Here is a 55,461-nt window from a genome sequence, read left to right on the forward strand (position 1 = left end):
ACGTCGCCCTCGTCGGGGTCGACGACTCGGCGGTGGCCCGTCTGATGGACCCCCCGCTGACGAGCGTGCGCCAGCCGATCGAGGAGATGGGCCGCACGATGACCCGGCTGCTGCTCCGCAAGATCGCAGAGGAGTCCGAGGCCGCACCGGTGGCCGCCTCCGGGGCTGGGCCCCGGGCGGCCGAGGGGTCGCGCCGGGTCCTGCCTACCGAGCTGATCGTGCGTGACTCCTCCTGACGGATGAGCCGTGCGCAGCGGGAGGCTCCGCACGGCTCACGGCTCACGGCTCACGGCTCACGGCTCTCGGCTCACATGCGCGCCGGGTCACAGCGCCGGGCGGGCGTCGTGGGTGCCTTTCAGTCCAGGGCGCGAAGGCGGTCGCGCAGCCCGATGCCGAAGGGGGTGGGGGTGCCGTCGTACGAGGTGATCAGGGCCGGACCGGAGGTGCAGTCCCAGGTGTTCCAGGTCCAGCCGAGATACGAGAGGGAGCGGTCGTCGAACCAGTTCATGACGCGGTCGATGAAGGCGTGCCCGCAGGTGTTCTCGCCGATCTCGCCCGCCACCAGGGGGACGCGGGCGGCGATCGGGGCGAGGGTGCTGTCCCAACACGACTCGTTTGAGCACGAGTTGAAGTTGTAGACGTGCCAGGCGGCGGCGAGGTTGCCCGTCGGGTCGGTGGGGGAGTGGGCGGTCCATTGGCTCAGGTCGTTGGAGTACGCGATGCCGGGCACGAGGACGAGGTTGCGGGCCCCCGTCGCGCGGACCGCGTCCACCAGGTCCTGCATGCCGGCGACCTCGTAGCCGATGCCCGGACAGGTCCCGCCGTCCCGCCAGCAGGCCCATGCCTGGGCCGCGCTGCCCGTCGCCCGGTCGGGATAGGGCTCGTTGAACAGGTCGAAGACGACCCTCCGGTCCCCCTTGAAGGTGTTCGCCACCGAGGTCCAGAACGCCGGGGTGTACCGGGCGCCCGGCATCGGCTTCTGGCAGGAGGCGTGGACGTCGGCGCAGCCCGCCGAGTTGCCCGTGTACTGGCCGTGGGTCCAGTGCAGTTCGACGATCGGGGTCATGCCGTGGGCGAGCACCCGGTCGACCAGCCCTCTGACCGCCTCGACGTAGGGCGCGCCCCGGTATTCGGGCTTGATGTTCTCCAGGCCCAGCCAGCACTCCTCGTTGAGCGGGATGCGGACGGTATTGGCCTTCCAGTTCGCGATGGCCTTCACGGAGGCGTCGTCGACCGGACCGTCGAAGATGCCGTGGCCCTGCACGCACATGAACTCGCCGCCGGAGCGGTTGACGCCGAGGAGGCGACGGGTGGCGCCGTTCTGGTCGACCAGCCGGTTGCCGGAGACGCTCAGCTGGGGCGCCCCGGACGCCGGTCCGGTGGGTGTCGGGGTGGGGCTCGGGGGCGGGGTCTGGGTCGGTGTGGGTGTGGGTGTGGGGGTGGGGGTCGGCCCTGGTTCTCCGTTGCAGGGGATGCCGTTGAGCCTGAACGCGGCCGGCGGGCGGTTGGTACCCGACCAGGACGCGATGAAGCCGGTGGTGACGCTCGCGCCGGTGCCGAGCGTCGCGTTCCAGCTCTCGTTCACGGCCGTGGCGGACACGCCCGACTGGGACCATCTGGCGCCCCAGCCCTGGCTGATCCGCTGCCCGTCGGGGAAGTCGAAGCCGAGGCTCCAACCGCTCACATCGGCACCGTGGTTGGTGACCGTGGCGGAGCCTTGGAAGCCGCCGGCCCAGGAGCCGACGACCGAGTACTGCACGGTACAGACGGGTGAGGCCGCTGCTCCCGAGGCCGAACCGGCCACGGCGAGAGCGGTGCTCGCGATAGTGAGCGCTGCTCCTGCGAGCAGCGCGGACAAGCGTGGGGGACGTCGCATGAGCGACTCCTTGCGGCGAGGGCGCGCAGCTGATGACGCGCCGGCTGATGGAACCGCTCCCACTGGTGTGGCCAGACCGTAGCGCCAACTGCCACCCGGCAGAAGACCAGTTGCTCCAATTGCTCATCGGAATGGCCGGACTGGCCGCAGTGGCCGAAATCGCCTCGGCTCTCCCCGTGTCTTGACGCCGTCGTCCCCCGCCGACAAAGTGGGAGCGCTCCCACTGGTGAGGAGCTCGCCCCTCCGTCGTCACACCCTCGTCTCCCGCCCGACCCGAGGAGAACCACCGTGCCCCTACCGCGCCCGCGAACCCGCTCACACCGTCCGAGACGCTCACCGCCGCCGCAACACCCCCACCCGTAGGACGATGCGGACCGCGCCGACCGGTGCGTGATCGGCGGGGGATGCGCGACGGACGGCGGATGACCACCCCGGCGGACGGCCGTGAGGATGGTCGTCACCGGGAGCGCCCCGTCTCCCTCGTTGATCACGAAAGGGCGGATGCCTTGAAGATCCGACTGGTTTTAGGTGCGAGCGCGGCCGCGCTGGCCATGGGTGTGGGCACGGTGGGGGCAGCTCCCGCGCCCCACGGTACGAGGCCCGTGCCGAGCGCCGGCGCGAGCCCGTCGGCCTTCGGCCCCGGGAAACTCGATCCCGCGGGGCTGAAGTCCGCCCTGGACGGCGTCCACCGCGCCGGGATCCCGGGGGTGTACGCCGAAGTACGCGATGCCGGCCGGACATGGCGCGGCGCTTCCGGGGTCGCCGATCTCGGCACCGGCCGCCCCGTCCGGCCCGACATGCGCCAGCGCGTCGGCAGCATCACCAAGACCTTCACCGCCGCCGCCGTCATGCAGCAGGTGGAGCAGGGCCGGATCCGGCTGGACGCGCCGATCGGCGGCTATCTCCCGCACCTGGTACCGGGGGAGCGCGGCAACAAGATCACCGTTCGGATGCTCCTCAACCACACCAGCGGGATCCCCGACTACATCCCCTACGCGTTCCCGTCCCTCCAGACACCCTCGCCCGAGAGCCTGGACGACAACCGGTTCAGGCGGTTCCGCCCCGCCGAGCTGATCGAGCTGGGGCTCAACGCCCCTCCCGCCGCCGAACCAGGCGGCCTTCCGGGGGTCTACTCCAACACCAACTACCAGCTCCTCGGTCAACTCCTGGAGCAGGTGACCGGGACCCCGGCCGAGGAGTACATCACCCGCAACGTCATCGACCGTGCCGGGTTGCGGCACACCGAGTTCCCGGCCGGGCCGCGGATCAAGGGGCCGCACGCGCGGATGTACGAGGCCCTGTTCGGTCTGATCGACCCGCCGCGGGACTACAGCGTCTACGACACGTCCTGGGTGGGGCCGGGCGCCGCCCTGGTGTCGACCATGGAGGACCTCAACCGCTTCTACGGCGAGCTGCTCGACGGCGGGATAGTCAACCGGTCGTCGCTGGCGGAGATGCAGCGCACGATCCCCGTCATCGCCCTGGACGGTTCGACGATCGAGTACGGACTCGGTCTGCACAAGGTCGAGATGCAGGGCTGCGGCACCTTCTGGGGGAGCGACGGCACGGCGTGGGGAGCCGGAACGATGTCCCTGACCCGGGCCGACGGCAGGCGGCAGATGTCCGTGGCGGTCAACCTCCAGAGGTGGAACAAGCGGGACGCGGCCTCGGGGAAGCCGCAGCCCCACCCGATCGACGACGCGCTGTCGACGTGGTACCGGCAGGCGATGTGCGGCGAGGTGAGCACCCCGGCCGACTGACCGCAACGCCGTGGTCTAGAACGTCCACCGCGTATGGGTGTAGACCCCGCCGTTGCGGCCGAACCCGTACGCGGTGGCCGGGGCCACCGCGAACACCACCGCGTCTCCCTTCCGGAACGCGTCCCCGATCCCGTGGAAGGTGCCCTCCGGCGAGGTGATGTGCGGCCCGTACTTCGTCTCGTACGCGTTGATCACCTCCTCCAGCACCGCCGGGTCGGCGACCGGATCCGCGGTGCCCTCGACCACGAGGTCGAGACCTTCGACGAGCGAGTTTCCCCCGGTGGTCAGCGCGCAGTGTCCGTCATGGGCGAGGTTCTTCGCCTTCTGCTCGGTCCTGCCGGTGGAGAAGTACAGCACCCCGCCGTGCCAGGCGGCGACGACGGGAGTGACGTGCAGTCGGCCGTCGGGCCGCACCGTGGACACCCAGAAGATCTCGGCGGCCTCCAGCTGCCGCTGGGCCTCGGCCCACTCGGTGGCGGTGACGTCCGCGGCACCCGGTCGCGGGTTGAGCGCGGAGCTGTAGCGGGCATCGAGATCGGTCGCGGGCTGCTTTCCCTGTGTCGGCATGGCGGATCTCCTCTCCGCCCCATGGTGACCGGCTGCCCGCGCCGGACTCGTCGCCGCGCCGGGGTGCGTCCGTATGCCCCCCGATCGACAGCGCTCGGAAGGGGCCGGCGCCGAGCACGGGTCACGTCCAGTCGTCGGGGCCCGGGTCGCCGCCCTCCGCCCAGACCACGAGGCGGCGGAGGTAGTGGGTCCACGCCTCCGCCTGCGCGGCGCAGGCCTCGGGGGAGGGCAGGCCGCGGTGGGTCAGGCGCAGCAGGGTGCCCTCGCCGACCCCGTCGAGGGTGATCTCCACGGTGGAGGTGCCGGGGGTCACGGCCATGTCGGCCATGTCGCCCTCGGTCCAGCCCCAGGTGAAAGCCAGCCGTTTCGGCGCGTCGATCTCGGTGAACCGCCCCTCGGCGACGTTGTCGCCCCGGACGGTGGTCCGGTACGGGCCGCCGGGCTCGAAGGTGAACTCGCCGTCCTTGCCCATCCAGGCCAGCCACTTGTCGGGTTCGCTGAAGAAGGAGAACACCGTCCGGGGGCGGGCGGCGATGTGCCGCTCCAGGATGACTGCGTCTGTCGGCACTGCGCGGTCCCTTCGGGAAGCGGCCCGTTCTGGCGCAGCGTAATCAGCCCGCGGTTGCGCAGCACCTCGAGGCGCCGGGAGGCCGGGCCGGAGGCCGGCTGGTCACTGCACGTGCCGGTACCAGCGTCGGTGGACGACGGGTTCCACGCACAGCACGGCGACGGCCGCGAGGACGCCGACCAGCAGGCCCGGTCCGCCGCCGCCGTTGAGCAGCGCGCCGAGACAGGCGGTGGCGACGGCGAGCGGCCGCAGCAGGGTCAGCGGGCCGAGGCCGATGACCATCGCGAGGGTGCTGGCGCGGAACGGCAGGACGAAGTACGCGGCGAGCGAGAGCAGGACCGCGGTGGCGTACACGGTGAGCGGGGCCAGGAAACCGAGGCCTCCCGCCGCCAGGGCGTCGTACCTGCGGGCCGGGTCGGGTGCGGTCAGCAGCAGGAGAGCGGCGGTCAGCGCGGGTGCGAGCAGCAGGACGCCCCCGACGGCCAGCCCGCGCAGCGCCGCCCGGGCGGTGGCCCGGTGCTTGCGGATGCGGGCGTCGCGGCCGGCGTAGGCGCGGAAGCCGCTGAAGGTCGCGTCGAGCAGACCGAGCAGCGCGAGCAGGGGGGCGACCAGTACGGCGGCCCTCACCGGAGGGCCCCGGCGGGGTGCTCCGGGGCGACGAGGTGCTCCGGGCCGACGAGGCGGCGCGAGGCCCGCCCGAGGGCCCGGCGCAGCGGCGCCTCCAGGTGCGGGCGCACTCCTACGACCGGCCGCAACGTGGTGCAGAACGGGTTCGCCGCGCCCCGCGGCTCGTACAGCAGGGGCCGGATGCCCGGTACGTCGGCGGCGCGCAGCAGCGCCTCGTCGCTGTGGGCGCGCTGCGCGGAGACGACGCCGTCGTGGCGGCCGAGGGGGTGACGCATCCGGGCGCGGTGGAAGATCCAGGCGCCGATGGGCGCGAGGCGGGTCGCGGCGATGTCGAAGTGGCAGAAGGCCTGCGCGGGTGAGGCGGCCTGGGCCTGGAAGAACTCGGCGAGGGCCGGGCCGCGGAAGTGGTGCAGCACGCCGGTGGAGATGTAGACGGTGGCCGCCTCCGGGAGGTCGAAGGCGTTTCCGTGGACGAAGCGGCAGTCGAGGCCCTCCGCGCGGGCCAGCTGGTCTGCTTCGCCGACCAGCGCGGCGTCGAGGTCGACTCCGACCAGCTCGACGTCCGCGCCGAGCGCGTGGGTGGACGCGATCCAGCGGATCGCGTAGCCGAGCCCGCAACCGACGTCGACCAGGCGGTAGGGCCCGGCCTGCCCGGAGGCGGACCGGATCGCGGTGAAGAGCGGGCGGAGCAAGTGGACCAGGCGTTCGCCGATCCGGAGCTCCTCACTCAGGCGCTGGAGCTCGGTGTGCACGCTGATGAGCAGGCGGTCCACGGCGTGGGGGTCGAGTATGCCGTCGCGGTCCGCGGGGAGGTCGGCGACGATCCCGGCCGCGCGCTCGTCACCGCTCTCGCGGAGCTGCCGGATCACCTCGGCGCGCCAGACCGGGAGCCGGTGGCCGTTGACCGGATCGACCGCGGTGATCAGGTCGGATATCTCGAGTGGGTGCACGGGGCAGAACCCTACGGCCTCGCGCGCCGCACCCGACCACCTCCCCCGACGGGCCCTACGACCTTCCCCGCCGAGCCCACGCCCTCCCGGCGCGGGAGCAGCATCGGGGTGGCCGGCAGAGGAACAGCCGAGCCGTCCGAGCACGAACGCGGCCGGGACGCTCATCAACGCCGCGAACCGGGTCGGGTCCATCGCCACCATGGCCGGCCGCTTGCGGCGGAACTCCACCCACGGGCCGAGCGGCACCGCCACCACGGCCCGGCCCTCCCGCCCGCCCCGCCCCGGCACCGGGGGTCAGCCCTACCAGGAGCCCGGCCGGTAGCAGGATCGCCCGCGGCTGCCGTACCCGGACAAGCTGGGCCCTGCACATACCGCTGGTTTCCCGACGACCGCGTAGGAGTTGACCCGTGCGTGAACAGACTGGGCAGAGGCCTCGTCCTTCCCGGCGGCACCGGACCGGGCGGCGCAGAGCCGTTGCAGCCGTAGCCGCGGCGGTGGTCGGCATCATGGCCGTGGGCGCCCCGGCACCGCCCGTGGTGCACGCCGCTGCCCGACCGGACCCCGTCCGGCAGGGCCTGAGCGCGCTGGTGCGCACCGATGGCCTGCCCGCCGCGCTGGCGAGCGTCCAGGACCGCGACGGCCGAACCCGCACCTATACGGCGGGGGCGGGCGACCTGGCCACCGGCTCGAAGGTGCCCGAGGACGGACAGGTGCGGATCGGCAGCACCACCAAGACGTTCACCGCGGTGGTCGTGCTGCAATTGGCCGCCGAAGGGAAGATCGACCTCGACACCTCGGTCGACACCTACCTGCCGGGCGTCGTCCGCGGGGAGGACATCGACGGGAGCCGCATCACCGTCCGCCGGCTCCTCCAGCACACCAGCGGACTTCCCGAGTACGAACACCTCGTCGGCGACGACATCCTTCGCGGCCGGTACTTCGAACCCCGCGAGCTCCTGGACATCGCCTTGCGGCACAAGGCCGACTTCGCCCCGGGAACGACATGGGCGTACAGCAACACGAACTACGTCGTGGCCGGCTTGATCGTCCAGAAGGTCACCGGCCGCCCCCTGGGCGAGGAGATGGACCGGCGCGTCATCAAGCCCCTCGGGCTGCGCCACACATCCTTCCCCTCGGCCGGGGACATGACGATCCGAGAGCCCCATCCCCGGGGCTACCGCAGGGATTCGGCAGGAGCGCCGCTGCGCGACGTCACGGAAATCGACCCCTCCGCGGCCTGGGCGGCGGGCCAGCTGATCTCCACCAACTCCGACCTCAACCGGTTCTTCACCGCGCTCCTCGCCGGCCGCCTCCTCCCGGCGGAACAGCTCACCCAGATGCGCGCCACCGTCCCCATCGGGAACACCGGCGCGGGCTACGGCCTGGGGCTCATGAGCAGGCCGTTGTCGTGCGGTGGTGTCTACTGGGGCCACGGCGGAGACATCGAGGGCTACGAGAGCCGCGGCGGAGCCACCGACGACGGCCGCGCGGCCCACGCCGCGGTCACCGCCATCCCGACGGACGGGACAGCCACGAGGCACCTGGAGAGCGTGGTGGACACGGCCCTGTGCCGCTGAAAGGCGGAGGAGTCCGCGACGACCGCGGAAGCCCACGGGGCGGGCCGGCGGGCACGACGTGCGGCGCAGGGGCCGTCGGGGGAGGTGCCCGCCCGAGTGCGGCCGCGGTCAGTGCTCGGCGCGGGTGGCGTGCAGGTCGAGGGTCCAGTTCTGGCCGACCAGGTCGTGGCCGAAGCTGTGGTGGGGTGCCTGATCCGCGAGCGTGAAACCGAAGCCCTGGTAGATCTTGCGCGCGGAGACCAGTACGTCGTTGGTCCACAGCGTCACCTGCCGGTAGCTGGCTGCCCGGGCGAAGGCCAGGCACTCCTCGACCAGGCGGCTGCCGAGGCCGAGGCCCCTGGCCTTCGGGGTGACGAGCAGGATGCGCAGTTTCGCGACGCCCGGTTCGTCGCCGGCGACCAGGAAGACGCAGCCCGCGCGCTCACCGTCGACGTCGGCGATCCACGCTGCCTCACGCGCCGGGTCGTGCGCGGTGCCGTAGTCGGCGACGATCTTGGCCACCAGGGCCTCGAATGCCGCGTTCCAGCCGAACTGCTCGTCGTAGACCTCGCCGTGGGCCATCACCACCCAGCCCAGGTCGCCGGGACGGTCCGCGCGGCGCACGACGACGTCCGGCTGGTGTTCCTCCTGCGACACGGCTTGCTCTCCCGGCCCTCGGCTTGTTCGACTGCCCGCGTACTGAAACAACTGTTTCAGTACGCGCTAGGCTAGCCCCGTGCCTGAGCAACCGACAACCCCCTCCGCCCGGCAGACCGAGCTGCTGGAAGCCGCCTACCGGTACGCGCTCGCGCACGGCCTGGCGGACCTGTCCCTGCGTCCCCTGGCCACGGCCATCGGCTCCAGCCCCCGGGTCCTGATGTTCTTGTTCGGCACCAAGGACGGCCTGGTGAAGGCCCTCCTCGCCCGGGCCCGCACCGACGAGCTGGAGCTCCTGGACGAGCTCCGGCCGCCCGGCGGGCCCCTCGGTCTCGCCCCTGCGGTCGAGCGGGTCTGGACGTGGCTCGCCGCCGAGGAGCACCGCCCGCTCCTGCGGCTCTGGGCCGAGGCGTACGCGCGCTCCCTCGTCGAGCCGGACGGAGCCTGGGCCGGCTTCGCCCGGGCCACCGTGCACGACTGGCTCGACGTCCTGGCCGCCTGCCAGCCACCGACCGAGCGGGACAGCGACGAGGGCGCCACCCGCCGCACCCTGGCCCTCGCGGTGCTCCGTGGCGCCCTGCTCGACCTCCTCGCCACCAACGACGAACCCCGCACCACCACCGCCGTGCACCAGCAGCTCACCCTGCTGGGCGGATAGCCGTACCCCGTCGCACAGCGCCCCGCGTGACCGCGCCACCAGCGGCGGAACCGGTGTCGGAGCCATTGGAGTGAATCGCCGTTGCCTGCCGCCCCGTCGTGATGTTGCACCGGCCGACGCGCACATTCACCAGCGCGTCTTCGAGAAATCCTTGGGAGAGTCATGCGCATCCGTTCCGCTCTGACCGCATCCGTCCTGGCCGCCGGCATCCTGCTGGGTGGCGCCGGCGCCGCCCTGGCCGACGACGTCGAGATCGACTACTTCTCCGGCGGCCACGCCGGCTACGCGTCGAGCTGCACCACCGCCGCGGCCATTCCGGCGCAGACCGGTCCCGTCTACACCTCGGCGTGCAACGCGGCGGGCGAGAAGGAGTGGGCCGAGGTCGGTCACCTGGGCGCCTAGCACCCGGGCAGTACCGCAGGGGCGGTCGACGGCAACGCCGACCGCCCCTGCGGCGCCTCCATTGCCGCTCGGGGGTCCTTCGCGGCACCGTGCATACTGCTGGACATGACCTCATCCCCCGCCGCCCGCATACACATGATGATCACCTTCGCGCTGGTGATGTGCGGAGCAGTCGGTGGGGCCTGCTTCGGCCTTCTCCTGGGTGGCCGGATGACGGCCGTGATCGCCGGGGGCGCGGCCGGCCTCGGAGCGGGGATCGGCTCGCTCCTCTCGCGCCGCCACGTGGCGGCCTTCCTCCGGCCCGAGCGCGGAGCCGTCCGGGCCGACGGGTACGCGGAGGGGATCGCCGACGCGGTGCTGGTGACCATCGCGACCTACCAGGCCGCGGTCTTCCCCCTGACCCCCGACGGTGTGAGCGAGGGGGAACGGGACGCTCGCCGCACCGTCGCCTACCGGGTCTCGGCCTACGACGGCCTGCCCCTCGCGGTCCGCCTGTCCGCGGCCGCGGCGCTCGAGGCCCTCGACCAGGGCCTGGACGCCGAACACGCCCAGGCCGCCGTGAAGGCCCTGTCCCTCGCCGTCTACGACCACCGCGCCGGCCGCGGCCCCCGGCAGCCCGCCGTGCAGCAGTAGCCCTCCCGGGGAGCCGGAGCAGCGCGAAGGGGCCCGGACCTGGTCGGTCCGGGCCCCGGCCGTCCGCGCAGCGGGCGAGGTCGGGCGGCGACACGGGTGCGGTCATCGCGTGGTCAAGGCCATGGCCGTCCGTCCCGCGCAGCGGGAGACCCCGTCGATCGAGCGGAGGTCAGCAGCGGGTGGACACGCCGCCCGTCTCGTCCCCCTTCAGCAGGCCGCCCCAGATCCAGTTGCCGGAGTAGAGCCGGACCCACTTGTCGTGAGCGACGCCGTTCTGGTTCACCCACTGGCCGTGGCTCCAGCACGAGGCGTTGAGGCCGGTGTTGGCGCCCACCGAGTAGACGATGCCGCAGTTCGTGGACGCACAGCTGCGCACGTTCGCGGAGGTCCAGGTCGTGACGACCTGGTTGATACCCACATCGGAGGTCGAATTCCCGGTGCCCGGCCGGTCGGCGGGCGGTGTCGCCGCGGCAGCGGGCGCGGCCATTGCGGTGGTGGCCAGCATCCCTGCCGCGATCGTCGTTAACACTTTGACGCGCACGTGCATGGAGAAGTTCCCCCTTTACGGATGATCTGCCGGTATATCCGGCGCCAGAGACGCTAACTGACCGGCGGTCAGCGTGTTGAGTCATGTACTGGCCAACCTGAACGCGGCTGCCGTGGCCGACCGCAACCGGCCGCGGGGGGCTCCTTCGGAACGCCCGTGCGACCGCCGTTGAAGCTCCTATAGATCGTCAAGCTGGTCGGCTGTCGTGGCTGGGTCGTACTGTGCCTGGGTGCGCTACTTGGTGGAGCCCTTCATCATCGGGGCCTTGAGGCGGGGCCGTTCGGTCGAGCAGTTCCTCGGGCCGGTCGGCTCGCCCGAACGCCCCGGTGTGAGGTATGCCGAGGTCCGGGCGGCGAGGACGTCGTATGAGGTCTATGTCCATGCCGTCGAAGATGTCGGGCACGAGGATTTTCTGGACCTGGACGTGTTCCCGCCGCTCGATCAGGACGCCGAGGAAGAGGACTTCGGCCAGCTCCTGGGCACGGCTGAGGACCCGCAGGACGCGCTGGTTCTTGCCGAGGAGTGCACGGGCGCTGTTCGTGGGCGATGGGTCAACCAGGGTGTCGTGCAGGACGAGTACCGTGACTTTGTCCGGGCCGGCCGCCCGTCAGGCATCTCTCCGGACGGGCATCCCTGGCCTGACCTGCGCACCACCCCGTGACGAATCGATCGCCTCGTTCAGGTGGCCGGTGTTGGGACCGGGACGCCGGTGGCTTTGATATGCCTGTAGACCTCGCGGGCGACGAACCTCTACAGGCACGGCATGACGTCCTTGGTGGACATGCCTCGGCGGTGCGTCTGGCGACGTACTCCCTGGTCCGTGCGTCGCATTGCATGCGAACCAGGACGATGGTGTAGAGGGCGCTGTTGGTGTGCCGGTCTCCGCCGCGGTTGATGCGGTGGCGGTTGGTGTGGCCCGACGAGGCGGGGATCGGGGCGGCCGCGCACAGGTGGGCGAAGGATGCTTCGGACCGGAGCCGGTCGGGGTTGTCTCCGGCGGTGATCAGCAGCTGGCCGGCCGTCTCGATGCCGACTCCGGGCAGGGCGACGAGGCTCGGGGCCGCGCGGGTCACGAGGGGGGCGAGGTCGGCGTCGGCCTCCTTGATCTCCTGCTGAAGGGCCTGGTAGCGGCGGGCGAGGCGACGCAAGGCCGTCCTGGCCGCCAAGTCAGGGTCGGTCAGGTCCCCGGTGGGCCGGGTCCGGGCGAGGGGGCGATGAGCACGGCGGTGGGCAGTCCCCGCAGCTTCTCCCGCAGGGCGGAGGGCGCGGTGACCAACAAAAAGCGGATCTGGTTGATGGTCTGGGTGCAGGCCTTGACCGCGCTCTTGCCGACCACGCGCAGCGCGCGGATGGCTTCCACGATCCCGTTGCGGCTCTTGGGCGTTCCGCTCACGGCCGGAGAGGACGGCGGTGGCCGCCGCGTAGGCGTCGATCGGATCGGACTTGCCGTGGGCCCGTCTTGCCCTGCGGTCCGGGCGGTCGACCTCCACGACCGTGATGCCGCTGGCCGTCAGGAACCGGGCGCGTTCGGCGCCGTAGGCCCCGGTCCCCTCCATCCCGACCGCGATGACGTCCCCCTGGGCACGCAGCCAGGCCAGCAGCTGCCCGTAGCCGGCCGAGGTCGTCTCGAACGACTGCGTGTCCAGGTGGCGGCCGACCGAGTCGATCACTGCGGCTTGGTGGATGTCCGTGTGGGTGTCGACTCCGCCGATCACTGCTATCCCGGGCGCACTCACGCTTACTCTGCCGTCCTTCGTAAGAGGCGTGGTGGAACAGCGTGTGCTGCCCGGGCAGACGGACGAGACAGTGAAGAGGCCTGACGGCCAAGCTCCTATGAGGTCACGGACGCCCATGAGTACACGCAGTGGCATCGCCCGCGGGCCGACGATTCTACGCACAGGCAGCCGAAGCGCCAATCAGACCCAGAGTCAGACCCCCGAGCGATGCCGCCTACATCCTCACTGTCAGACCCGTGGGCAAGGATCATGCTCATGAAGAGCACTCCCGCCGAAGAGGCGCTGTCCGTCATGTCCGGCCGCGATGACTACGCGGGCGCGGCCACCCGCCTGCGCGAGCTCTCGCGTGCGTACTACGGCGAGGGCGACAGCCCGGTCGATGACGCCACCTACGACCGGCTCCGGCTCGCCGTGCTGGCCTGGGAGCAGGCGCACCCGGACGAGATGGCCCATGACTCCCCGACCGGTCTCGTCGCGGACGGCGCCGCACCGGCCGGGGACGTCGCGCACACCACGCCCCTGCTCAGCCTGGACAACGTCTTCGACCCGGCCGGCCTCATCGCGTGGGGGACCTCGCTCCAGCGCCGCCTGGGACACGCGCCCGCCGGCGGGTTCACCGTGGAACCGAAGATGGACGGTGCGGCCGTCGCGGCCCGCTACCGCGCCGGGCGGCTGGAGCAGATCATCACCCGCGGCAACGGAACCCACGGCGAGGACGTCAGCCACGTCATCGGCACCATCGAGGGTCTGCCCGAGCTCCTGCCCGTGCCGGCCACGTTCGAGGTCCGCGGCGAAGTGCTGTTCACGCAGGCGCAGTTCGAAACCGCGAACGAAGTCCGCACCGCCCACGGCGCACAGGTCTTCGCCAACCCGCGCAACGGCACGGCCGGCACCCTGCGCGCGAAGGACCGGCCCTACCGGCTCGCGATGACCTTCTGGGCGTACGGCGCCGTCGACCTCGACGGCGCCGCCTTCCTGCCCTCCGGAGCCACGCACGCCGAGGTCCTGGCCGCCGTCGCCGGGGCCGGCGTACAGACGACGGCCGACACGGCCGCCGGCCTGCACGTGGTCGCGACCCTCGCCGAGGCGCAGCAGAGGGTCGACGAGACGGCCGCCCTGCGCGCCGCCCTGCCGTTCGGCATCGACGGCGTCGTCATCAAGGCGAACGACGCGGCCGAGCAGGCCGCTGCCGGCTTCGGCAGCCGGTTCCCGTACTGGGCGATCGCCTTCAAACTCCCGGCCGTCGAGCGGCAGACGGTCTTGCACGACGTGGTGTGGGAGGTGGGCCGCACCGGAGTGCTCGCCCCGACGGCCGTCCTCGAACCGGTGGACATAGACGGCTCCACGGTCACCCGGGCCACCCTGCACAACCCGGCCGACATCCGGCGCCGCGACCTCCACATCGGAGACACCGTCACGGTCTACAAGGCGGGCGACATCATTCCCCGCGTGCAAGCCGCCGTCGTCGGCCTGCGCCCGGCCGACGCCCAGGAGGTGCCGCTGCCCACGGCCTGCCCCCGCTGCGGCGGGGACATCAACAAGGACCAGGAGCGGTGGCGCTGCGCGCAGGGGACCGCCTGCGCCTTGCCCGCACTGATCGAGTACGCCGCCGGCCGCGACATGCTCGACATCGACGGCCTCGGAAGGACGTACGTCAAGGCCTTGATCGAGGCCGGCGCGGTCACGGACGTCGCGGACCTGTTCACGCTCACGGAGGACCAGCTCACCGCCGCTTCCGGCAGCGCCAAGCGCGGAGCGAAACTGGCCGAGCAGATCACGGCCGCCAAGTCCCGGCCGCTCAGCCGCGTCTTCTGCGCCCTGGGCGTCCTCGGCACCGGGCGCAGCATGTCCCGCCGCATCGCCGCGCACTTCGGCTCCATGGACGCCATCCGGCAGGCCGACGCCGCGCTGATGCAGGAAGTCGAGGGCATTGGCGGGGAGAAGGCTCCTGTCATCGTCGAGCAGGTCGCCTCCCTGGCCCCGGTCATCGACAAGCTGGCCGCGGCCGGGGTCAACATGAAGGAACCCCAGGAGGTGCGGGCGGCCGGCGAGGGCCCGCTGGCGAACGCGACCGTCGTCGTCACCGGCAAGATGAGCGGCCCGCTGGTGAACCTGGCCCGCTCCGAGATGAACACCTTGATCGAGAAGGCCGGCGGCAGAGCGGGCAGCAGCGTCAACTCCAAGACCACGTACCTGGTCTGCGCGCCCGCTTCGAGCGGCAAGCCGAGCTCCAAGGCCGTCAAGGCCGCGGAACTGGGCGTCACGGTCCTGACCCCGGAGGCCTTCGCCGAACTCGTTGCTGATCACCTCGGCTGAAGGTGGTCACGGCCCTGCGGGCGTCCTCGCGGAGGGGCACGGGCAGGTCGCGCCGCCTGGTCGCCGGGTCGGCCGTTGGAGTCCTGCACGGCCGTGGCGGTGAGGACCTCGGCGCAGGCCTTCGGCCTGGTCTGGGAGCCGGGCCGGGTGTTACAGGCTCGCGAACAGGTCGTCGAGGGGGGCCGGTACCTCGTCGTGGCCGAGGGCCTCGACGAGGAGGCGGCCGTAGCGGATCTTGCGCCCCTTCTTCGTGCCGAGGAAGCGCCGCAACTGCCGCTGCCGGGGGCGCCCGTGCTGTGCGGGCTGGTGCAGGAAGGTCTGCCAGGCGCGGAGGTCGCCCTCGGCCCGGATGATCTCCTCGACCCGGGCCGTGCCCAGTGCGCGGATGAGCTCGTCCTCCAGGTCCGCCACACACACGAAGACGTCCCCGCGCGGCGCCCCCGCCCGCTCCAGTCCGCGGTCGAAGAAGGGCTGCTCGCGCTCGTCGCACAGGCCGGCCAGGCGCAGGCCGAGGCCGGGCGGGCCGAGGAGGCCGGCGTAGCGGCCGATGCTCATCGCGCCGCCCATCGACACCACGCACACCGCCTCTGCCGCCAGGTCCCGGCCCCTACGGGTGGCCAGCGCTTCAACGGCCGCGAGGTCACTGGGTCCTTCCAGCAGGACGGCCGTGTGCACGCCCAGCGGCACGGCCAGATCACCCGCCGGGCCGCCGGGGCCGTCCGCCGCTCGGCGACCGACCTCGTTCCGGAACGCTTGCATGTCCGCCATGGAGCGAGTCTGCATCTCCACCGGCGGTACGCGCACGGAAATATCCGGCTTGACCACCCCGGAGGGTCCGGGCGGGTCCCGGCGTTCACCCGTCACGGCCGCAGTGCCGGTAGCGTGGTCGGGTGATCTCCGGTGACGCCTTCGTGCAGCGACTGCGGGCCCTGGCCGCGCGGGTACCGTTCGACCTCGACGTACAACCCGGGGCGACGGCGGCCGACTTCGACCGCTGGCCCGTTCCGGTGCCGAGCACGGCGCGGGAACTCCTGGGCCGCTTGGGAGGCTTCACGGTGCCGCCGGTGGAGTTCGTACTGACCGGCCACCCCCGGCAGGCCGGCGACCACGGTGTCCCGCATCCCCACTGGCTGGTCACCGACGACGGCGGTGGCGGCGTCACCTGGGTCGACATCGAGGCCGACGGCCGGTGGGGCCAGGTCCTGATGCAGTACCGCGAGGGCGGACTCTTCGTGGAGGCCGACTCGCTGCCGCACTGGGTCGACCGCCTGATCGGGACGGCGGAGGACCTGGTCGACGGGACGGGCTTCGAGGAGGGCCTCCAGCCGTACGCCGACGATTTCTGGGACCTGCTGCAGCTGGACGGCCCGGAGCTGCCGCTGCACCCCGCGGCCGAACTCCGGACGGCCCCCGGCTGCGACCCGGTGGTGGCGGGGCTCGCCGCGCGGGTGCCGGACGGCGCGTTGATCGCCGATCTCCGCGGAGCCGTGCCGGGCAGCCGGGCCCGCTTCGATCGGGCGCTCAGGCGCTACCGCCTGGACCGGGCCGTCGGCGGGCCGGTGTTCGCCGCCGTTCCCCGGGACGCGGCCCCCGACCCGACGGGTCCATGAGCGCTCGATGCTGCCGGCCGGGCCCGGCCCAGGCGATCTCCCAGGAGCGGGCTACACGAAACCGGGCTGCCCGGTCTCGTTGAAACGGTGGACCGATCGGCGCAGGAGGTCGAGGAACCCGGCGAAGTCGTTCGTGATGCGCTCGAACCCGACCTCCTCGGAAGCACCCCGCGAGCGCCACACGGCAGCGTCCGCGCCGACCGCGTACTGGATCCCGCCCCCGTCGGAGCCGATGAGTACGGCGGGGACGGTTCCGCCCGCCTCGGGCAGATCGATGCGGTCGCCGAGCGCCTGGGATCCGGAGTGCAGGAAGTAGGCGTTGCCGACGTCGCTCATGTGTACGGCGCCAATCTCGCTGTAGTACAGGGCGAGATCGGCGAAGGCCGTGGACTCGGCGGCAAGCCGGCCTGCAGCGGCCCGGTCGCCCGCCTCTGGGGGACGAATCCTGTTCTCCCCCGGGCCATATCCGTACGTCTCCTCGAAGCCGCAGGTCACGGCGTGGAGGGCCGCGGAGACCTCCTCGCGCCACGCGGCGAGGGAGGCAGCCGTGAGAGGGGCGGGGTCGTACGTATCGTGCATGGCCCCATCCTCACCTTTCAGTCGGGCCGGTTGCGTACGGACCGAGGCGTCGGCCGACGGAGCCGTGGGCGGCGGCGGGGCCGGTCAGCGGCCGTTCGGGCGTATCCGGCGGCGGTCATTCCCGTTGCGCCGGCCGCGAGTACCGGGCCGATCCACCACAGCCCGTCGGTCATGCGCGCGAGCGCGAAGGCCACTACGAGGAACGCGCAGGTGGCCAGCGCGGTCACGGCCAGGTGCGGCAGTGCCTCGTCCTGCTCGCGCGCCAGATCGGCGTCGACCCGTTGCGTCGCCCTCTGCACGGCGTGCAGGCGCAGCGCGTCCATCGCGAGCCCGTCCCGGGGCGCGGGCGGCTCCTCCTCGCGGCGCTCCTCACCGCTCGGCCGGCTGCTGCTCGGCTCTTCGCTGCTGAGCTCGTCGTGGCGCGGGTCCTCGTCGGGGCCGTCGCCCGTCCCGCCGTCCGTGGTCGAGGGCATGGTCGCCTCCTCTCGCTCGGTCCTCGGTCAGGGGACGATGGGTATCCGGCCGGCCGCCAGCAGTGTGGCCAGTGCCTGGATCAGTTTCCGGTGGTCGTCGGCGAACTGGCCCAGCTCGGGGGCGTCCACGGACAGCATGCCGAAGTGGCGGGAGCCGTCGGTGACCGGAGCGGCGATCACGGCCCGGTAGCTGTTGCCTGAGGTCGGCCGCAGGTGGCTGATCCGGCTCGGCGTCCCGTCGACGGCCCACACCTGGTCGACGTCCAGGATCTCGGTCTTGATGTGGGTGCCGCCGGTGCTGTTGCCGGGGATCACGGACCGGGGCGGGGAGGCGTGGGGCGGGCGGAACCCTTTGAGTCGGAAGTCCCCCGAGGGCGTCAGTTCGTAGTAGGCGCTCCTGGCCCGCGCCTCGGAGAGCGGGGTGATCGGCGGCACGGTCAGGTCCACGGCCGCCTCCAGCACCGTGTCCACCAGTCTGTCGAACTCCCCGGTCAGCGTCGGATCGGGAGGCGTTCCCGGCACGACCGGCGAGGGGCCCAGTGCCTGGTGCCGCGATGCCTGGGCCTTGATGCCCGCGGCGACCGCCGGAAGCACGGCCGTGTAGAGCACGGTCAGCTCGGTCTCGGCTTTGATCGCCCGTTCGCGGGCTCGTGCCCGGGCCCGCTCGGCCAGGTGGTTCTCCACGAAGGTGCCGAGCACGGCGACCATGGCCAGTGACATGCCGACCAGGTAGATCGAGCTCTTGTCGTCGTGGCGGGCGAACCCCTCGCCGTAGGTGCCGACCGCCACGAGCCCGGCACCGGAAAGGGCGGATATCGAAAAGAAGAAGATGACCTTGCGCCAGTACTTCCACCCCACGCGCCGTTCCTCCCCAGTTCCCCCGACACGCCCGAGTCGGCTGTGTCCCGGCGGTGATCGGGGACGAGCCGTTCCTGCATCGTTCCACCGGGGGTCCGGGGCAAACCCGGACGGTGCGGTCCTGTGAGCCCTGCCGGCCCGGCGGGCGCGCGGGGGATCGGGGAGTACCCGGGGCCGGCGCCGCCGATGGCGCCGGGCCCCCTGCGGGTCAGGCGTCCACGGGGTGCCACGCGGGGCCGTCCCCGCCCGGCCGGACGTGTCCGAACACCACGTCGGCGAAGTGGACGCCGAAGCCGAGCGTGCCCGGCTCCGCCAGCTCGGCGACGAGGCGGCGGCGGTGGTCGGCGGTCCGGGCGGGATCGTGGTCGAAGGCCGCGGACCACTCGGGGTGGTCGATCTGGATCGGCGAGTGCAGGGCGTCGCCGAAGGCGATCAGCCGCTGCCCGCCCCCGGTGATGACGTACTCGGCGTGTCCGACGGTGTGGCCGGGCGTGATCCGCACGCGGACGCCCGGGAAGACTTCCTGCCCGTCCGTGACCGTACGGACGCGGGAGGCCAGGGCCGCGACCTGCTCGCTCATGCCCTCGGCCTCCAGGAGGTCGCGCCGGTCCCACTCGAGCTCGGAGATCAGGTATTCGGCGTGACCGAGCAGCGGCCGGTCACTGCCGGGAGCGGGGTGGCAGGCCCAGCCGAGGTGGTCGGCATGGAGGTGGGTGAAGGCCACGGCTTCGATGTCCTCGGGGCGGCGGCCGAGTTCGGCCAGGCCGTGCGGGAGCGCACCTCCGCGGATCACGGCGAGGGGGCCGTCCGGATCCTCGAACGTCTGCGGGCCCACGCCCGCGTCGATCAGCAGGGCGCGGTCGCCGCGCTCCACGAGCAGAGCGCCGACGCTCCCCACGACGTGGCCCGTGGCGTCCAGGTACTCCGGGTGCGCGGCCCAGACCTCGTCGGTGGTGTCCGGGAGCAGTCGCAGGGGCCGCAGCCGTACGTCGCCGTCCGGCACGTACGACACCTTCGTGTCGCCCAGCCGTATCGAACGGATTCCCGCCGGCCGGTGCAGCCGTGCGTCCCGGTCCACCGTCAAGTCAGCCATGGGTTCTCTCCTGTGAGTCGTCATCAGTCGTCGCGGCGTCTGCCGCGGCGACGGCGCTCACCATAAGCATCAAGCTTGAATCATTCAAGTTGTAATTATGTTGTCTTGATGGACTTGCTAGGGTGGCGGGCATGACGACGTCACCCGATGCGCAGGCCATCGCCGAGCGGCAGCTGTGCGGTCTGGTGAACGGACTGGCCCAGCGGATCGCCGAGCACGTACGGGACCGCGCCGCCACCCTGGGCCTCACCGCGTCCCAGGCGACCGCACTGCGGGAGATGAGCGGGCCGATGACCATGCGGGATCTCGCCGAGCGCATGAGCTGCGAGCCCTCCAACACCACCTTCGTCGTCGACAAGCTCGAGAAGCAGGGCCTGGTCGAGCGCCACCCGCACCCCACCGACCGTCGCGCCAAGCACCTCGTCCTCACCGCCGAGGGCGCGGCACTGCGCGGACGTCTCCTGGAACTCCTGGCCGTGGACTCTCCCCTGTCCGGCCTCACCCCGCAGGAGCAGCGCGTCCTCCACGGCCTGCTGGAACGGGCCGTCATCTCTCCGTGAGCCTGCCCCTGCGGGCCCGGCCCGCGGGCCGGGGCCCGGGGGCTCGGCGCGCCCGGCTTGATAGGCAAGTGGAGATTTGCCTATGCTGGCGTCGTGGCCGACGACCTCTTCAAAGCCTTGGCCGACCCCACCCGCCGCATCATCCTCGACGAGCTCACGGAGCGGTCCGGACAGACACTGTTCGAGATCTGTTCACGGCTGAGCGTGAAGCACCAGCTCGGTATATCGCGCCAGGGGGTCTCCCAGCACCTCGCCGTGCTGGAGGCCGCAGGACTCGTCGAGACCAGGCGCGAGGGCCGCTACAAGTTCCACGACCTGAACACCGCCCCGCTGCGGCAGATCGCCGAGCGGTGGCCCGTGGGCAACGCATCCACACCGGAGGAGAGCACTCCATGAAGATCCATCTGACCAGCGTCTTCGTCGACGACCAGGCCGAGGCCCTGCGCTTCTACACCGAGATCCTCGGCTTCGTGAAGAAGCACGACGTCCCGGTGGGCGAGGAGGACCGGTGGCTGACCGTGGTCTCGCCGGAGGAGCCCGCCGGTACCGAACTCCTCCTGGAACCGGCCGCCCACCCGGCCGTCAAGACCTACCGCGACACCCTCGCCCAGGACGGCATCCCGCTGGCCCAGTTCGCCGTGGACGACGTGCTGTCGGAGTACGAGCGCCTGCGCGCCCTCGGCGTCCGCTTCACCCAGGAACCCCTGGAGATGGGCCCCGTCACGACCGCAGTATTCGACGACACCTGCGGCAACCTGATCCAGATCGCGACCAAGCCGCAGTAGGCCCGCGGCCGCGTGCGGGGCGCGCCCCCACGGCGGCGCCGGGTCCCGCGGCCGGATGCGAACGGCCGCCCCGGGGCGCCTCCCGGACCTATCCTGTCGGTCGGGGCGGGCCGCTGTGGGAGGGGATCGGATGACCGAGACGGTAGCGATCGATCTGGGGGACGGTTCGATGGTCACGGCGGAGGTGATCGGGGAGCTGCAGTTCCAATCGCCGCCCGAGCAGGGGGCATCGGGCTACGGGGACGTCGGGTTCGGGGTGAACCGGTCGGCCGCTCAACTCGGTTCGGCCGTCGCCCTGACGCTGGATCAGGTGCGCGGTACCGTGCAGGGCATCGGGCGGTGGGCCGCGGAGACCATCATCCAGGGAGACGCCGGAGCACCGGACGCCTTCGAGGTCGAATTCGGACTCAAGCTGGCGGTGAAGTCGGGTCAGCTCCTGGGAATCATCGCGGAGGCGGGCAGTGAGGCGGGACTGACGATCAGGTTGTCCTGGAACGCCGCCCTACGCCGGGAGCGCGGCGGAACCCCGCCCGGCCCGGCCCCCTCGGACGCCCCGACGGGCGGCGGGTGAGGGGAACGCGGCACGGACCGGCGGGGGCGGCGGGGAAGACCGGGCAGCGCGACGCGTCAGCGGCGCAGACGGGCGTTGAGCCGGGCGGCCCGGCGCGTCAGGTGGTCGCGCTCGGCGAGGTTGGGCGCCTTGCGGGCCGCCTCCGCGTACAGCCGCGCCGCCGTCGCCAGGTCGCCGTCGCGCTCGTGGAGGTACGCCGCCACCGCGGCGTGGCGCGGCAGCGAGGCGTCCAGCTCCGCGAGCGCAGCCAGGCCGGCGCGTGCTCCGTCGGCCTCGCCGACGGCCACCGCGCGGTTGAGCCGGACGACCGGGCTGTCGGTCAGGCGCGTGAGCTCGTCGTACCACTCGACGATCTGCGTCCAGTCGGTCTCCTCGGCGGTGGGCGCGTCGGCGTGGAGGGCCGCGATGGCGGCCTGGGCCTGGAACTCGCCCAGCCGGTCACGGGCCAGGGCCGCCTGCAGGATCCCGATGCCCTCGGCGATCGACGCCCTGTCCCACCGGCCGCGGTCCTGCTCGGCGAGCGGCACCAGGCTGCCGTCGGGCGCCGTGCGGGCCGCCCGCCGGGCGTGGTGGAGCAGCATCAGGGCGAGCAGCCCCGCCACCTCGGGGTGGTCGATCGCGGCCGCGAGCTGCCGGGTGAGCCGGATCGCCTCGGCACACAGGTCGACGTCCCCGGAGTAGCCCTCGTTGAAGACCAGGTAGAGGACGCGCAGCACGGTGGCGACATCGCCGGGCTGGTCGAACCGCACGCCGGAAACGGTGCGCTTGGCCCGGCTGATGCGTTGCGCCATGGTCGCCTCGGGCACGAGGTAGGCCTGGGCGATCTGGCGTGTGGTCAGCCCGCCGACGGCGCGCAGCGTGAGCGCGACCGCGGACGACGGCGACAGCGACGGGTGGGCGCACAGGAAGTAGAGCTGGAGCGTGTCGTCCACCCCGGACGCGGGACCGGGCGCCGGCTGCTCGTCGACCAGGTCCTCCCGCCGGCGGCGGGCGGAGTCCGCCCGGGTCGCGTCGAGGAACCGCCGCCAGGCCACCGTGACCAGCCAGCCCTTCGGGTCCCTGGGCGGATCGGCCGGCCACACGCGCACGGCCTCGACCAGCGCGTCCTGCACGGCGTCCTCGGCCGCCGCGAAGTCGGCTCCGCGGCGGACGAGGATGGCGAGCACGCTCGGCGTCAGGCTCCGCAGCAGGACCCCGTCCACCTCGGCGGTCACGGCGTGATGGTGGGCGGCGCGCCCAGGAAGGGGCGCAACTCGAGCCACTCGTGGATCGGCTTCCCGCCGGCCCCGGGGGCAGCCGACAGCTCCCCGGCCAGCTCGACGGCGCGCTCGTAGCTGTCGACGTCGATCACCATCCAGCCCGCGATGAGGTCCTTGGTCTCGGCGAACGGGCCGTCGGTGACCGGCGGGCGTCCCTCGCCGTCGTACCGGACGAAGGTCCCTTCGGGGGCCAGCGCCTGCCCGTCGACGAACTCGCCGGTCTGCTCGAGCCGGGCCGCGAAGTCCTGCATGTACTGCACGTGGGCCGCGATCTCCTGCGGCGTCCACTGGTCCATGGGTACGTCGTTGACCGCAGCCGGGGCGCCACGGTAGTGCTTGAGCAGCAAGTACTTGGCCATCGTGCTTCTCCTTGGTGCCGATGCGACCCATTGTGGTCGCGTTCACCCCGGGGACGGAGCCGACCACGGATTCTCGACATCGCCGCCCACATTTTTTTGCGGGTGACTGGCGCGCGGCGTCAGCGGCCGGGCGAAGCACTGCGAGCCGCTTTCAGAACATGGTGTTGGCGTTCTCGGAGGTAGCGGGGATGACCTGGAGGACGTCCCAGTGCTCGACGATCTTGCCCTCGCCGTCGAAGCGGAAGATGTCGATGCCGGCGTACTCCTCCTCGGGCCAGACCTGTCGGCAGTGGAGCACGACGTGGTCGCCTTCGGCGATGGCCCGCTTGAATTCGACGCGCTTGCCGGGATACTCGGCGGCCATGCGCTCGAAGTAGTCGACGAACGCCTGCTTGCCGTCACCGACGTGCGGATTGTGCTGGATGTAGGTGTCACCCGCGTACCGGTCGATGGCTTCGGCGGGCCGGCACTGGTTGAACATCAGCTCGTAGAACGCCATGGCCGTGGCCTTGTTCTTCTCCGGGTCGCTCATGGTGCCACCGTAGGGTCGGGCGCCGGGTACGGCACGGTGGACGCGACGGGCAGGTGGCGGGACGATGCCGGTCCCCGCCCGCGAGGAGCTGCTGTTCGGGCTGTGGGGGAGCAGCCTGCTGCGGAGCCTGCGGAGGGCGGTCGAGCCGCTCGCGGCACCTGGTGCCGACGGTGCCGGCCACCCGCGCGCGCAGCGGGCGGCCTGCGCGTCGGCACTGGCGCCGGTGCGGCGCCCGGCAGGCCCGGGCGTACACCGCCGTATCAGTCGAGGAGGCGGGTCCTGACCAGGTATTCGGCCTGGTCCGCCAACTCCGCGCGCCGCGCCTGTTCGGCGGCGATCGCGATTTCCTTGCGCAGGGCCAGTTCCGTGCGCAACACCGTCGTGCGGGGGACCGGCACCCGTTGACCGGGCTTCTCGGTGAACGGCTGCAGCTCTCCGGCCAGAGCATGAGCGTCGTCCGACGTGCCGCGCCGCAGGGAGAGGAACACCCGGGCGAGCCAGTCCGCGGGAATCTGCACCATCAAATCAGTCATGTCGGTGCAACGACGGAGTGGCTCGACCGTGACGCGGAACCGCTCGCACGGCGTAGGCGCAGCGGACACGCCCGGCGACAGCCCCGGCACCGGGAGCGGACCGGCACCCTCGGCTTCGCCGGAACGACCGTCCGCTCAGTGCGCCGGGCGGCTGACCGAACGCCAGATGTGGTCGGGCAGCACGCGGGCGGCCTCCTCCAGGTCGACGTCGCCGATGGTCAGCCAGCGCCGCACGACGGCGACGACCGGGCCCAGGACAAGGGACTCGATCATGGGCGCCGGGAGCTCCGCGAGTTCGCCGGATTCCTGGTGCGTGTGGATCCAGACGGTGATCGGGGCCAGCCGGGCTTCCTGGGAGTCGCGGAGCTGTTTGCCGTGCGCCATGCCCTCACGGTCCGCGGCGACGGAGTGTATGAGGCGGGCCTCGTCGGTATGGGTGCGCGTGAAGTCGAGGTAGGCCAGGACAACGGCCTTGATGCCGGAGCGGGCGTCGGCCGCCTGGAACAGCGCCGTGCCCAGGGCGTTCAGGAGCTGGCCCACCGAGCGCAGGGCGACCGCCGCGAACACCCCGTCGAGACTGCCGAAGTGGTGGTAGATGCTTCCGGAGCTGACCCCGCTGGCTTTGGTGAGGGCGCCGAGGGTGAGACCGGCCTCGCCCGACGAGGCGTAGACGCCGAGTGCCGCGTCCAGCACCTGTTCGACCGTGGCTTCGCCGCGTAGTTGTTTCGGGCTCATCGAACAGGCGTGTCCTCGTCTCGGGGCGGGCGATCCGCTTACTCCTCGTCAGGGACAGGGTAGAACATCATTTCTGGATTTTTCTCCAGAAAGAGGCGGCGGAGTCCGAAGGCGACGAGGAGGGTTGGGGAGGCGCACGTACCGCAAGGAGCGGCTGGAGGCATGCATGCCCGCGTTCTACGTCCGCACCCACGCCGCAGCCCTCACGGCACGGCGGTCCCCGCTCTCCGCGGACCGGACGCGGGGACCGCCGCGGGCCGGAGTGCCCGGGTTCGTCGTCTGCTTCAGCTGGTGTGCGCTCAGCGCAGTACGGCCGCCAGCAGGTCGCTGCCCAGCGCCGTCAGGCCGGGCAGATCGAGGGTGTAGCGGACGTAGCGACCGTGCCGGCGGCCCGTGAGCAGGCCCGCGCGGCGCAGGACGGCGAGGTGGCGGGAGACCTCCGGCGGCGAGAGTTCCCAGACGTGGGCCAGTTCCCCGGTGGTGTGGGGGCCGCGGGCCAGGGTGCGCAGCAGCCGCAGCCGTACCGGATGGGCGAGTGCCTCCAGCCGCAGCGTGACCGTCTCCAGCGAGACCGGCTCGCCGGGCCCGGCCACGGGATACTGCACCACCGGCTGCCACCCGGCGGCGTGGACCGCCACCAGGTGCGGGCGGCCGAAGACACTGGGGATGAAGGTGACCCCGGTGCCCCGGGCGGACGTCGCCTTGTCCTGCAGCTTGTCCACGATGATGCAGTCGCCGTCAGGCGCAAGGGTGACGGCGCCGGATACCGACGCGAGCGCTGCCCCCATGCCCTGGCGCTTGAGCAGGTCGTTCTTCAGGCGCAGGTCGGCGGCGAGCCGTACGGCCACGCCCGTCCAGGCGGCGTCGAAGAAGGCCTCTGCGCACTGTTCGAGGGTGTGGCGCAGCCGTGCCCGCACGGCGGCCGGGTCCGCGAGCAGCCGTTCCGCGAACGCCTCCTGCCGCGCGCCGCGGGCCTGGGCCAGGTCCAGGGCCCGCTCGCGCGCGCTCGCGTCGGTGAGCGGCGACGGCGCGGCGGAGGGGAAGCGGTGGTTGCTGCCGCAGGTGGTGACGAGCGCGGCGGTCACGTACGCCGCGTCGTCGATCCGGTCCACGTCGTCCAACTCCTCGGCGAGGGTCGGCCGGGGCCGGGCGGGGATCAGGAAGTCTGCCTGGGAGGAACGCCAGAGGAACTCCGCTTCCCGCAACCGCTCGGCCAGTTCCGGCCGCAGCCCGGCCCAGACGTCTCCGGCCCAGCCGGCGAGCTGCGGATGGTGCCCGGGTTCGGCCAGCACGTGCAGCATCGCGGTCAGTTCGGCCAGCGGGGACGCGGCGAAGCGCACCCGCTCGGACGGCAGGCCGCTGATGTCGATCCTCAACGTCACCCCCTCATCATCACCGACCCGACGGCCGGCCACGGTGTCGATTGACGGTGTCCGTCAACCCGCGCGGCCAGCCCGGCGGCCGCACGCACCGTCGTCGCATGGCAACCACCACCACGATCCGCCCCCGTGTCCTCGTCCGGGCCTCCGGAGGCCCCCGCTACGCCGTCGCCCTGGCCGTGGACGCGCTCGGCACCGGCCTGTTGCGGCCCTTCCTGCTGCTCTACGGCGTGACCGTGCTCAGGCTGTCGGCGCCGGCCACCGGCATCGCCATGACGGCCGGCGTCGTCGTGGGCCTCGTGTGCATGCCCGCGGTGGGCCGATGGCTGGACCGGGGCGCACGCAGCACGGTCGTGGCGGCGTCGATGCTGGTCCGGGTGGTGGGCGTGGCGCTGCTGCTGGCCACCCAGGCGGGGAACGCCGGGCAGTTCGCGGCGGCGGCGCTGTTCCTCGGCATCGGCAACCAGGCGTTCCCGGCCGCCCACGCGGCTCTCGTGTCCACTGTCGCCCACGGCCGGGAACGCGACGCCGCGCTCGCGGCAGGCCGGGCCCTGCGCAATGCCGGGCTGGGCGTGGGCGCGCTGCTCGCCACCGCATGCCTTGCGGGCGGCGCCGCCGCACTGCAGGTGCTGGCGGCGGTGACCGGGCTCGCCTCTCTCATTGCGGCGGCCTTGTCGTGGTCGGTCCGCCTCCACGTCCGCCCGGCCGCCACCGCGGCCGACACCCCGACGCAGGCCGGCGACGACGGTCCCGCGCCACGGATGCGCGCGCTGCTGGCCGCCAACATGGTCTACGTCTTCTGCCTCAACGTCCCCGAGATCGCGCTCCCCCTGGTCCTGGTGACCCAGTTGCACGCGTCGCCGGTGTGGTCGGCGGCCATCTTCGTGGCCAACACGGTGCTGGTGGTCACCCTGCAGGTTCCGGTCACCGTGCTGATGTCCCGCTTCCCCCGACGGACCGTGCTGGCTCTTTCCGGCGTGGTACTCACCGCGTCCTACCTCGGGTTCCTCGCGGCCACCTCCCTGGGAGACGGCTGGGGCGCCCCGGCGGTCGCCGCGGTCTCCGTCGTGTGCACCCTCGGCGAGATCATCTACGCCGGCAGCGCCACCGCGCTCGTCAGCCACCTCGCCCCGGCCCGTGCCCTGGGACGCACGCTGGCCCGCTTCGAGCTCTCCACCGGCTTCGGCCTCGCCGTCTCCCCGGCGGTCATCACCGCTCTCGCACCCCGCGGCCCCGCCGCTCTCTGGGGCACCCTCGCCGCCGCGACGCTCCTCTCCGCCTCCGCCGTCGCCACCGAGAGGGACCGCGAAACGCGGCCCAGGTTCGGGCTCGGGTTCGGGCTCGGGTTCGGGTTCGGGTCCGGGTCCGGGTCCGGGTTCAGGTTCCGGGGGAGAAGCGGGGCAGCGCGTCGGTGACGCGGTTCCACACGGAGCGGGTGGCGCCGAAGCCGCTCTCGTGCACCCAGACATGGGTGCACGCGGGGCACTGGAGGTGCAGCAGGCTGCCGGTGTTGGTGAGCAGGTAGCGCCAGTGGGCGGAGCAGCTCCGCCGCTGCGCGCAGGGCTCACAGCCCTGGGCGTCGTCGCACTTCGGGCACGCCACCCAGGCGCGGCGCCCGGGGTCGGCCTGCGGGTCAAGCGGCAGCACGGCCGTCCCCCCTCGCGGGCAGCACCCCGGCTGCGACCAAATCGTCGTAGAGGCGCTGCTGCTGCGCGTCGAGCCCGGAGTAGAGCAGGTCGTACGCGGCCTCCTCGCCGAGCAGCACCTCGACCGGATCCCAGTCCGGGCCGAGGGCCTCCATCACCTGGGCGCGCCGCAGCACCTCCTGTGAGGTGAGGTCCACCTCGAAGTCGACCAGCGCGGACGCGGCGGAGGCGTCGGGCTCGTCCGGGGAAGGGGTGGGGTCGTGGAGGGCCATGAAGCGAACGTAGGTACCCCTTCTTTGCCTGGTCAAGGGAGGGTGGGCGGAGTCACAGGCCAGGAGGGCCGGCCCGCCGGCGGAGGCGTCGGGCCGACCCTCGACCACCCGAAGATCCGAACGGGCCCCCTGGTCGGGTGCGCGCCGAACTGCGCCGACCCCGGGAGCGGGATATCAAGGACCGTGAAGGTGAGCGCGAGGCCCGGCGGTCGCCACCCCACGGCTAAGGAGCACGTCTCGTGGAGTTCGAGGTCAATGGCGCCCGGCGCGCGGTGGACGTGGACGATGACCCGGCCGCCGTGGAGGTGGTGCGCGACCGCCTGGGTCTGACCGGCACCAAGCTGGTCTGCGCGGGCGGCGTGTGCGGGGCCTGCACCATCCAGGTCGACGGTGAGCCCCGGGTGTCCTGCCTGACCCCGGCCGTCGCGCTGGCCGGCCGCCGGGTGACGACCGTGGAGGGCCTGTCCGGCCACCCGGTGGCGCGTGCCTTCGCCGGCGAGGACGCCCTCCAGTGCGGCTACTGCACCCCGGGATTCGTGGTCGAGGCGGCGGCGTTCCTCGAGCGGTGGCGGGCCGCCCACGGCCGCACCCGGCCGGGGCGGGAGCACATCGCGGATGCGCTGGCCGGCCACTTGTGCCGCTGCGGCGCGTACGAGCGCATCTTCAGCGCGGTGGCCGCCGCCTGCGCGGGCGACTACGACACGGCGCCGGCCGGCGCCCAGAGGCCGACAGTCCCGCGCACGGAAGCCCCGGAGAAGGCCGACGGATCGGCCCGCTACACCACGGACCTGCGCCCCGAGGGGCTGCTGGAGGGGGTGATCATCCGCTCGCCGCACGCGCACGCACACGTCCGCTCCCTGGAGGCCGGAGACGTCCCGCTGGTGCCCCTGCTGCCTCCGGACGGTGTGGTGCGGTACGTCGGGCAGCCGGTGGCCGCGGTCGCGGCGCCGGACCGCGCCGCCGCCCGGGCGGCCGCGGAACGGGTCGCGATCGACTACGAGGTCCTGCCGGCGGCCCTGGACGCACGCGGGGCCCGGGCCGGCGAGGGCCCGCTGGTCTACGAGGACAAGGCGGCGCGCAAGCGGGCCCCGGGCTCCGGCGAGTCCCCCCAGCTGCTGCCCGCCCGCTGGCGCGGCAACCTGCGGGGCCCGTCCGCCATGAGCAAGCGCCCCGCCACCGCCGTGCGCCGCATCACCGAGGCCCGCGCCCGGAACCCCGAGCGGGTGGTCGAGGGCGTCTTCACCACCGCCGCGCAGACCCACACCCCCCTCGAACCGCACGCCTGCCTGGCCCAGTGGATCGACGGCAGCCTCCACCTGGAGGTGTCCACGCAGTCGGTGAAGCAGGTGGCCGAGCTCGCCGCCGAGCGCTTCGGTGTCCCCGTCGACAAGGTGGTGGCCAGGGCCGTCCACGTCGGCGGCGGATTCGGCTGCAAGATGGGGCTGACCTCCGAGGTCGTCGCCGCGGTGGAGCTGGCCCGGCTGCACGGCGCCCCCGTACGGGTCGTGCTGGACAGGGACGAGGAGCTCACCGACGGCGGATACCGGCCCGGGACCAGGATCCGGTTGGCGATGGCCGCGGACGAGGCCGGCGACCTGAGTGCGCTGGCCATGGACGCGGACAGCGACGGCGGCGTCTCGGTCGGCGGCACCGTCGCGGCGCTGGCCCGGTTCATGTACGGCAAGGCCCCGCGCCGGCTCCGCGACTTCGACACGCTCACGCACCGGCCTCCCGGCGCCCCGTTCCGCGGCCCGGGCGGACCCACGATGTGCTGGGCCCTGGAGCAGGCCGTCGACGAGATGGCCCACCGGCTCGGCCAGGACCCGATCGCCCTGCGCCGGCGCTGGGACGGCAACCTCAAGCGGCACGCCCTGTACGACCGGGCCGCCTCGCTCCCGCTCTGGGTGGGTCCCCGCGGCGGCACCGGGCGGTACCGCCGGGGCGTCGGCGTCGCGGCGGCCAACTGGATGTACTTCCTCGATCCCGTCACCGAGGTCGAACTCACCGTCGACAACGGGGTCGTCGTCGCCCGCTGCGCCGTGCAGGACATGGGCACGGGCTCGCGGACCGTCCTGCACCGGGCCGTCGCCGAGGGCCTCGGCGTACCCGAGGACAGGGTGCGCGCGGAGGTCGGCCGCAGCGATGCCGTCCACGGACCCACCTCCGGCGGCAGCCGCACCACGCCCTCCCTCGTGCCCGCCGCCGCGGACGCCGCCGCCCGGCTGCGCGACGCGCTCGGCGGCGGTGACATCACCGCCCGGCTGGACGCGGCGCACGGCGTACGGGTGACCGGCCGGCGGCCCCGCGACAGCCGGGGCTTCGCCCTCCCCTTTACCCTGGGCGGTGTGGCGATCGGCCGCGGCTTCACCGGGTCGGTGCAGGTCGCCGAGGTCGAGGTGGACACCCGGCTCGGCCGGGTCCGCCCCCTGCGCGTGTGGAGCGGCATTTCCGCGGGCCGCATCCACGAGGACCGGCTGGCGCGCAGCCAGTGCGAGGGCGCCGTGGTCCAGGGCATCGGCTACGCCCTGTACGAGGAACGCCGCACCGACCCGGCCACCGGGCGGGTGCTGACCGAGAACCTCGAGGACTACCGCATCCCCGGGATCGGCGACACCCCCGAGATCACCGTCCACTTCCATCAGGAGGGCTTCGAACACGTCCCCGGCGGCGGTGTCGGCCTCGGCGAGATCGCCACCCTGCCCACCGCGGCGTGCCTGGCCAACGCGGTCCACGACGCGACCGGCTGGCGCCCGTACGACATGCCCATCCGCCCCGACCGGCTCCTGGAAGGACTGGGTACGTGAGCACCGAACCCGCTCTCAGCAACCTCTCGGCCGCCGTCCTGACCCGCGGCGGGGAACTGCGCGCCGGTGGCACCGACACCACCGCCCGGCAGCGCAGCGGGATCTCCCCAGGGCCGTTCACCGACCTCGACGGCGTGGGCCACCTGCGCGGTACGACGCCGCTGCGCGGCGGCGGGCTGTTGATCGGCGCCCTGACCACCCTCGCCGCGCTGGCCGCCGATCCGCAGGTGCGCGACGGCTGGCCGGCGCTCGCGGCGTCGGCCGGGGCCGCGGCCACCCCGCAGATCCGCGCCGCCGGCACGCTGGGCGGCAACCTGATGCAGCGCAACCGCTGCTGGTACTACCGCAATCCGCACGTCAGCTGCCTCCAGAAGGGCGGCACCGACTGCCCCGCCCGCGAGGGCGACCATCACTTCGGCGTGGTCAGCGGAGACGGGCGCTGCATCACACCGCACCCGTCCACCCTTGCGATGGCCCTGCTCGCCTACGACGCCGAGGCCGAGATCCACGGCGAATCCCCGCGCAGCGTCGCCGACTTGTACGGGAACGGCGACCGGCTCTCCCACACCGACCACCTGCTGGCGCCGGACCGCATCCTCACCGGGGTCCGGCTGCCCGCACCCCTGCCCGGCGAACGCGCCGCCTACCACCGGGCCACCAGCCGCGCCCACGCCGAATGGCCCCTGGTCGAGGCCACCGCCCGGCTCGCCTTCGACGGCGCCACGATCACGTACGCCGCCGTCGCCGCGGGCGCGGTGGCGCGCGTCCCGCTGCGGCTCACGGAGGTGGAGGCCGCCCTGATCGGCCGCGAAGCCACCCCCGGGCTCCTGGCCGCGGCGGCCGCGACGGTACTCGCCCGCTGCCGCCCGCTACCGCAGACCGGCTACAAGGCCACGCTGTTCAGGGACACCGTCCTGGAAGCCCTGGAACAGGCCGCCGGCCGGACCGAGGAGGCCGCAAGGCCATCTCACGGCTCGGCCGGGTGACTCGGCGGAGCTGAGACGACCCGGCGGACGTGAGCCGGCCGCTGTGCCGGACTCGGTGCGCGTGGGCCGGCCGGCGTGCCGGACCCGGCGCGCCTGAGCCGGCCCTGCGTTCCCGAGACGCCCCGCTCGTCAGAGCGTTTCGCTCAGGGAGTCCGCCAGCCGCCGCCGTGCCGTCCGTGTCGCCGGCAGGGTCGCCGCCCCCACCGCGCCCAGCACCGCCCCGACGACCACCGTCAGCAGCACGGGCAGCGGCGGAAGGTGGGCGATGCCCGCGCCGATCCCGCTCGACGCGCCCTGAACGTCCACCAGCCAGCTGCCGGACAGGGCCCCCGCCGTCGTGCCGACCAGCGCCGAAACCAACGCGGTCAGGCCTGCGGCCGACACGATCATCGCCCCGATCTGCCGCGGCGTCAGCCCGATCGCCTTCAGCGCGAGCAGGTCCCGGCCCCGGTCGCGCACGCCCGTGCCGATCAGCGTCAGGAGCTCGGTCAGCCCGATCAGGGCCAGCACCGCGATCAGGGCGGCGATCACTGCGCGGGCCGGCTCCAGCCGGTCCGCCGGGTTGGCCGTCTCCCGGATCTCCAGCGTTCCGCCCGCCGCCGAAGCGAGCGTGCCGCTCACCGCCCGGGGGTCCGCCCCCTCGCGCAGCACCACGGCATGGAACTCGGGCCGCAGCCGCGGATCGCGCTCGCGCAGCGCGTCGAGGGTCGTGGTGACCACCCGGCCGCCGGATTCGGGTTCGATGGTCCGGCCGACCAGGTGCAGGATCTGTGGCCGTCCCTCGACGGTCATCCGCACCCAGTCGCCGACCCGCACCCCGAGGAGATCCAGCAGCCCCTGCCCGGCCACCGCCTCGTCCGGACCGGCGACCGCACGCCCTTCCACCACGGTGGAGGGATACGGGTCCCGGGCCGTACCCAGCCCGCGTAGCGTGATCGTGCCGGTCTGCCCCGGGACGAGCGCGGCCATCTCCGCGCCCGGATGGACGGCGGCGACGTCCGGGTTCGCCCCGAGGGCCTTCTCCAGCTCCGCGTCGGACGACCCGGCGGGCTGTTCGGCCCGTACGGTCAGGGCCGCGGCCAGGCCCATCTGCGCGGGTCGGCTGCGGAACTGGTCCAGCGTCGACCAGGCGACGAGCGCGACCGTGATCAGCATCAGCGGCAGCGCCAGCCGGGCCACCGATACGACCGTCCGGCCGCGTCGCGGGAACGCGGCGCGCCACCCCAGGACCAGGGCCGGAGGCACCCGTATCCCGAGGGCCCGCCTGCCGAGCGCGGTCATCGGGGCGGCGGACGGCAGCGCCGCCCGGGCCACCGGCACCGGTGGCACCCGTCCGGCCCGCCAGGCCGAGAGCCCGGTGGCGGCCGCGATCAGCAGCACCGCGCCGCACGGGACGCCGATCATCAGCGCGGTGTGGCCGGGCAGGTCCTGCCAGACCGCCGCAGCTTCCCCGATCCGCCCCGGTATCCGCGCTCCCAGCAGGGCGATCGCCGCCGTGCCGAGGGCCACGCCCAGGAGCGCGAAGGCCAGGTGCTGCACGAGGAAGCCGCGGGTCACCTGCCCGGGGGTGAAGCCGACGGCCTTGAGGACGGCGATGTCCCTGAGCTGGCCGCGGACCCGCGCGCCGACCGCCCCCGACGCGGCCAGCGCCGCCGTGAGCAGCGCACCGAGCCCGAAGACGGCGAACAACTGCCCGAGGAGCCGGTCGTCGCCGCCCGCCTCGGCGCGGGCCTGCTGCCACTTGGTGACACCGGCCACCCGGTCGGCGCCGAGGAGGGTCACGGCGCGCTGGACCATGAAGTCGGTGTCGTCCGGATCGTCCAGGCGCAGCCCCACGCTCTGCCCGGCCTCCCCCCGCGCGATCGCGTCGAGGGTGGGGGAGAGGACCCAGCCGATGCCGGGCCCGCCGCCCGGCCGGTAGCGGGGCTCGGCCGCCTCGGCGATCCCGCTCACCCGCAGCACGTGCGGGGCGCCGTCCGGACCGGTGACCTGGACGGTGTCGCCCGGCTCCGCCCACAGCGCCTGCGCGACCGAGGTCTCCAGTACGACGGTGCCGGCGCGGGCGCCGCCCTCCGGCGGGGCCAGCCAGCTGCCCGCGGTGACGAGCGGCCGCCCCGTCTCGGGGGGCGCCTCCCCGGCTGCCCGCAGGGTCACCCCGGCCCGCGCGCCGCGCGAGGCCACGGTCGTGGCCGCCGTACGGAAGGGTCCGGACAGGGCGGCGACCCCGTCCATGCCGGCCAGGGCGTCCACGTCCGGTGTGAACGGGGTCGCCCCGGCGCGGGCGTGCAGCCAGATGTGCGCGCCCTGGGACTGGTTGAAGATCCGCTGCCAGGGATTCGCGGCGTAGCTGAAGAGCGCGCCGGCCAGCAGGAGCGAGGCGATGATCCCGGCGCTGGCCAGCACGACGAAGCAGGCCTCGCCCCGGCGTGCGCGGAAGTCGGCGTGCGCCCAGCGCAAAGTGGCCCGCACGGTCAGTCCTTCAGTTCGAGCACGCCGCGGACGCCGCCGGCCGGCCCTCGGCGGCCGTCGCCGAGCTGCGCGTCGTCGGCGATGCGCCCGTCGAAGAAGCTGATGACGCGGTCGGCGGCGCTGGCCATCCGGGCGTCATGGGTGACCATCAAGATCGTCTGGCCGCGCTGGTGGAACCGCGAGAGCAGCCGCAGCACCTCCCGGGTGCCCTTGCTGTCGAGACTGCCGGCCGGTTCGTCGGCGAGCAGCAGCGCGGGGTGGTTGACGAGCGCGCGGGCGAGCGCGACCCGCTGCTGCTCACCGCCGGACAGCTCGCCGGGCATCGACCGCTCCCGGCCCTCGAGGCCGAGTTCGGCGAGCAGCTCGGCGCGGGAGTCGCGGGCGGCCTTCGGGGAGGAGCCGGCGAGCAGGGCCGGCAGTTCGACGTTGTCGGCGACGGTCAGGTTGGAGACCAGGTTGAAGAACTGGAAGACGACGCCGATGCTGCGGCGCCGCAGGACGGCCCAGCGTGCCTCGCGGTACTGGTCGACGCGCTCCCCGCCGAGCCACAACTTCCCGCTGTCGGGCTGCTGGAGGCCGCCGATCAGGTGGAGCAGCGTGGACTTGCCCGCTCCCGACGGCCCGGTCACCGCGACGAACTCGCCCGGCTGGACGGTCAGGTCCACCCCGCGCACGGCATGCACCGGCACGCCCTCGCCGTGGTGCGTCTTGGTCAGGCCCTCGGCGCGCACGATGGGCACGGCAGGAGCGGTGGTGGCGCCGGCGCTCATTCCAGCTCCTCCTGACAGCGTTCCAGCCAGTCGAGGTCGGCCTGCAGGTGCAGCATGGCCCCTTCGATCAGCAGTTGGGAGATCTTGTTGTCGCGGTCCTCCGCCGCGGCCAGCTTGGACAGGTCCCGCATGGTGTTGAGGTACTGCCGCCGCTGCCTGTTGATCAGCGCCACCGGGTCGGCCAGCCCGGACCGCGGTGCGAGTGCGAGCTTCATGAAGAACTCGTCGCGTACCCGGGGCTCTTCCGTGGTGTCCTCGAACCAGGCCAGCACGGCCTCGCGCCCGGCGTCCGTCAGCCGGTACGTCCGCTTGTTGGGCCGGCCCGACTGCTCGACGTCCTCGCCCTCGATCAGGCCGCTCTTCTCGAGTCGGCCGAGGGTGACGTAGATCTGGCCGACGTTGGGCTGAGGGTACGCGGAGCCGAGGAGCTTCTCAAGGTCCTGCTTCAGCTCGTAACCGTGCGCAGGGCTACGGGTGAGGAGCGCAAGGAGCGCGAGCCGCACCGGCTCCCCCTCCTTCCCGCTCCGTAGTCAACGGTTCACTCGGCGCGGGGCCGGGTGGCGTCCGCGGCCGTCCCATCTGCCTGGACGTCTAGTATCGCCCATGCCTAACGGGTATATATAGGCCGCGATGGTCGGCGGCGCAGCCGGATCGTGCACTGGGAGGAATCTATGCCGTGGATGCGTGCCGCGGGTAGAGCTCTCCTGGTCGCGGCGGTGGTGCTCGCGGGGTACGCCGGTTTCGGCGTCCGCGGCGATACGGGGGCGGCCCCCGGGGGGCGCGGCCCCCTGACGCTCGTGACGGCGGGCGACCTGACCGACTACCTGTCCCCGCTGCTCGAGGACTGGAACGAGGCCCACCCCGGCGAGCGCGTCACGCTCGTCGAACTGCCCGACTCGGCCGACGAGACGCGCGCCCAGATGATCAGTGAGCTGCGTTCGGGCCGCGGCCGGTTCGACGTCCTCAACATCGACGTCGCCTGGACGTCCGAGTTCGCGGCCGCGGGATGGATCTCCCCGCTCGAGCGCGGCCGCTTCCCGCTGGAGGCGTTCCTGCGTCCGGTCGTCGACACCGCGACCTTCGACGGCCGCCTGTACGCGGTCCCGTACGTCACGAACGCGGGACTGCTCTATTACCGCAAGGACGTGCTGGACCGGGAGGGCGAGCAACCTCCCCGAACCTGGGCCGAGCTGGCCCGCCAGGCCCGCACGATCGCCCCGGAGTACGGACTGGACGGCTATGCGGGCCAGTTCCTGCCGTACGAGGGGCTCACCGTCAACGCCACCGAGGCGGTGCACTCCGCCGGCGGTTCGATCCTGCGCGACGACGGCGCGCGGGTGACGGTGGACTCCGACGCGGCGCGCGCCGGACTGCGGTTCCTCGCCGACGGGGTGCGCGACGGCTGGATCTCCCGCGACGCGCTCGGCTACAAGGAAGAGGAGTCGCGGCGTGCCTTCCAGGACGGCCGGCTGCTCTTCCTGCGGAACTGGCCCTACGTGTACGCGGACGCCGGCGCGGAGGGTTCCGGGGTCGCGGGCCGGTTCGGCGCGGTGCCGCTGCCCGGCCCGGACGGGCCCGGCAGCAGCGTGCTGGGCGGCTCCAACCTCGCCGTCAGCAGCCGTGCACGGCATCCGGCGTCGGCGGCCGACCTGATCGCCTACCTCACGAGCGAACCGGTCCAGCGACGGGTGCTCACCGAGGGCTCGCTGCCACCGGTGCGCGCCGCGCTGTACGAGGACCCCGAGCTGATCCGCGCGCATCCGTACCTGCCCACGCTCCGCCAGAGCCTGTTGTCGGCGGTCCCGCGCCCCAAGAGTCCGCGCTACGACCAGGTGAGCCTCGCCGTGCAGGCCGTGGCGCAGGACGTGATGGCGCTGCGCCAGACGCCCGAGCAGGCCGTGGAGAGGCTCGCGCGCGAACTGGGGACCATCTCCCGCAAGGGCTGATCTCACGTCTCCGCCTCCCTCCGCTCTTCCGTCTCCCTGAGGGCTCCTACTTACATGTTAAGTAGGAGCCCTTTGGCGTGCATGCGGATTCTTCGGCGCAAATCACCCCAACTTTCAGCGGGTTCTGGACACATCGTTGACACCTTCCCGTCGCTCCTACCTAACATGCATGCATAACAGCGCACCTGATCCAGGGCGCTCTCGCATTCAGCAGAAACAGGTCGACGCGAGATGCTCAGCACCCTTCCGGCCGACACCGGCCGCCCCTCCCGCACCGCCGCCACCCCGGACTCCTGGTGGCGCGACGCGGTGATCTACCAGGTCTACGTCCGCAGCTTCCTCGACAGCACCGGGGACGGCGTCGGCGACCTGGCCGGCGTACGGGCCGGGCTCCCCTACCTGAGGAAGCTCGGCGTCGACGGCATCTGGCTCAGCCCCTTCTACCCGTCGCCGCAACACGACCACGGCTACGACGTCGCCGACTACTGCGGCGTCGACCCCGTGTACGGCGACCTCGCCGAGTTCGACCGCCTGGTGTCCGACGCCCACCGGCTCGGACTCAAGCTGCTGCTCGACATCGTCCCCAACCACTGCTCCAGCGAGCACCCGTGGTTCCGCGCCGCGCTCGCCGCCGCGCCGGGCAGCGCACCGCGCTCCCGCTTCCACTTCGCGCCCGGCCGCGGCCCGGACGGGGCCCAGCCGCCCAACAACTGGCGCGCCATGTTCGGCGGACCCGCCTGGAGCCGGACCACCGCGCCCGACGGCGCCCCCGGAGAGTGGTACCTGCACCTCTTCACACCCGAGCAGCCCGACCTGAACTGGCGAGACCCGGCCGTGGGCGATGACTTCGAGCGCGTCCTGCGCTTCTGGCTGGACCGCGGTGTCGACGGTTTCCGCATCGACGTCGCCGCCGGACTGTTCAAGCACCCCGAGCTGCCCGACTCCGACGACCCGGGTGCCGACGAGCGGGCCCGCGACGCCGTCAACCAGCTGGCCTGGAACCAGCCCGAGGTCCACGACGTGTGGCGCCGGTGGCGCTCGGTGTGCGAGGAGTACACCGCCCGGGACGGCCAGGAGCGGCTGCTGGTCGGCGAGGTGTCCGTGCCCACCGCACGCCAGCACGCCCAGTACGTCCGCCCCGACGAACTGCACCAGGCGTTCTTCTTCGACCTGCTCAGCGCACCCTGGGACGCCCGCGCCTTCCGCGCGACGATCACCGAGGCGATGCGCGACATCGCCGGCACCGGCTCCACCGTCACCTGGGTGCTCAACAACCACGACCAGGTCCGCACGGTCACCCGCTACGCGGGGGAGCCCGGGGTGGAAGGCAGCGGGCTGGGAGCCGCCCGCGCCCGCGCCGCCGCCCTCCTGATGCTCGCCCTGCCCGGCGCCGCCTACGTCTACCAGGGCGAGGAGCTCGGCCTGCCCGAGGTCCTCGACCTGCCGGACGAGGTCCTCACCGACCCGATCTTCCACCGCACCGGCAGCCGCAAGCACGTACGGGACGGCTGCCGCGTGCCCCTGCCCTGGTCCGGGCACGCCTCACCGTTCGGCTTCAGCCAGGAGGCGTCCGCCGCCAAGCCCTGGCTGCCGCAGCCCGAGTGGTTCGCCGAGCACGCCACCGACCGCGCCCTGGCGGACACCCGCTCCTTCTGGCACCTCTACCGCGACGGACTCCAGCTGCGGCGCACGCTGCCTCAGCTCGGCGAGGGCACCCTGCGCTGGCTCGACGCGCCCGCCCAGGTGCTGGCGATCGCCCGCGGGGACGGCCTGATCTGCGCGGTGAACTTCGGCACGGAGCCGGTGCCCGCCCCGGTCCCCGGGACTCCGCTGCTCGCCAGCGGCCCCTGCCCCGACGGTTTGCTCCCCGCGGCGACGGCCGCCTGGTGGACGGGCGAGTGCCCCGCCCCGTAACTCCGTCCCCGCCCCGAGACCCCGGGCGAGCTCCGCCGCCGACCCGCCCCCGCCCCTGCCCTGCCCTGTCTCCCCCTCTCAAAGGACCCCATCATGCGACGACCCAGCAAGACGACCCGACGTTCCGCGGCCGCCGCCACGGCGGCTCTGGCCCTCACCCTCGGCGCAACCGCCTGCGGCGGCACCACGGGACCCGCGAGCGGCGGTGAACTGTCCGGCCAGACCGTGACCGTGGCAGGCGTCTGGACCGGCACCGAGCAGAAGAACTTCAAGAAGGTCCTGGACGCCTTCACCAAGAAGACCGGCGCGACGACGGTGTTCGTCCCCTCCGGCGACAACGTGTCCACCTTCGTCGGCAGCAAGATCGAGGGCGGCAACGCGCCCGACGTGGTGATGGTCCCCCAGGTGGGGGTGCTCCAGCAGTTCGCCAAGGCGGGCTGGCTCCAGCCCCTGTCCGAGCAGACCGCCAAAACGGCCAACTCCACCCTCGCTCCGGTGTGGAAGAACTACGGAACCGTCGGCGGCACGTACTACGGCCTCTACTTCAAGGCCGCCCACAAGTCGACCATCTGGTACGCCCCCGACACCTTCACCCAGGCCGGCGTCAGCGAGCCCAAGAGCTACGCCGACCTGCTGAAGACCGGCCGCACCCTCGCCGACTCCGGCCGCCCGGCCTTCGCCATAGCCGGCGAGGACGGCTGGACCCTCACCGACTGGTTCGAGAACATCTACCTCTCCCAGGCCGGTCCGGAGAAGTACGACCAGCTCGCCCAGCACACGCTCAAGTGGACCGACGAGAGCGTCGTGAAGGCGCTGACCACCCTCGGGGAGCTCTTCAAGGACAAGCAGCTCGTCGCCGGCGGCGCCCAGACCGCGCTGGGCACCGACTTCCCCACCTCCGTCGAGCAGGTCTTCGGCCCCGAGCCCAAGGCGGCCATGGTCTACGAAGGAGACTTCGTCGGCGGCGTCGCCAAGGACCAGTTCGGCAAGCAGCCCGGCAAGGACGCCAAGTTCCTGCCGTTCCCCGCGGTCGACGGCGGCAAGGCGCCCGTCGTCAGCGGCGGTGACGCGGCCGTCGTCCTCAAGCAGGGAAAGAACGGCAAGGCCGGCATGAAGCTCGTCGAGTACCTGGCCGGCCCCGAGGCGGCCGAGATCTGGGCCGGCGCGGGCGGCTTCCTGTCCCCGAGCATCCGGGTCGACATGGCCTCGTACGGCGACCCCGTCACCCGCAGCACCGCCGAGTCGCTCATCACGGCGGGCGACTCGATCCGCTTCGACATGTCGGACCAGGCCCCGGCCGCGTTCGGAGGCACCAAGGGAGCGGGGGAGTGGAAGCTCCTCCAGGACTTCCTGCGCGACCCGTCGGACCCGCAGGGCACGGCCGCGAAGCTCGAGGACGAGGCCGCCAAGGCCTACGGGAACTGAGGCGCTCCCATGGCTGACACCATGACCGCCCGCGCCGAAGCCCGCGCCGGCACCCGCGCCCGTGCCGGCGCCGACGGACGGCGCCGGGCCCAGCGCAGGAAGCGCCGCCTCGCGGTCGTCTTCGTCCTGCCCGCCCTGCTGCTGCTCGGCGCGCTGGTCGTCTACCCGGTCCTGTTCTCCTTCGGCCGCAGCCTGTTCGACGCCAGCGGTGACCGCTTCGTCGGAGCCGGGAACTACGCGGCGATCCTCCACGACCCGGCCACCCTCAAGGCGATCCGCAACAGCACCCTCTGGGTCGTCGTCGCCCCGACCCTCCTGACCGGACTCGGGCTGCTCCTCGCCGTGCTCACCGAAAAGGTGCGATGGGCGACCGCCTTCAAACTGGTGCTCTTCCTGCCGATGGCCGTGTCGTTCCTCGCCGCCGGCATCATCTTCCGCCTCGCCTACGAGCAGGACCCGGACCGGGGCGTGCTCAACGCCGCCGTCGTCGGCGTCCACGACACCTTCGACGACGCTGCCGCCTACCCGACGGCCCGTGCCCGAGAGGGCCACGGCCTGACCGGCCCGGCGGGCGGCCCCTACCGCACGGAGGGGACCGTACGCCCCGGCCGCTCGGTCAGCCTCGGCTTCGTCGGGGTCGCACCCGACGCGATGCCCACAGGCGCGAAGGCCGCGGCGGCGGACACGGCGGCGCCCGGCCCCCGGGAGATCGGGGGAGTGGTCTACCTCGACTTCGCCCCCGGCGGCGCCGGCACACCGGGCAGGGTCGACCCGGGCGAGAAGGGACTGCCCGGCATGACGGTCGAGGCGGTACGGGACGGGCAGGTGGCCGCGACCGCCACCACGGCCGAAGACGGGTCCTTCCGCTTCACCGGCCTGGCCGACGGCGCCTACACCGTCGCCCTGCCCGCCGCCAACTTCGAAGCCCCCTACACCGGGGTGAACTGGCTCGGTCCGGCGTTGGTGACGCCCGCCATCATCGGCGCCTACCTGTGGGTGTGGACCGGCTTCGCGATGGTCCTGATCGGCGCCGGCCTCGCGGCCATCCCGCGCGACGCGCTGGAGGCCGCGCGGATGGACGGTGCCACCGAGGGACAGATCTTCCGCAAGATCACCGTGCCGCTGCTGGCGCCGGTGCTCACCGTCGTCTTCGTGACCCTGGTGATCAACGTGATGAAGGTCTTCGACCTCGTCTACATCATCGCGCCGGGACCCGTCCTGGAAGAGGCGAACGTGCTGGCCACCCGCATGTGGCTGGTCTCCTTCGGGGGCGGCAACGACCAGGGGCTCGGCAGCGCGCTCAGCGTGGTCCTCCTCCTGCTGGTCGTCCCGGCGATGATCTTCAACATCCGGCGTTTCCGAAGGAGCGGAACATGAGCGGCCCCAGCACCATCGAGCGCCGACCGCCCCGGCGGACGGAAGCGGTCCGGCCCCTCCCCGCCCCGCCCGCCCCCACGCGGCGGCGCGGGAACCGGCTGCCGCGCCTGCTGCGCAACTCCGTCGTCCAGGGCGTGCTGATCCTCACCGCCCTCGTATGGATCACCCCCCTGGCGGGCCTGCTCCTGTCCTCGATGCGCTCCGAACGCGACAACGCCTCCGACGGCTGGTGGAACGCGCTCACCGACCCCTCCCAGCTGTCCCTGGACAACTACAGCGCCCTGCTGGAGGATTCCGGCCTCGCCACGGCCTTCGGGAACACCCTCCTGATCTCCGTGCCCACCACCGTCCTCGTGGTCGCCCTCGCGTCGCTCGCCGGATACGCCTTCGCGTGGCTGGAATTCCCGGGCCGCGACGGCATCTTCCTGGTGGTCGTCGGCCTGCTGGTCGTCCCCGTGCAGATCGGGCTGCTGCCGGTGGCCAAACTCTTCGGAGCCGTGGGCCTGTTCGGCACGATCGCGGGCGTGGTCCTCTTCCACGTCGCCTACGGCCTGCCGTTCGCGATCTTCCTGTTGCGCAACTACTTCGCCGAGATACCGCGCGAAATGCTCGAAGCCGCGCGGATGGACGGCGGGAGCGAGTGGCGGATCTTCTCCCGCCTCGTGCTGCCGCTCGGCCGCCCGGCCATCGCGAGCCTGGCCATCTTCCAGTTCCTGTGGGTCTGGAACGACATGCTCGTGGCGCTGCTCTTCGCGGACAGCGGGTCCCAACCGCTCACGGTCGCACTGCAGTCACAGATGCGGCAGTTCGGAAGCAACATCGGCGTCCTCGCACCGGGGGCGTTCCTGTCCCTGGTCGTCCCGCTGATCGTCTTCTTCGCCTTCCAGCGGCACTTCGTCCAGGGCGTGATGGCAGGCTCGGTGAAATAGCCTCCCCCTCCTCCCGTCACCCCCGGCCCCTGCCGGCGGCACCCCCACGGGACGCCGCCGGCAGGGGCCGCAAGGAGGCGCTGCCGCAGGGTAGCCCGTGCCGAGCGGGCTCGTCCTGGCCACGGCACGGCAGCAGCCCACAGGTGCCCGAACACATCGAGATTTCGAGGGTCTGGCTGCCGGCGGCTATGGTCGGGGGCGTTCAAAAGATCTTGGAGAATCGTTCACCCATGGCAACGCCACCTCACGCATCCAGCCACGGTCCCGTGCCGGGCAACCCCTACAGCACGTCCGGAGGTTACGGCTACGCGCCGGCACCGGACACCTACGCGCCCACGCCCGGCGGTTACGCCGCACCGGGTCCCGCCCCCACCGCTTACGCGCCCCCGTGCCGCGCCTGCGGCGGCCAGACCGCCGAGAACGTCAAGGTCCGGTCCCACATGGGCATTCTCATCCTCATGAAGTTCGAGCACCTGGAGGGGCCCTTCTGCCGGGCCTGCGGCATAGCCGTCGTCCGGCAGATGACCACCAGGACGCTGTGCCTGGGCTGGTGGAGCCCGATCTCCCTGGTGATCGTCAACCCGTTCACCCTCGTATGGAACCTGGTCGCCTACCGCAAGTTCAGCAAGCTGCCCCCGTCGACGCCCGCCCCGGGCCGCGCCCACCTCGACACGGGCCCGCCGGTCCTCCGGCGTCCGCAGGCGTACGCGACCCTCATCCCGATCGGCTGGGCCATCTGGGTCGTTTCCCAGATCCTGATCCACTCCACGTAAGCCGCCCGGCGTTCCCTCAGTACACCAGCTTGTAGGTCACGTCCTTGGGTACCGGGGCCGGGGACGTGTCGGTGTAGAGGAGCCGGATCGTGGTGAACCGCAGGACGTCGGGGTGCTCCGGCCAGGCCTCCGGCTCGCTCAGCGTCACCGTGACCGGGTAGGGGCGGAAACGGCCGGCGGCGCAGTACGGGCGGCAGTCGTTCACCATGTCGGTGCCGGTTGCCGTCGCGGTCGCCGGCCCCCAGCTGTCCCAGCGGAGGTCGACGAGGCGGTTGTTCCCGTCCCCGCAGGCCAGAAGGTATTCCTGGGGGCGCGTCTGGGCCTGGGAGAAGCAGTCGACGACCACCACGGGCACGGGATCCAGGGGAGCCGTTGCCCTACTGGCCGTTGCCGTACTCCCGGCCGATGCCGTTCCACCGGCGGGCGCGGTCTGCGCGGTGGCCGGCACCGCCGGAACCAGGGCGGCCGTCAGGGCGGCCACCGTGCACAGCAGGGTGGTCATCCGCGCCCTGCCCCGGGATGCGCGTGCGGGTCGGCCGGCTGCTGAAACGTTCACGAGTAAACCTTCCTCGCCACTCTCCGGGCGCCGCCGGCGCTGCGGCACCCCCAGCTTCCCCCATTCGCCCGAGCCCTGCACCTTCTCTGCCGGGACACCGGCCGCCACCAGCCACCACGGACCCGTACGCTGCGAAAACCCTTGGTGCCGGGGCCCGGCCGCTCGGAGAATCACGGCATGGGAACAGACATACATGGGTTTGTGGAATGCGTGTACGACGTCGACGAGCCATGGGCGGCGGCCATCGACATGGACCTGCTCTACCACGGTCGGGACTACGACGCGTTCGGCTGCTTGTTCGGCGTGCGCAACTTCGCCGGCTTCCGGCCCCTGGCCGAGGGCCGGGGGCTTCCCGAGGACGTCTCCTCGGCCGTGCGCGCGGAGTTCGAGGAATGGGGCAGCGACGGGCACAGCCCCACGTGGATCAGCTGGGCGGAGCTCAAGCGGGTCGACTGGTCGGAGCCGGCGGAGCGGGTGGACGCCCGGATTCACGAGTACCGCCGCACCGAGGACGGCTGGGCGATGTACGGCAAGTCGGCCTGGAGCCCGCGGGTCGCCGAGGTGGCCGGGCTTGCGAGGGAACGCGATCCGGGCAGGCTGGTCAGGTACGAGGCGCACGACTGGCCCGAAGGCACGGAGTGGCCTGATGGCGAGGACCGCCTCTACCGCATCGGGCGCTTGACCCGACGCGAAGCCATTGCGGCCGAGAGCGAGTGGCAACCGCTGTGGACCGTGATGGAAACCCTCGCTTCGCTGTACGGCGACGAGAACGTCCGGCTCACCGTCTGGTTCGACAACTGACGGCCCGCGGTCCGGTGCCGATGCGGGCCGCCCGCCCGTCCGCTCGCCTCCCTGCGCGCCGGGGACGGACACCGCCCCGCGCGGCGATGAGTCCGGGCCCCGCCGCCGGTCTACCCTTCAGACCCATCGCCCGGGAGGAGCGGCAGATGACCGATACGACGACTCTCGACCTCGCACCACAGGCCCGGGTCGTGGCCCGTCTCGTGGCGGGCGTCCCCGAGGCCCGGCTCGCGGCCCCGACGCCTTGCCCCGCATACGCGGTCAGGGACCTGCTGGGTCACCTCACCGGCCTCGCCGTCGCTTTCCGCGACGCCGCCCGGAAGGACCTGGGCGCCACGACGGACACGGCTCCGGGCGAAGCCGCACCCTCCCTGCCCGCCGACTGGCGCGAGGAACTGCCCAGGGTCCTGGGCGAACTCGCCGACGCCTGGAAGGATCCGGCCGCTTGGACGGGCATGACCCGGGCGGGCGGCGTCGACCTGCCCGGCGACATCGCGGCTGCGGTGGCCGTCGACGAACTGGTCATCCACGGCTGGGACCTGGCCCGGGCCACCGGCCAGGAATACGCGCCCGATCAGGCCGCTCTGCACACCTCGTACACGTTCCTGCTCGCGGCCGCCGAGGACGAATCCCGCGGCGGCGGCATCTTCGGCCCCCTCGTGCCCGTACCGGACGACGCCCCGCTGCTGGCCCGCGCCGTCGGGCTCAGCGGGCGCGATCCGGACTGGACCCCGCCGACGTCCCCGTGACGCAGGGCACCAGCTGCCCCTCCGGCCGTGCCGTACGGGGGCGTGGGGCGTGGGCTTCATACGGTCGGCGGTCGGCGGTCGGCGGTCGGCGGTCGGCGGTCGGCGGTCGGCGGTCGGCGGTGGCCAGGTGCCCAGTGCCCGAGCGGCCGGCGGCCATGGAACGGGGCGCCGAAGCCGACCATGATCGACTCGACTACTCTCGGCGCCACTGACGTTCACTTGCGATCCGGGCAGCCTGCAACGGGATCGCCATTCGGGAGACGCCACCGCATGAATACGCCACCATCGCCCCTTGAAGCAGAGCGAACTGACGGATCATCCGTCCGGATCGGCGCCCTCGTCCCGCTGACCCGGCCCGGCTGGGCCGAGGCGGGCCGACACTTGCTCGCCGGACTCGAGCTGGCCGTTCGCGAGGTCAACGACACCGGCGGGATCGTCGGCAGACCACTCGAGCTGGTGGTCCGTGACTCCGCGGCCGATCCGACGAGGGCCGCGGCGGCCGTGGACGAATTGGCCCGCCTGGGCGTGGCCGCCGTGGCGGGGGAGTACCACAGCGTCGTCGCGCGCGCCGCTGCCGCCCGGGCCGATGCCCTGGGCCTGCCGTTCCTCTGCTCGTCAGCGGTACTCGACGCGCTCACCGAACAGCCGACGGACTGGGTCGCGCGCCTCGCCCCGCCCCAGTCCCGGGGTTGGCAGCTCTACGCAGACTTCCTCCTCGGTGCGGGCCACGGGCGCATCGCCGTAGCAGCCGACTCGAGCGTCTACTGGGCCACCGGCACCCGCATTCTGCGGGACCACCTCGCTCCACGCGGCGGCACCGTCATAGAACTCGACATGCGCGCGCTCACCCCGGCGGCCGTGTGCGATGAACTCGTCGAGCAGGGCGCGACGGCGCTCCTCCTTCTGGTGGGCTATCCGGACCCGGCTGTTTCGGTCGTCAAGGCCGTCCGCCGCGACCAGCGCCTCGCCGAGGTATTGCTCGGTGCTCCTGCCGGGCAACCGGAGTTCGCCGAGTGGGCAGCGTTGCTGGGCGACGACGGCGCCGCGGTCCCGTTCCTGCGCTACCTGCCCGAGCGCCTCAGTCCCCTCGGTACCCGAGTTGAGAAGGCCCTGCGCGAGCGGCTGGCGGAAGCACCTTCGTTCGTCGCCTTCGAGGGCTACGACACGATCGCCGTCCTCGCCGACGTGCTGCGTTCCCACGGCACGGACCGGGCGCGGACGGCTGCATCCTGGGCGAGCGTTGCCGTCGACGGCACCCGCGGGCAGATCCGGTTCTCGCGCACGCCGGGCATCAGCGTGTGGCAATGGGCTTGGCCGTCCATCCAAGTCGTCGATCGAGATCCTGCGGAGCCCGATCGCTTCCGGGTCCTGCACGCCGGCTGAGAGCACGGAGGCAGACCGCTCCCGGACTGCGGGGTGGACCGTCCTCACGGGCGGCCGCCCGCAGCCCGGGCGGTGTTCAGGGGGATCAGAGGGATCAGGGGCAGCGGGCCCTGGACCGCTGCCCCTCGCGATGAGTTACGGCGTCACACCGGCCGCCTGCGAGAACCGCTCGAATTCCGAGTCCTGTGACGGCAACAGGCCCGCCCTCACCATCGCCGTGCCCAGCTCCCGCTCGCGCTCCTCGTCGGAGCATTCCAGGCCGCACTGGATGATCTGCGCGACCATCTCGGTGGTCCCGGCCAGGAAGATCGAGCCGCTGTCCGACTGGTAGAACCAGGCCTCATAGACGAGCGACCCGTCGCTCACCACGTCCCAGAGCTCACAGAAGTTCAGCCCCGCTTCGTCCTCCGGGTCCGTGGAGAGGCGCCGGTGGGCCGGGAGGTCCTCATCGTCGTAGGCGGCACCGCAGAGGGCGACCTGCTCCACCTGGACGGGATTGAGCTGCGCCACCGCGGTGATCCGGCGCTTGTTGGTGAAATCTGCCATGCGGTGAAGCTAGCAGGGCCCACCGACAGCCCCCGCGGGGCTTCGGGGCGCGCGGGGGAGGCGCATCGGGACCCGGCCGGTCCGGTCACCTGCCGGGTCGGGCCGCCTTGGTGAGGGTGCAGACGCCGTCCTCACACTGGCGCTCCAGACGGCCGCGGGAGATGGTCTGCGCCAGGCCGACCATCCAGCAGGTCGGGCAGCCGCGGAAGGCGATCAGGGCCAACGGGGCCGCCAGCAGGGTGGCCGGCCCGGCGACCGGCACCAGGGCGATCGAGCCGATGATCAGCCCGAAGCCGAGGGCGCCGCGCGCCAGGTGGCGCGGGACGGACCTGCTGGCGAAGTTCATCGCGGGCGCCACGGGCTGTCGTGCGGGGACCGGGGTCCGCGCACCCCGCGCGGGCTCCACGGTGTGCACCGGGTCCACGTGGTCCGTGCGGTCCATGTGGACCCTCCGGTCCCCGTGGTCCCCGTGGTCCGTGCGGTTCACACTCTTCACGGTATTCACGGTATTCACGGTCGTACGTCTCCTCCGACTGCTTGGTCGATGTCCCGATCGAGTGCGTGATCTGCTGCTGCCAGGGAGTCGCGCAGTGCCGCGCGTGCCCTGTGCAGCCTCGATTTCATGGCGGCGTTGCTCAGCCCGAGCGCATGGGCGACGGTCTTGCCGGGCAGGCCCTGCACGTCCCGCATGATCAGGATCTGCCGCTGCTCACGGGGAAGGGCGCTGACCGCAGCCGCGATCCGCTCCACCTCCAGCCTGCGCAGCACCGCGTCCTCCGCGGACGGTTCCGCACCCGCCTCCGGCTCGGCCGGCTCCGCCCCGTCGCTCCGCGAGACGAGCAGCCGAACCTGCCGGAGGCATTCGTTGCGCACGATCCGGAACATCCAGGAGGCGAGCGCGCCGGTCGCCCGCAAGGTGCCGATCTTCCGGTAGAGGATGATCAGCGCCTCCTGCGCCGCGTCCTCCGCATCCTGCGGAGAGGCGCACAGCGAGAGGGCGAACTTGCGCACGTGAGGCTGCGAGGTCACGACGACGGTGGTGAGCGAAGTGACGTCGCCGTCCTGGGCGGCCTTGATCAGCCGCTCGTCCGGCCAGGTGAAACGTGGGCGTGGGGTCATCTGTTACTCGTATCCGAAAGGGCCTGCGTGCGGGCGTCCGTCAGCCCCGTCCCTTGTAGCGCCGGACCAGGTGCCAGCTGCACGCGCCCATGAGCAGGGCTCCGACGACTACGAGGCTGGTGATCATCATGGGTGTTTCCTCCCCGGTTCTGCCGGCCCGTTCGGCCGGTACACACATAAGAGCCGGGCAGGCCCCGAGAGGATTCGCCTCTGGCCGAGTTTTTTTCTGCGGCCGGCCAGGATGCCGTGCGTTCAGTCCGTCGGCCAGGCCTCGAAGTCCCCACGGCCGAAGCCGCCAGGCCCACCGCGGCCCTGTCGGGCGGACAGGAACTCCCGAAACACCTGAGCGGAGCGCGGGTTCTGACTGCACTGCCACACGCCGTGCGGACAGTAGTCGGTGATGCTGTGGTACAGCGGCTCGTGCTCGGCGATCCACGCCAGCATGCCCTGCATGTACTCGGGGTTGTCGCCGTGGCGGAACAACCCCCACTCGGGGTACGAGATCCGCTTGCCGTGCGCCTTCGCGAAGTCGACCTGGTGCTGGAGCCCGTAGGGCTGGGTGACCTGCTCGTCGAAGGTACGGCCGGGCTCCTGGTCGTAGGAGTCCATGCCGATGATGTCGACCACGTCGTCGCCGGGGTAGCACGTCGTCCACGGGATGTTGTCACTGCCGCGGTTGGGGGCGAAGTCGAAACGGAACTGCTGCCCCTCCACGGAGCGCATGGCGGCCACGATGCGCCGCCAGTACCCCTTCCAGTTCTCGGGGTCGGGCCGGCACCGGTGGGTGTAGTTGAAGCCGTTCATCTCCCAGCCGAGCACGATCACCGTGTCCGGCACCCCGAGGCCGACCAGCCGCTCGGCCAGCTGCCGGAAGTGGTGGTCGTACTCGCCCCGCGCGCCGGCGCGGAGCAGCTCGGCGACCTCGCCGTCGGGGACGCCGGCCTCGTTGCGTTCCAGCATGGGCACGTTGAGGACGAACAGCCGATCGGCGCTCTCGTTGCGCCACTGCGCCCAGCTGCGCAGCGAATCGGGTGCCCCCTCGATGTTCGCCCAGGTGTCGCCGGGCAGGTAGGTGTGCCCCGCCCGCAGCTCGGTACCGCCGAGCCAGCGCGAGAGTTCCTGCATCTTCTCGACGCCGGGGGTGGCGTAGTGGAGATAGGCGCCCACTGCGACCTCGGTGTCGGCGCTGTCACCGCCGGGACCGTCTTGGGGCGATGTCGCGAGGGCGCCCCCGGTGACGAGCAGGGCGGCAGCGACCGTACTCGCGCAGGCGCCCGCCAACCAGCGGCCACGATGGGACATGACGCCTCCACGAGCTTCGCGAACGAATGTGTCTGGCAGCGACGCTAGACATCTCCTACGCAGCATGGCCTGTCCGAGGCCCCGATGCTGGGCCATTCGCGGCAATCGGGCGCATTTGCTTGGCCCGACCGGATGAAAACCGCCTCCCTCGTCAGCGTGTCGGTGGACGATGCGCCGGCGAACGGGCTCGTGTGCCGCCCCTTGCCGGGGCGGGGTGTCAGGACCCGCACACCCCGCCCACGGCGCTGCGGCGGCCCGACGATCGGGGACTGGAACGGTTCCGCACCGGCTCCGCACCGGCTCCGCACCCGCCCTTCGGGCCATGCGACGGATCTCCGGGCTCCAAGCTCCTGCCCGGCGCTGACCGTTGACCGTCCTGACCCCGCGCACCGCGCAGGGACGAGGCCGGTCGTCGACCGTAGATCATCAAGCGGTAGGCTCGCCGTGCAACACGACGCGAAGGGGAGCTCAGTGGCGCGGGTTGCGATCATCGGTGGGGGTATCAGCGGGCTGGGAACGGCGCTCATGCTCGGGCGGCGGGGCCATACGGTCACGTTGTTCGAACAGGACGCGCGCGAGGCCGGAACGGACCTGAACCGGGACTTCTTCCACTGGGACAGACCCCGGGTCCCGCAGGCCGTCCAGCCGCATTCTCTCCTCGCGCCCGTGCGCACCGTACTGCGCACCGAGACCCCCGACGTCTACGCGGACCTCCTGGCACGTGGAGCCCGGGAGTACCACGAGTTCGACTGGTTCGGCGAGCATCCGCCGCACCGGGCCGGCGACGAGGACCTGGTGACCCTGCGCGCGCGCCGCATCGTGCTGGAGGCCGCCTTGGCCGCGGCCGTGGGACGGGAGCGCACCGTGGAGGTGCGGCGGGGCCGCCGGGTGAGCGCCCTGACCCTCCGGGAGGGCAGCCCTGCCCGGGTCACCGGAGTCCAGGTGGACGCGGAAACCCACCGGGCGGACCTCGTCGTCGATGCGTCGGGCCGCCGCTCGCCGGTTCCCGCCTGGCTGATAGCGGCCGGCTGCCGCCCGCCCGTCGTCGACAGCCACCGCGCCGGGATCGCCTATCTCTGCCGCTGGTACCGCCTGCGCGCCGACGGCCCGCGCGACCCGGGGCGGGTGAAGACCGGCTCGGCCGCACCGTTCGCGCTCGCCGGCGTCTTCCCTTCCGACAACGACACCTTGGCGGTGCACCTGGTGCTCTCCACGGGTGACCCGACCCGCGGCGCGCTCACCGACCCCGCCGTGTTCGAGGCGGTCGCCCGCCGCTTCCCCGCCACCGCCGCCTGGCTCGACCTCGCCCCCGAACCGCAGTCAGCGGTTCTGGCGATGGCCGGTCTGGACAACCGCTGGACCGCCCTCGCCGACGAGCACGGACCCGTCGTCACCGGCCTGGTCAACGCCGGGGACAGCCTCATCCACACCAATCCCACGTCGGGCCATGGCGCTTCCTTCGGCCTGCTCGCCGCCCGGTACCTCGCGAGCCATGTCGACGAGATCGCCGCGGACCCCACCGGCTACCACGCCTGGACGGCACAGACCCTCCGCCCGTGGTTCGACGCGCAGGTGACGGCCGACCGCGGCAACGAACAACGGCTCGCCGAGAGCGCGCCGCCCGCGGACCGGCGGGCAGCCGCCCTGGGCGCCTGTGCCTTCGAGGATCCCGTCGTCATGAGGGCCCGGGCCCAGGTGCGCCATCTCCTGCGCCCTGCTCACGACGCCTTCGGCAGCGACGAAGTGGACCGACACGTCACCGCATGGCTGGCCGCCCACCCGGACTTCACGCCCCAGCACGACGGTCCGACCCGAGACCAGTGGGACGCATTGATCCCCGGCTGATGGCGAGCAGGTCTGCCGGAGCGCCGCAGGCATGCGGATCAGGCCACCGTTCCGTCACCCGACCGGCCGATCAGGTCCTAGAGTGTGCGCGTGACCGAGCAGAACTCCGAACTCATCGCCGGCCGGTACCAGCTGGTCGAACGCATTGGCCAAGGCGGCATGGGCCGGGTCTGGCGGGGCGTCGACCAGCAACTCTTCGGGCGCGAGGTCGCCATCAAGGAGATCCTCTTCCCGCCGGGGCTGGACGACGGCGACCGCGCCTCACTGCTGAGGCGCTTCACCGGCGAAGCCCGCGCAGCGGTCACTCTCAGCCATCCCGGGATCATCACCATCCACGACGTCGTGGAGCACCACGGCGCCCCCATGATCGTCATGGAGTTCGTCCGCGGGGAGTCCCTGGCCGCGGCCATCCGCCGCCAGGGGCGGCTGCCCGTGCAGCGGGTGGCCGAGATCGGCTCCGCCGTGCTCGACGCGCTCGTCGAGGCGCATGACGCGCGGATCGTCCACCGGGACATCAAGCCGGACAACGTCCTCCTGACCAAGGACCGCGTCGTCCTCACCGACTTCGGCATCGCCCACCTCGCGGACGCCACGACCAAGCTCAGCCACAGCGGGACCGTCATCGGCACCCCGCAGTACATGCCGCCCGAGCAGCTCGAGGGCAAGCGCCCGACCCCGGCCAACGACCTGTGGGCGCTCGGCGCCACCCTCTACCACGCCGTGGAGGGGCACCCGCCGTTCGCCGCCGAGGGGCTCCACGCCCTCGCCGTGGCCGTCTTCACCCGACCCCACCGGCCGCCGGTCCACGCCGGCCCGCTGGCGCCGGTGCTCGACGCGCTCCTCACCAAGGACCCGGCGGAGCGGGCCGGCGCCGCCGAGGCGGCCGAGCTGCTGGCGTCGGCGTTGCGCTCCTCCCGGTCCAGGGGGCACGCCACCGCCGACACCGTCCTGCGCGAACCCGAACCGGAGGCCGAGCCCGTACCGGCACCCGAACCGGAGGCCGAGCCCGTACCGGCACCCGTACCGGCACCCGTACCGGAGGCTGAGACGGAGCACGCCCCCACCCCGACGGAGCACGACGCGCAGCAGCCGCCTGCCTCACCCCTGCCGACGCCCACCGCCAGGGACTCCGCGCACACCCCCGAGGCCCCCGACACCTTTCGCCGCCCCGTACCGGACCGCCCGACCATCCCGCCCGTGCCCGTGCCCGTGCCCTCGGGCGAGGATCTGGTCTCGCTCGGCGGGACGGACCGGAAGGGCCACTACGAGGGAGCGTCAGCCCGCCGCCGCGCCCTCACCCGGCGCTCCGCCGTCGTGGGAGTGGCCGTGGCCACGCTCGCCGTCGGCTCCGTACTGACCTGGAACCTGGCCCGTGACACCTCGCGCGGCGGCGGCGGTGGTGGGGCGGCCGGCGGTGGGTCCACGGCTTCCCCAGTCACCGTGGTGATCGGCGTGGACGCACCGCTGAGCGGCGACCTGTCCTCCTTCGGCGTCGGCATCAAGAACTCCGCCGACCTGGCGGCCAGGACCGCCAACCGGACCCGGCACGTACCCGGCGTGAACTTCGAGATCAAGGCCCTGGACGACGGCGCCGATCCCGCCAAGGGCCTGACGAACGCCTCGCAGTTCGTTGCCGACGAGAAGGTGCTGGGCATCGTGGGGCCGCTCAACTCCGGCGTCGCCCGCACCATGGCGGAACCTCTCGGACGGGCGAACCTCGTCACCGTGTCACCGGCCAACACCAACCCCGTGCTGACGCTGGGCCCCCACTGGGCCAAGGGCACCAAGTCCCGCCCGAGCAAGTCCTACTTCCGCACCGTCGCCACGGACGTCGACCAAGGGCCGTTCGCCGCCCGGTACCTCCACGACGAGGCCCGGAAGACGAAGCTGTACGTCATCGACGACACCAGCGACCACGGCACGAGCCTCACCGCGGGTTTCCGGGCCGAGTTCACCAAGCTGGGCGGCACGGTCGTCGGCGCGGAACAAGTCGATCCCGCCGCGAGCGACTTCTCCGGCCTGGCCGCGAAGGTCCGGGCCTCGGGCGCCGATGCCGTGTACTTCGGCGGTTACTACACCACCGCCGGGCCGCTCTCCCAGCAGCTCAAGCAAGCAGGCCTGAACATCCCCCTGATGGGCGGCGACGGCATCTTCGACCAGCAGTTCATCGCGACCAATGCCAAGGCCGAGGGCGACCTCGCCACCAACATCGGAGTTCCCGCCGAATCCCTGGCGGGAGGAGCGGACTTCCTCACCCAGTACCAGAAGGCCGGCTACCCGGAGGCGCCCGGTTCGTACGGTCCGTACGCGTACGACGCGGCCTGGACCGTCATCGAGGCGGTGAAGACCGTCGCGGCGGCCCATGGCGGCACCCTCCCGCCGGATGCCCGGGCGAAGCTGCCGCAGGCCGTGGCGGGGTTGACGTTCGAAGGCGTCACGGGGCGCGTTGCCTTCGACGAGTACGGCGACACGGTCAACCGCCAACTGACGGTGTACGCGGTGCGGGGCGGCAGCTGGACGACGGTGAAGAGCGGTCCGCGCACCCCCTGACCGGCCGGGACGGCCCGGCGGCCGGGCGGCCGGGCGGAGCCTCGGGGGGTGGCTCTCCCGCAGGACGCCTCCGGCGTCGGGGAGTAGCGTGGACATCACAGCACCATCGGCGGGCCGGCGTCCGCACCGGTGGCGTCGGTGTCGGGTGTCGGTACGGCCGGAGGACGCCACAACGGAGGCACAGGAGAGCCAGGCCGGACGGGGGCCGCCGACCGTCGCCGCCGGTCGCGATCGGGGTGGGCGGACCGGACAGGCCCGCGCGGCCACGCCGGACCGGACAGGCCCCCGCCTCCGCCCTCGCCGCCCCGGTCCACGGATAGAGCCTCACCGCCGGGTTGTTGGTCGAGCCTCAGGTTCCCCTGCGCAAGGAGGGCCGCGCGCATGTCCTTCCCACCTCCGCCCCCGCCCTCGTCCCCGGAGCCGAACCCGCACTGGGGGCCGTACGGGCACCCCGGACAACACCCCGGGCAGCCCCCACAGCCGCCGCGGCAGCCACCCGGGCCGTACGGGGGCCCGACCGGTTGGTACGAGCCGCCGCCGGAGTCGGAGAAGACCAACACGCTGGCCGTCGTGGCCTTCATCATGTCGATCCTCTGCCCGATACCGCTGGTCCCGCTGATCCTCGGCATCATCGCCCTCTCCCAGATCCGCGAGCGCCGCCAAAAGGGCAGGGGCTTCGCCATCGCTGCGATCGTCATCCACTGCCTGACCCTCGTGCTGTACGCCCTCGCGCTGATCTTCGGTTTCTCCGGCGCGCTGGACGACGCGCCGAAGCGCGACACCACGGGCCGGGTCACCGAGGAGGGCTCCAGCGAGGTCAAGGACCTGCGTGTGGGGGACTGCTTCACCACGGACGACGACTTGGCGGAGTACCAGGACAAGGACGGCGCGGACGCCCCCTTCACGGTCACCGTCGTGCCCTGCGGCCGGCCGCACGAGGGAGAGGCGTACGCAGTCTTCGACCTGGAGGACGACGGCGCGTACCCGGGCACGGAGAAGGTCGCCGCGACCACCGACGAGAAATGCGGCAAGGCGCTCACGGACTACGTGGGCCCGTCCGCGAACCTCCCGGACACACTGCAGACGTACGTGTACTTCCCGTCCGAGGGCACGTGGGACA

At 72.5% G+C, this 55,461-nt stretch carries 56 protein-coding genes and 2 pseudogenes (1 of these 58 only partly in view); 28 read left to right on the plus strand and 30 right to left on the minus strand.

From position 1 onward, the window contains the following. Nucleotides 1-236 (plus strand): substrate-binding domain-containing protein (locus tag AB0D44_RS13530; RefSeq protein ID WP_362589085.1); only part of this gene is annotated, 236 nt, incomplete at its 5' end. Nucleotides 237-355: 119 nt separating this feature from the next. Here AB0D44_RS13530 and AB0D44_RS13535 read toward each other — a convergent pair. Continuing rightward, on the minus strand, nt 356-1,876 hold the full coding sequence (locus AB0D44_RS13535) for a cellulase family glycosylhydrolase (RefSeq protein WP_362589088.1): 1,521 nt from the start codon (nt 1,874-1,876) through the stop codon (nt 356-358). A gap of 506 nt (nt 1,877-2,382) precedes the next feature. Here AB0D44_RS13535 and AB0D44_RS13540 point away from each other — a divergent pair. Further along, complete coding sequence (locus AB0D44_RS13540) at nt 2,383-3,636, plus strand: serine hydrolase domain-containing protein (protein ID WP_362589091.1); 1,254 nt, start codon at nt 2,383-2,385, stop codon at nt 3,634-3,636. Nucleotides 3,637-3,651: 15 nt separating this feature from the next. Here AB0D44_RS13540 and AB0D44_RS13545 read toward each other — a convergent pair whose 3' ends face one another. The 5 genes and pseudogenes from AB0D44_RS13545 to AB0D44_RS13565 all read right to left on the minus strand — a co-directional run. Continuing rightward, nucleotides 3,652-4,203: a pyridoxamine 5'-phosphate oxidase family protein gene (locus AB0D44_RS13545; RefSeq protein ID WP_362589094.1), complete on the minus strand. Its 552-nt coding sequence runs from the start codon at nt 4,201-4,203 to the stop codon at nt 3,652-3,654. 121 nt (nt 4,204-4,324) lie between these two features. Continuing rightward, nucleotides 4,325-4,771 carry an SRPBCC domain-containing protein gene (locus AB0D44_RS13550; protein ID WP_362589096.1) on the minus strand — a complete coding sequence of 149 codons (447 nt, stop codon included), beginning with the start codon at nt 4,769-4,771 and terminating at the stop codon, nt 4,325-4,327. A gap of 102 nt (nt 4,772-4,873) precedes the next feature. Beyond that, nucleotides 4,874-5,398 (minus strand): hypothetical protein, encoded by a 525-nt coding sequence (locus tag AB0D44_RS13555; protein WP_362589098.1) that lies wholly within the window; start codon nt 5,396-5,398, stop codon nt 4,874-4,876. Next, on the minus strand, nt 5,395-6,348 hold the full coding sequence (locus AB0D44_RS13560) for a class I SAM-dependent methyltransferase (RefSeq protein ID WP_362589399.1): 954 nt from the start codon (nt 6,346-6,348) through the stop codon (nt 5,395-5,397). Before AB0D44_RS13560 ends, AB0D44_RS13555 begins: the two co-directional genes overlap by 4 nt. A 126-nt stretch (nt 6,349-6,474) precedes the next feature. After that, a pseudogene (locus AB0D44_RS13565) lies at nt 6,475-6,606 on the minus strand (MFS transporter); the annotation flags it as partial. Between the two features lie 248 nt (nt 6,607-6,854). Between AB0D44_RS13565 and AB0D44_RS13570 the strand changes: the two are divergent. Continuing rightward, entirely contained in the window at nt 6,855-7,925 is a 1,071-nt protein-coding gene (locus AB0D44_RS13570; RefSeq protein ID WP_362589100.1) for a serine hydrolase domain-containing protein, read from the plus strand. Between the two features lie 108 nt (nt 7,926-8,033). Here the strand turns inward: AB0D44_RS13570 and AB0D44_RS13575 are convergent, their stop codons facing one another. Continuing rightward, complete coding sequence (locus tag AB0D44_RS13575) at nt 8,034-8,561, minus strand: GNAT family N-acetyltransferase (RefSeq protein WP_362589103.1); 528 nt, start codon at nt 8,559-8,561, stop codon at nt 8,034-8,036. Between the two features lie 79 nt (nt 8,562-8,640). Here AB0D44_RS13575 and AB0D44_RS13580 point away from each other — a divergent pair, with 79 nt between their 5' ends. The 3 genes from AB0D44_RS13580 to AB0D44_RS13590 all read left to right on the plus strand — a co-directional run bounded on the left by AB0D44_RS13580 (nt 8,641) and on the right by AB0D44_RS13590 (nt 10,254). Next, the gene (locus AB0D44_RS13580; RefSeq protein WP_362589106.1) at nt 8,641-9,219 is read left to right on the plus strand and encodes a TetR/AcrR family transcriptional regulator; all 579 of its coding nucleotides are present in this window, start codon (nt 8,641-8,643) and stop codon (nt 9,217-9,219) included. A gap of 162 nt (nt 9,220-9,381) precedes the next feature. After that, on the plus strand, nt 9,382-9,621 hold the full coding sequence (locus AB0D44_RS13585; RefSeq protein ID WP_362589109.1) for a hypothetical protein: 240 nt from the start codon (nt 9,382-9,384) through the stop codon (nt 9,619-9,621). A 105-nt stretch (nt 9,622-9,726) separates the two neighbouring features. Next, nucleotides 9,727-10,254 carry a hypothetical protein gene (locus tag AB0D44_RS13590; RefSeq protein ID WP_362589111.1) on the plus strand — a complete coding sequence of 176 codons (528 nt, stop codon included), beginning with the start codon at nt 9,727-9,729 and terminating at the stop codon, nt 10,252-10,254. Between the two features lie 169 nt (nt 10,255-10,423). On the opposite strand, the gene AB0D44_RS13595 is transcribed toward AB0D44_RS13590, so the two are convergent. Next, nucleotides 10,424-10,801 carry a hypothetical protein gene (locus AB0D44_RS13595; RefSeq protein WP_362589114.1) on the minus strand — a complete coding sequence of 126 codons (378 nt, stop codon included), beginning with the start codon at nt 10,799-10,801 and terminating at the stop codon, nt 10,424-10,426. 229 nt (nt 10,802-11,030) lie between these two features. Here AB0D44_RS13595 and AB0D44_RS13600 point away from each other — a divergent pair, with 229 nt between their 5' ends. Further along, on the plus strand, nt 11,031-11,462 hold the full coding sequence (locus AB0D44_RS13600; RefSeq protein ID WP_362589117.1) for a hypothetical protein: 432 nt from the start codon (nt 11,031-11,033) through the stop codon (nt 11,460-11,462). A 92-nt stretch (nt 11,463-11,554) separates the two neighbouring features. On the opposite strand, the pseudogene AB0D44_RS13605 reads toward AB0D44_RS13600, so the two are convergent. Next, nucleotides 11,555-12,537: pseudogene (locus AB0D44_RS13605) on the minus strand (IS110 family transposase); the annotation flags it as partial. Nucleotides 12,538-12,792: 255 nt separating this feature from the next. Here AB0D44_RS13605 and ligA point away from each other — a divergent pair. Next, complete coding sequence (ligA, locus tag AB0D44_RS13610; protein WP_362589119.1) at nt 12,793-14,853, plus strand: NAD-dependent DNA ligase LigA; 2,061 nt, start codon at nt 12,793-12,795, stop codon at nt 14,851-14,853. 150 nt (nt 14,854-15,003) lie between these two features. Here ligA and AB0D44_RS13615 read toward each other — a convergent pair whose 3' ends face one another. Continuing rightward, the gene (locus AB0D44_RS13615; RefSeq protein ID WP_362589122.1) at nt 15,004-15,621 is read right to left on the minus strand and encodes a TOPRIM nucleotidyl transferase/hydrolase domain-containing protein; all 618 of its coding nucleotides are present in this window, start codon (nt 15,619-15,621) and stop codon (nt 15,004-15,006) included. A gap of 122 nt (nt 15,622-15,743) precedes the next feature. On the opposite strand from AB0D44_RS13615, the gene AB0D44_RS13620 reads away from it, so the two are divergent. Then, a complete protein-coding gene (locus AB0D44_RS13620) occupies nt 15,744-16,463 on the plus strand; it encodes a hypothetical protein (protein ID WP_362589124.1) in 720 nt (239 codons plus the stop codon). A 51-nt stretch (nt 16,464-16,514) separates the two neighbouring features. Here AB0D44_RS13620 and AB0D44_RS13625 read toward each other — a convergent pair whose 3' ends face one another. The 4 genes from AB0D44_RS13625 to AB0D44_RS13640 form a co-directional block, all read right to left on the minus strand. Continuing rightward, a complete protein-coding gene (locus tag AB0D44_RS13625; protein ID WP_362589127.1) occupies nt 16,515-17,042 on the minus strand; it encodes an SMI1/KNR4 family protein in 528 nt (175 codons plus the stop codon). Between the two features lie 17 nt (nt 17,043-17,059). Continuing rightward, a complete protein-coding gene (locus AB0D44_RS13630; RefSeq protein ID WP_362589130.1) occupies nt 17,060-17,515 on the minus strand; it encodes a hypothetical protein in 456 nt (151 codons plus the stop codon). 27 nt (nt 17,516-17,542) lie between these two features. Further along, the gene (locus tag AB0D44_RS13635; protein ID WP_362589133.1) at nt 17,543-18,373 is read right to left on the minus strand and encodes a GAF domain-containing protein; all 831 of its coding nucleotides are present in this window, start codon (nt 18,371-18,373) and stop codon (nt 17,543-17,545) included. A 208-nt stretch (nt 18,374-18,581) separates the two neighbouring features. Beyond that, the gene (locus AB0D44_RS13640; protein ID WP_362589135.1) at nt 18,582-19,466 is read right to left on the minus strand and encodes an MBL fold metallo-hydrolase; all 885 of its coding nucleotides are present in this window, start codon (nt 19,464-19,466) and stop codon (nt 18,582-18,584) included. 131 nt (nt 19,467-19,597) lie between these two features. Between AB0D44_RS13640 and AB0D44_RS13645 the strand changes: the two genes are divergently transcribed. The 4 genes from AB0D44_RS13645 (at nt 19,598) to AB0D44_RS13660 (ending at nt 21,382) form a co-directional block, all read left to right on the plus strand. After that, nucleotides 19,598-20,026, plus strand: coding sequence for a MarR family transcriptional regulator (locus tag AB0D44_RS13645; protein ID WP_362589138.1), 429 nt, complete (start codon nt 19,598-19,600; stop codon nt 20,024-20,026). 93 nt (nt 20,027-20,119) lie between these two features. Then, nucleotides 20,120-20,422 carry a metalloregulator ArsR/SmtB family transcription factor gene (locus AB0D44_RS13650; protein WP_362589140.1) on the plus strand — a complete coding sequence of 101 codons (303 nt, stop codon included), beginning with the start codon at nt 20,120-20,122 and terminating at the stop codon, nt 20,420-20,422. After that, on the plus strand, nt 20,419-20,811 hold the full coding sequence (locus tag AB0D44_RS13655; protein WP_362589143.1) for a VOC family protein: 393 nt from the start codon (nt 20,419-20,421) through the stop codon (nt 20,809-20,811). Before AB0D44_RS13650 ends, AB0D44_RS13655 begins: the two co-directional genes overlap by 4 nt. Nucleotides 20,812-20,941: 130 nt before the next feature. Beyond that, nucleotides 20,942-21,382 carry a CU044_2847 family protein gene (locus AB0D44_RS13660; RefSeq protein WP_362589146.1) on the plus strand — a complete coding sequence of 147 codons (441 nt, stop codon included), beginning with the start codon at nt 20,942-20,944 and terminating at the stop codon, nt 21,380-21,382. Nucleotides 21,383-21,438: 56 nt separating this feature from the next. On the opposite strand, the gene AB0D44_RS13665 is transcribed toward AB0D44_RS13660, so the two are convergent. The 6 genes from AB0D44_RS13665 to AB0D44_RS13690 all read right to left on the minus strand — a co-directional run bounded on the left by AB0D44_RS13665 (nt 21,439) and on the right by AB0D44_RS13690 (nt 26,182). After that, nucleotides 21,439-22,584 (minus strand): DUF6596 domain-containing protein, encoded by a 1,146-nt coding sequence (locus AB0D44_RS13665; protein ID WP_362589402.1) that lies wholly within the window; start codon nt 22,582-22,584, stop codon nt 21,439-21,441. An 8-nt stretch (nt 22,585-22,592) separates the two neighbouring features. Further along, complete coding sequence (locus AB0D44_RS13670; RefSeq protein ID WP_362589149.1) at nt 22,593-23,000, minus strand: YciI family protein; 408 nt, start codon at nt 22,998-23,000, stop codon at nt 22,593-22,595. A 151-nt stretch (nt 23,001-23,151) separates the two neighbouring features. Beyond that, nucleotides 23,152-23,532, minus strand: coding sequence for a nuclear transport factor 2 family protein (locus AB0D44_RS13675; RefSeq protein WP_362589151.1), 381 nt, complete (start codon nt 23,530-23,532; stop codon nt 23,152-23,154). 260 nt (nt 23,533-23,792) lie between these two features. Continuing rightward, nucleotides 23,793-24,053 (minus strand): hypothetical protein, encoded by a 261-nt coding sequence (locus AB0D44_RS13680; protein ID WP_362589154.1) that lies wholly within the window; start codon nt 24,051-24,053, stop codon nt 23,793-23,795. A gap of 147 nt (nt 24,054-24,200) precedes the next feature. After that, nucleotides 24,201-24,800 carry a TetR/AcrR family transcriptional regulator gene (locus tag AB0D44_RS13685; protein WP_362589157.1) on the minus strand — a complete coding sequence of 200 codons (600 nt, stop codon included), beginning with the start codon at nt 24,798-24,800 and terminating at the stop codon, nt 24,201-24,203. Between the two features lie 299 nt (nt 24,801-25,099). Continuing rightward, nucleotides 25,100-26,182 carry a DUF5937 family protein gene (locus tag AB0D44_RS13690; RefSeq protein WP_362589160.1) on the minus strand — a complete coding sequence of 361 codons (1,083 nt, stop codon included), beginning with the start codon at nt 26,180-26,182 and terminating at the stop codon, nt 25,100-25,102. A gap of 98 nt (nt 26,183-26,280) precedes the next feature. Here AB0D44_RS13690 and AB0D44_RS13695 point away from each other — a divergent pair, with 98 nt between their 5' ends. Beyond that, nucleotides 26,281-27,594 (plus strand): MFS transporter, encoded by a 1,314-nt coding sequence (locus AB0D44_RS13695; RefSeq protein ID WP_362589162.1) that lies wholly within the window; start codon nt 26,281-26,283, stop codon nt 27,592-27,594. Here AB0D44_RS13695 and AB0D44_RS13700 read toward each other — a convergent pair. Further along, nucleotides 27,557-27,826, minus strand: a complete 270-nt coding sequence (locus AB0D44_RS13700) for a hypothetical protein (RefSeq protein WP_362589165.1) — start codon at nt 27,824-27,826, stop codon at nt 27,557-27,559. The genes AB0D44_RS13695 and AB0D44_RS13700 overlap by 38 nt on opposite strands. Further along, nucleotides 27,813-28,097, minus strand: coding sequence for a DUF6400 family protein (locus AB0D44_RS13705; RefSeq protein ID WP_362589168.1), 285 nt, complete (start codon nt 28,095-28,097; stop codon nt 27,813-27,815). Before AB0D44_RS13705 ends, AB0D44_RS13700 begins: the two co-directional genes overlap by 14 nt. Before the next feature lie 239 nt (nt 28,098-28,336). On the opposite strand from AB0D44_RS13705, the gene AB0D44_RS13710 reads away from it, so the two are divergent. Next, nucleotides 28,337-30,901: a molybdopterin cofactor-binding domain-containing protein gene (locus AB0D44_RS13710; RefSeq protein ID WP_362589171.1), complete on the plus strand. Its 2,565-nt coding sequence runs from the start codon at nt 28,337-28,339 to the stop codon at nt 30,899-30,901. After that, a complete protein-coding gene (locus tag AB0D44_RS13715; RefSeq protein ID WP_362589174.1) occupies nt 30,898-31,887 on the plus strand; it encodes an FAD binding domain-containing protein in 990 nt (329 codons plus the stop codon). The genes AB0D44_RS13710 and AB0D44_RS13715 overlap by 4 nt, the downstream gene beginning before the upstream one ends. A 129-nt stretch (nt 31,888-32,016) precedes the next feature. Here AB0D44_RS13715 and AB0D44_RS13720 read toward each other — a convergent pair whose 3' ends face one another. From AB0D44_RS13720 to AB0D44_RS13730, 3 genes are read right to left on the minus strand one after another with little or no spacing between them, the layout of a single operon-like run. After that, the gene (locus tag AB0D44_RS13720; protein WP_362589177.1) at nt 32,017-34,356 is read right to left on the minus strand and encodes an FtsX-like permease family protein; all 2,340 of its coding nucleotides are present in this window, start codon (nt 34,354-34,356) and stop codon (nt 32,017-32,019) included. Between the two features lie 2 nt (nt 34,357-34,358). Next, nucleotides 34,359-35,126: an ABC transporter ATP-binding protein gene (locus tag AB0D44_RS13725; protein WP_362589180.1), complete on the minus strand. Its 768-nt coding sequence runs from the start codon at nt 35,124-35,126 to the stop codon at nt 34,359-34,361. Next, complete coding sequence (locus tag AB0D44_RS13730) at nt 35,123-35,629, minus strand: PadR family transcriptional regulator (protein ID WP_362589183.1); 507 nt, start codon at nt 35,627-35,629, stop codon at nt 35,123-35,125. The genes AB0D44_RS13725 and AB0D44_RS13730 overlap by 4 nt, the downstream gene beginning before the upstream one ends. Before the next feature lie 168 nt (nt 35,630-35,797). Between AB0D44_RS13730 and AB0D44_RS13735 the strand changes: the two genes are divergently transcribed. The 6 genes from AB0D44_RS13735 (at nt 35,798) to AB0D44_RS13760 (ending at nt 43,490) form a co-directional block, all read left to right on the plus strand. Further along, nucleotides 35,798-37,072 (plus strand): ABC transporter substrate-binding protein, encoded by a 1,275-nt coding sequence (locus tag AB0D44_RS13735; RefSeq protein WP_362589186.1) that lies wholly within the window; start codon nt 35,798-35,800, stop codon nt 37,070-37,072. Nucleotides 37,073-37,303: 231 nt separating this feature from the next. Continuing rightward, nucleotides 37,304-38,986 carry a glycoside hydrolase family 13 protein gene (locus AB0D44_RS13740; protein ID WP_362589189.1) on the plus strand — a complete coding sequence of 561 codons (1,683 nt, stop codon included), beginning with the start codon at nt 37,304-37,306 and terminating at the stop codon, nt 38,984-38,986. Between the two features lie 93 nt (nt 38,987-39,079). Next, a complete protein-coding gene (locus AB0D44_RS13745) occupies nt 39,080-40,411 on the plus strand; it encodes an ABC transporter substrate-binding protein (protein WP_362589192.1) in 1,332 nt (443 codons plus the stop codon). 21 nt (nt 40,412-40,432) lie between these two features. Beyond that, a complete protein-coding gene (locus AB0D44_RS13750; RefSeq protein ID WP_362589405.1) occupies nt 40,433-41,788 on the plus strand; it encodes an ABC transporter permease subunit in 1,356 nt (451 codons plus the stop codon). Next, nucleotides 41,785-42,717 (plus strand): carbohydrate ABC transporter permease, encoded by a 933-nt coding sequence (locus tag AB0D44_RS13755; protein ID WP_362589195.1) that lies wholly within the window; start codon nt 41,785-41,787, stop codon nt 42,715-42,717. The genes AB0D44_RS13750 and AB0D44_RS13755 overlap by 4 nt, the downstream gene beginning before the upstream one ends. Nucleotides 42,718-42,947: 230 nt before the next feature. Continuing rightward, nucleotides 42,948-43,490 carry a hypothetical protein gene (locus tag AB0D44_RS13760; protein ID WP_362589198.1) on the plus strand — a complete coding sequence of 181 codons (543 nt, stop codon included), beginning with the start codon at nt 42,948-42,950 and terminating at the stop codon, nt 43,488-43,490. Nucleotides 43,491-43,506: 16 nt separating this feature from the next. On the opposite strand, the gene AB0D44_RS13765 is transcribed toward AB0D44_RS13760, so the two are convergent. Continuing rightward, complete coding sequence (locus AB0D44_RS13765) at nt 43,507-43,992, minus strand: hypothetical protein (RefSeq protein WP_362589201.1); 486 nt, start codon at nt 43,990-43,992, stop codon at nt 43,507-43,509. Between the two features lie 231 nt (nt 43,993-44,223). Here AB0D44_RS13765 and AB0D44_RS13770 point away from each other — a divergent pair, with 231 nt between their 5' ends. The 3 genes from AB0D44_RS13770 to AB0D44_RS13780 all read left to right on the plus strand — a co-directional run bounded on the left by AB0D44_RS13770 (nt 44,224) and on the right by AB0D44_RS13780 (nt 46,979). Beyond that, nucleotides 44,224-44,847 (plus strand): hypothetical protein, encoded by a 624-nt coding sequence (locus tag AB0D44_RS13770; RefSeq protein WP_362589204.1) that lies wholly within the window; start codon nt 44,224-44,226, stop codon nt 44,845-44,847. 146 nt (nt 44,848-44,993) lie between these two features. Further along, nucleotides 44,994-45,596, plus strand: a complete 603-nt coding sequence (locus AB0D44_RS13775) for a TIGR03086 family metal-binding protein (RefSeq protein ID WP_362589207.1) — start codon at nt 44,994-44,996, stop codon at nt 45,594-45,596. Nucleotides 45,597-45,866: 270 nt separating this feature from the next. Next, a complete protein-coding gene (locus AB0D44_RS13780; RefSeq protein ID WP_362589210.1) occupies nt 45,867-46,979 on the plus strand; it encodes an ABC transporter substrate-binding protein in 1,113 nt (370 codons plus the stop codon). 135 nt (nt 46,980-47,114) lie between these two features. On the opposite strand, the gene AB0D44_RS13785 is transcribed toward AB0D44_RS13780, so the two are convergent. The 4 genes from AB0D44_RS13785 to AB0D44_RS13800 all read right to left on the minus strand — a co-directional run bounded on the left by AB0D44_RS13785 (nt 47,115) and on the right by AB0D44_RS13800 (nt 49,946). Next, complete coding sequence (locus tag AB0D44_RS13785; RefSeq protein ID WP_362589213.1) at nt 47,115-47,525, minus strand: hypothetical protein; 411 nt, start codon at nt 47,523-47,525, stop codon at nt 47,115-47,117. 85 nt (nt 47,526-47,610) lie between these two features. Beyond that, nucleotides 47,611-47,967 (minus strand): hypothetical protein, encoded by a 357-nt coding sequence (locus tag AB0D44_RS13790; protein WP_362589408.1) that lies wholly within the window; start codon nt 47,965-47,967, stop codon nt 47,611-47,613. Nucleotides 47,968-48,035: 68 nt separating this feature from the next. Then, nucleotides 48,036-48,644 (minus strand): RNA polymerase sigma factor, encoded by a 609-nt coding sequence (locus AB0D44_RS13795; RefSeq protein WP_362589216.1) that lies wholly within the window; start codon nt 48,642-48,644, stop codon nt 48,036-48,038. Nucleotides 48,645-48,896: 252 nt separating this feature from the next. Beyond that, entirely contained in the window at nt 48,897-49,946 is a 1,050-nt protein-coding gene (locus AB0D44_RS13800; RefSeq protein ID WP_362589219.1) for a glycosyl hydrolase, read from the minus strand. 471 nt (nt 49,947-50,417) lie between these two features. Here AB0D44_RS13800 and AB0D44_RS13805 point away from each other — a divergent pair, with 471 nt between their 5' ends. The 3 genes from AB0D44_RS13805 to AB0D44_RS13815 all read left to right on the plus strand — a co-directional run. Beyond that, nucleotides 50,418-51,791, plus strand: a complete 1,374-nt coding sequence (locus AB0D44_RS13805) for an FAD-dependent oxidoreductase (RefSeq protein ID WP_362589222.1) — start codon at nt 50,418-50,420, stop codon at nt 51,789-51,791. Between the two features lie 90 nt (nt 51,792-51,881). Then, entirely contained in the window at nt 51,882-54,341 is a 2,460-nt protein-coding gene (locus tag AB0D44_RS13810; protein ID WP_362589224.1) for a bifunctional serine/threonine-protein kinase/ABC transporter substrate-binding protein, read from the plus strand. Between the two features lie 381 nt (nt 54,342-54,722). Further along, nucleotides 54,723-55,461, plus strand: the 5' portion of a protein-coding gene (locus AB0D44_RS13815) for a DUF4190 domain-containing protein (protein ID WP_362589227.1). It continues 80 nt past the right edge of the window; 739 of the gene's 819 nt are visible here — the first part of the coding sequence; the start codon lies at nt 54,723-54,725; its stop codon lies beyond the right edge, outside the window.

Source organism: Streptomyces sp. NPDC048349, assembly GCF_040651925.1.
GTDB lineage: Bacteria > Actinomycetota > Actinomycetes > Streptomycetales > Streptomycetaceae > Streptomyces.

Bases quoted from the DNA above. Each gene is read 5' to 3' on its own strand.
- AB0D44_RS13535 (WP_362589088.1), bottom strand. From the start codon at position 1,876: ATGCGACGTCCCCCACGCTTGTCCGCGCTGCTCGCAGGAGCAGCGCTC.
- AB0D44_RS13545 (WP_362589094.1), bottom strand. From the start codon at position 4,203: ATGCCGACACAGGGAAAGCAGCCCGCGACCGATCTCGATGCCCGCTAC.
- AB0D44_RS13570 (WP_362589100.1), top strand. From the start codon at position 6,855: ATGGCCGTGGGCGCCCCGGCACCGCCCGTGGTGCACGCCGCTGCCCGA.
- AB0D44_RS13585 (WP_362589109.1), top strand. From the start codon at position 9,382: ATGCGCATCCGTTCCGCTCTGACCGCATCCGTCCTGGCCGCCGGCATC.
- AB0D44_RS13590 (WP_362589111.1), top strand. From the start codon at position 9,727: ATGACCTCATCCCCCGCCGCCCGCATACACATGATGATCACCTTCGCG.
- AB0D44_RS13595 (WP_362589114.1), bottom strand. From the start codon at position 10,801: ATGCACGTGCGCGTCAAAGTGTTAACGACGATCGCGGCAGGGATGCTG.
- ligA (WP_362589119.1), top strand. From the start codon at position 12,793: ATGAAGAGCACTCCCGCCGAAGAGGCGCTGTCCGTCATGTCCGGCCGC.
- AB0D44_RS13615 (WP_362589122.1), bottom strand. From the start codon at position 15,621: ATGGCGGACATGCAAGCGTTCCGGAACGAGGTCGGTCGCCGAGCGGCG.
- AB0D44_RS13625 (WP_362589127.1), bottom strand. From the start codon at position 17,042: ATGCACGATACGTACGACCCCGCCCCTCTCACGGCTGCCTCCCTCGCC.
- AB0D44_RS13630 (WP_362589130.1), bottom strand. From the start codon at position 17,515: ATGCCCTCGACCACGGACGGCGGGACGGGCGACGGCCCCGACGAGGAC.
- AB0D44_RS13640 (WP_362589135.1), bottom strand. From the start codon at position 19,466: ATGGCTGACTTGACGGTGGACCGGGACGCACGGCTGCACCGGCCGGCG.
- AB0D44_RS13645 (WP_362589138.1), top strand. From the start codon at position 19,598: ATGACGACGTCACCCGATGCGCAGGCCATCGCCGAGCGGCAGCTGTGC.
- AB0D44_RS13655 (WP_362589143.1), top strand. From the start codon at position 20,419: ATGAAGATCCATCTGACCAGCGTCTTCGTCGACGACCAGGCCGAGGCC.
- AB0D44_RS13660 (WP_362589146.1), top strand. From the start codon at position 20,942: ATGACCGAGACGGTAGCGATCGATCTGGGGGACGGTTCGATGGTCACG.
- AB0D44_RS13670 (WP_362589149.1), bottom strand. From the start codon at position 23,000: ATGGCCAAGTACTTGCTGCTCAAGCACTACCGTGGCGCCCCGGCTGCG.
- AB0D44_RS13675 (WP_362589151.1), bottom strand. From the start codon at position 23,532: ATGAGCGACCCGGAGAAGAACAAGGCCACGGCCATGGCGTTCTACGAG.
- AB0D44_RS13680 (WP_362589154.1), bottom strand. From the start codon at position 24,053: ATGGTGCAGATTCCCGCGGACTGGCTCGCCCGGGTGTTCCTCTCCCTG.
- AB0D44_RS13685 (WP_362589157.1), bottom strand. From the start codon at position 24,800: ATGAGCCCGAAACAACTACGCGGCGAAGCCACGGTCGAACAGGTGCTG.
- AB0D44_RS13695 (WP_362589162.1), top strand. From the start codon at position 26,281: ATGGCAACCACCACCACGATCCGCCCCCGTGTCCTCGTCCGGGCCTCC.
- AB0D44_RS13705 (WP_362589168.1), bottom strand. From the start codon at position 28,097: ATGGCCCTCCACGACCCCACCCCTTCCCCGGACGAGCCCGACGCCTCC.
- AB0D44_RS13725 (WP_362589180.1), bottom strand. From the start codon at position 35,126: ATGAGCGCCGGCGCCACCACCGCTCCTGCCGTGCCCATCGTGCGCGCC.
- AB0D44_RS13735 (WP_362589186.1), top strand. From the start codon at position 35,798: ATGCCGTGGATGCGTGCCGCGGGTAGAGCTCTCCTGGTCGCGGCGGTG.
- AB0D44_RS13740 (WP_362589189.1), top strand. From the start codon at position 37,304: ATGCTCAGCACCCTTCCGGCCGACACCGGCCGCCCCTCCCGCACCGCC.
- AB0D44_RS13745 (WP_362589192.1), top strand. From the start codon at position 39,080: ATGCGACGACCCAGCAAGACGACCCGACGTTCCGCGGCCGCCGCCACG.
- AB0D44_RS13750 (WP_362589405.1), top strand. From the start codon at position 40,433: ATGACCGCCCGCGCCGAAGCCCGCGCCGGCACCCGCGCCCGTGCCGGC.
- AB0D44_RS13755 (WP_362589195.1), top strand. From the start codon at position 41,785: ATGAGCGGCCCCAGCACCATCGAGCGCCGACCGCCCCGGCGGACGGAA.
- AB0D44_RS13760 (WP_362589198.1), top strand. From the start codon at position 42,948: ATGGCAACGCCACCTCACGCATCCAGCCACGGTCCCGTGCCGGGCAAC.
- AB0D44_RS13765 (WP_362589201.1), bottom strand. From the start codon at position 43,992: ATGACCACCCTGCTGTGCACGGTGGCCGCCCTGACGGCCGCCCTGGTT.
- AB0D44_RS13770 (WP_362589204.1), top strand. From the start codon at position 44,224: ATGGGAACAGACATACATGGGTTTGTGGAATGCGTGTACGACGTCGAC.
- AB0D44_RS13775 (WP_362589207.1), top strand. From the start codon at position 44,994: ATGACCGATACGACGACTCTCGACCTCGCACCACAGGCCCGGGTCGTG.
- AB0D44_RS13780 (WP_362589210.1), top strand. From the start codon at position 45,867: ATGAATACGCCACCATCGCCCCTTGAAGCAGAGCGAACTGACGGATCA.
- AB0D44_RS13785 (WP_362589213.1), bottom strand. From the start codon at position 47,525: ATGGCAGATTTCACCAACAAGCGCCGGATCACCGCGGTGGCGCAGCTC.
- AB0D44_RS13790 (WP_362589408.1), bottom strand. From the start codon at position 47,967: ATGGACCGCACGGACCACGTGGACCCGGTGCACACCGTGGAGCCCGCG.
- AB0D44_RS13795 (WP_362589216.1), bottom strand. From the start codon at position 48,644: ATGACCCCACGCCCACGTTTCACCTGGCCGGACGAGCGGCTGATCAAG.
- AB0D44_RS13800 (WP_362589219.1), bottom strand. From the start codon at position 49,946: ATGTCCCATCGTGGCCGCTGGTTGGCGGGCGCCTGCGCGAGTACGGTC.